The organism is Schaalia turicensis ACS-279-V-Col4 (assembly GCF_000296505.1).
GTDB lineage: Bacteria > Actinomycetota > Actinomycetes > Actinomycetales > Actinomycetaceae > Pauljensenia > Pauljensenia turicensis_A.
The window spans coordinates 731245-788915 of sequence record NZ_JH815208.1 but is presented as its reverse complement, the minus strand read 5'-3'; the positions used below and the strand labels follow the sequence as shown (position 1 = coordinate 788915).

42 protein-coding genes, 3 tRNA genes, 2 pseudogenes and 1 riboswitch (2 of these 48 only partly in view) are annotated in these 57671 nt (G+C 60.5%); of the genes and pseudogenes, 22 read left to right on the top strand and 25 right to left on the bottom strand.

All coding sequences use genetic code 11. From position 1 onward, the window contains the following. A protein-coding gene (locus HMPREF9241_RS03435; RefSeq protein WP_165544426.1) for an efflux RND transporter permease subunit crosses the window boundary here: on the bottom strand, positions 1-726 show its 5' portion. 2934 nt of this gene lie to the left of the window's left edge; only the first 726 of its 3660 coding nucleotides appear in the window; it begins with the start codon at positions 724-726; its stop codon lies beyond the left edge, outside the window. Between the two features lie 453 nt (positions 727-1179). Next, on the bottom strand, positions 1180-2511 hold the full coding sequence (locus tag HMPREF9241_RS03430) for a galactose-binding domain-containing protein (RefSeq protein WP_006680884.1): 1332 nt from the start codon (positions 2509-2511) through the stop codon (positions 1180-1182). 433 nt (positions 2512-2944) lie between these two features. Between HMPREF9241_RS03430 and HMPREF9241_RS03425 the strand changes: the two genes are divergently transcribed. The 6 genes from HMPREF9241_RS03425 to HMPREF9241_RS03400 all read left to right on the top strand — a co-directional run bounded on the left by HMPREF9241_RS03425 (position 2945) and on the right by HMPREF9241_RS03400 (position 11879). Beyond that, complete coding sequence (locus tag HMPREF9241_RS03425; protein ID WP_006680883.1) at positions 2945-4582, top strand: choice-of-anchor M domain-containing protein; 1638 nt, start codon at positions 2945-2947, stop codon at positions 4580-4582. Further along, entirely contained in the window at positions 4579-6228 is a 1650-nt protein-coding gene (locus HMPREF9241_RS03420) for an anchored repeat ABC transporter, substrate-binding protein (RefSeq protein WP_006680882.1), read from the top strand. The genes HMPREF9241_RS03425 and HMPREF9241_RS03420 overlap by 4 nt, the downstream gene beginning before the upstream one ends. After that, the gene (locus tag HMPREF9241_RS03415; protein WP_006680881.1) at positions 6225-7220 is read left to right on the top strand and encodes a choice-of-anchor M domain-containing protein; all 996 of its coding nucleotides are present in this window, start codon (positions 6225-6227) and stop codon (positions 7218-7220) included. Before HMPREF9241_RS03420 ends, HMPREF9241_RS03415 begins: the two co-directional genes overlap by 4 nt. Further along, entirely contained in the window at positions 7217-7939 is a 723-nt protein-coding gene (locus HMPREF9241_RS03410) for a metal ABC transporter ATP-binding protein (RefSeq protein WP_006680880.1), read from the top strand. The genes HMPREF9241_RS03415 and HMPREF9241_RS03410 overlap by 4 nt, the downstream gene beginning before the upstream one ends. After that, positions 7936-8814, top strand: a complete 879-nt coding sequence (locus HMPREF9241_RS08770; RefSeq protein ID WP_006680879.1) for an anchored repeat-type ABC transporter permease subunit — start codon at positions 7936-7938, stop codon at positions 8812-8814. The genes HMPREF9241_RS03410 and HMPREF9241_RS08770 overlap by 4 nt, the downstream gene beginning before the upstream one ends. A gap of 68 nt (positions 8815-8882) precedes the next feature. After that, positions 8883-11879, top strand: coding sequence for a choice-of-anchor M domain-containing protein (locus HMPREF9241_RS03400; RefSeq protein ID WP_243440761.1), 2997 nt, complete (start codon positions 8883-8885; stop codon positions 11877-11879). A gap of 263 nt (positions 11880-12142) precedes the next feature. Here the strand turns inward: HMPREF9241_RS03400 and HMPREF9241_RS03395 are convergent, their stop codons facing one another. Beyond that, positions 12143-16915 (bottom strand): InlB B-repeat-containing protein, encoded by a 4773-nt coding sequence (locus HMPREF9241_RS03395; RefSeq protein ID WP_243440760.1) that lies wholly within the window; start codon positions 16913-16915, stop codon positions 12143-12145. Positions 16916-17152: 237 nt separating this feature from the next. Here HMPREF9241_RS03395 and HMPREF9241_RS03390 point away from each other — a divergent pair, with 237 nt between their 5' ends. The 9 genes and pseudogenes from HMPREF9241_RS03390 (at position 17153) to nhaC (ending at position 27185) form a co-directional block, all read left to right on the top strand. Beyond that, positions 17153-17848: a FadR/GntR family transcriptional regulator gene (locus tag HMPREF9241_RS03390; RefSeq protein WP_006680876.1), complete on the top strand. Its 696-nt coding sequence runs from the start codon at positions 17153-17155 to the stop codon at positions 17846-17848. A 128-nt stretch (positions 17849-17976) separates the two neighbouring features. Next, the gene (locus tag HMPREF9241_RS03385) at positions 17977-19416 is read left to right on the top strand and encodes a four-carbon acid sugar kinase family protein (RefSeq protein ID WP_006680875.1); all 1440 of its coding nucleotides are present in this window, start codon (positions 17977-17979) and stop codon (positions 19414-19416) included. Between the two features lie 67 nt (positions 19417-19483). Next, a complete protein-coding gene (locus HMPREF9241_RS03380) occupies positions 19484-20368 on the top strand; it encodes an NAD(P)-dependent oxidoreductase (RefSeq protein WP_006680874.1) in 885 nt (294 codons plus the stop codon). Positions 20369-20409: 41 nt separating this feature from the next. Then, the gene (locus tag HMPREF9241_RS03375; RefSeq protein WP_006680873.1) at positions 20410-21303 is read left to right on the top strand and encodes an SMP-30/gluconolactonase/LRE family protein; all 894 of its coding nucleotides are present in this window, start codon (positions 20410-20412) and stop codon (positions 21301-21303) included. Positions 21304-21320: 17 nt separating this feature from the next. After that, the gene (locus tag HMPREF9241_RS09255; protein ID WP_006680872.1) at positions 21321-23168 is read left to right on the top strand and encodes an alpha/beta hydrolase; all 1848 of its coding nucleotides are present in this window, start codon (positions 21321-21323) and stop codon (positions 23166-23168) included. Between the two features lie 254 nt (positions 23169-23422). Then, positions 23423-23653: pseudogene (locus tag HMPREF9241_RS03365) on the top strand (DEAD/DEAH box helicase); the annotation flags it as partial. 189 nt (positions 23654-23842) lie between these two features. After that, entirely contained in the window at positions 23843-24511 is a 669-nt protein-coding gene (locus HMPREF9241_RS03360) for a helix-turn-helix transcriptional regulator (RefSeq protein ID WP_006680870.1), read from the top strand. Then, complete coding sequence (locus HMPREF9241_RS03355; RefSeq protein ID WP_006680869.1) at positions 24511-25698, top strand: MalY/PatB family protein; 1188 nt, start codon at positions 24511-24513, stop codon at positions 25696-25698. The genes HMPREF9241_RS03360 and HMPREF9241_RS03355 overlap by 1 nt, the downstream gene beginning before the upstream one ends. Positions 25699-25721: 23 nt before the next feature. Further along, a complete protein-coding gene (gene nhaC / locus HMPREF9241_RS03350; RefSeq protein WP_006680868.1) occupies positions 25722-27185 on the top strand; it encodes a Na+/H+ antiporter NhaC in 1464 nt (487 codons plus the stop codon). A 430-nt stretch (positions 27186-27615) separates the two neighbouring features. On the opposite strand, the gene HMPREF9241_RS03345 is transcribed toward nhaC, so the two are convergent. From HMPREF9241_RS03345 to HMPREF9241_RS03315, 6 genes are all read right to left on the bottom strand, one after another. After that, a tRNA-Ile gene (locus tag HMPREF9241_RS03345) sits at positions 27616-27689 on the bottom strand. A gap of 414 nt (positions 27690-28103) precedes the next feature. Continuing rightward, positions 28104-28176 (bottom strand) — tRNA-Ala (locus HMPREF9241_RS03335). 190 nt (positions 28177-28366) lie between these two features. Next, the gene (locus HMPREF9241_RS03330; RefSeq protein ID WP_006680867.1) at positions 28367-29476 is read right to left on the bottom strand and encodes a hypothetical protein; all 1110 of its coding nucleotides are present in this window, start codon (positions 29474-29476) and stop codon (positions 28367-28369) included. Between the two features lie 209 nt (positions 29477-29685). Then, positions 29686-30435, bottom strand: coding sequence for a GNAT family N-acetyltransferase (locus HMPREF9241_RS03325; RefSeq protein WP_006680866.1), 750 nt, complete (start codon positions 30433-30435; stop codon positions 29686-29688). A gap of 106 nt (positions 30436-30541) precedes the next feature. Continuing rightward, complete coding sequence (locus HMPREF9241_RS03320; protein ID WP_006680865.1) at positions 30542-31771, bottom strand: molybdopterin molybdotransferase MoeA; 1230 nt, start codon at positions 31769-31771, stop codon at positions 30542-30544. Further along, positions 31771-32175, bottom strand: coding sequence for a hypothetical protein (locus HMPREF9241_RS03315; RefSeq protein WP_006680864.1), 405 nt, complete (start codon positions 32173-32175; stop codon positions 31771-31773). Before HMPREF9241_RS03315 ends, HMPREF9241_RS03320 begins: the two co-directional genes overlap by 1 nt. A 233-nt stretch (positions 32176-32408) precedes the next feature. Between HMPREF9241_RS03315 and HMPREF9241_RS03310 the strand changes: the two genes are divergently transcribed. The 3 genes from HMPREF9241_RS03310 to mscL all read left to right on the top strand — a co-directional run bounded on the left by HMPREF9241_RS03310 (position 32409) and on the right by mscL (position 34044). Continuing rightward, positions 32409-32933 (top strand): 5-formyltetrahydrofolate cyclo-ligase, encoded by a 525-nt coding sequence (locus HMPREF9241_RS03310; RefSeq protein ID WP_040318520.1) that lies wholly within the window; start codon positions 32409-32411, stop codon positions 32931-32933. Between the two features lie 68 nt (positions 32934-33001). Then, positions 33002-33622: a CpaB family protein gene (locus HMPREF9241_RS03305; RefSeq protein ID WP_006680862.1), complete on the top strand. Its 621-nt coding sequence runs from the start codon at positions 33002-33004 to the stop codon at positions 33620-33622. A gap of 26 nt (positions 33623-33648) precedes the next feature. Next, complete coding sequence (mscL, locus tag HMPREF9241_RS03300; RefSeq protein WP_006680861.1) at positions 33649-34044, top strand: large conductance mechanosensitive channel protein MscL; 396 nt, start codon at positions 33649-33651, stop codon at positions 34042-34044. 157 nt (positions 34045-34201) lie between these two features. Here mscL and HMPREF9241_RS03295 read toward each other — a convergent pair whose 3' ends face one another. The 11 genes from HMPREF9241_RS03295 to HMPREF9241_RS03245 all read right to left on the bottom strand — a co-directional run bounded on the left by HMPREF9241_RS03295 (position 34202) and on the right by HMPREF9241_RS03245 (position 47551). After that, positions 34202-34423, bottom strand: coding sequence for a hypothetical protein (locus HMPREF9241_RS03295; RefSeq protein WP_040318519.1), 222 nt, complete (start codon positions 34421-34423; stop codon positions 34202-34204). Positions 34424-34525: 102 nt separating this feature from the next. Then, positions 34526-38770 (bottom strand): hypothetical protein, encoded by a 4245-nt coding sequence (locus HMPREF9241_RS03290; protein ID WP_006680859.1) that lies wholly within the window; start codon positions 38768-38770, stop codon positions 34526-34528. A 94-nt stretch (positions 38771-38864) separates the two neighbouring features. Next, positions 38865-40280: a L,D-transpeptidase family protein gene (locus HMPREF9241_RS03285; RefSeq protein ID WP_006680858.1), complete on the bottom strand. Its 1416-nt coding sequence runs from the start codon at positions 40278-40280 to the stop codon at positions 38865-38867. Positions 40281-40594: 314 nt separating this feature from the next. Further along, positions 40595-40978: a hypothetical protein gene (locus HMPREF9241_RS03280; RefSeq protein WP_006680856.1), complete on the bottom strand. Its 384-nt coding sequence runs from the start codon at positions 40976-40978 to the stop codon at positions 40595-40597. Continuing rightward, complete coding sequence (locus HMPREF9241_RS03275; RefSeq protein WP_006680855.1) at positions 40978-41172, bottom strand: hypothetical protein; 195 nt, start codon at positions 41170-41172, stop codon at positions 40978-40980. Before HMPREF9241_RS03275 ends, HMPREF9241_RS03280 begins: the two co-directional genes overlap by 1 nt. Positions 41173-41869: 697 nt before the next feature. Continuing rightward, positions 41870-41942: transfer RNA gene (locus tag HMPREF9241_RS03270), tRNA-Arg, on the bottom strand. A gap of 299 nt (positions 41943-42241) precedes the next feature. Further along, the gene (locus HMPREF9241_RS03265) at positions 42242-43105 is read right to left on the bottom strand and encodes a purine-nucleoside phosphorylase (RefSeq protein WP_006680854.1); all 864 of its coding nucleotides are present in this window, start codon (positions 43103-43105) and stop codon (positions 42242-42244) included. Further along, positions 43098-44579, bottom strand: a complete 1482-nt coding sequence (locus tag HMPREF9241_RS03260; RefSeq protein ID WP_006680853.1) for a purine-cytosine permease family protein — start codon at positions 44577-44579, stop codon at positions 43098-43100. Before HMPREF9241_RS03260 ends, HMPREF9241_RS03265 begins: the two co-directional genes overlap by 8 nt. Positions 44580-44790: 211 nt before the next feature. Further along, the gene (locus HMPREF9241_RS03255; RefSeq protein WP_006680851.1) at positions 44791-45723 is read right to left on the bottom strand and encodes a universal stress protein; all 933 of its coding nucleotides are present in this window, start codon (positions 45721-45723) and stop codon (positions 44791-44793) included. A 170-nt stretch (positions 45724-45893) separates the two neighbouring features. Next, positions 45894-46631 (bottom strand): C40 family peptidase, encoded by a 738-nt coding sequence (locus tag HMPREF9241_RS03250; RefSeq protein WP_006680850.1) that lies wholly within the window; start codon positions 46629-46631, stop codon positions 45894-45896. A gap of 2 nt (positions 46632-46633) precedes the next feature. After that, a riboswitch (cyclic di-AMP (ydaO/yuaA leader) is annotated at positions 46634-46796 on the bottom strand. A gap of 77 nt (positions 46797-46873) precedes the next feature. Beyond that, the gene (locus tag HMPREF9241_RS03245) at positions 46874-47551 is read right to left on the bottom strand and encodes a metal-dependent transcriptional regulator (protein ID WP_040318369.1); all 678 of its coding nucleotides are present in this window, start codon (positions 47549-47551) and stop codon (positions 46874-46876) included. 231 nt (positions 47552-47782) lie between these two features. On the opposite strand from HMPREF9241_RS03245, the gene serC reads away from it, so the two are divergent. Next, positions 47783-48916 carry a phosphoserine transaminase gene (gene serC, locus HMPREF9241_RS03240; RefSeq protein WP_006680848.1) on the top strand — a complete coding sequence of 378 codons (1134 nt, stop codon included), beginning with the start codon at positions 47783-47785 and terminating at the stop codon, positions 48914-48916. A gap of 129 nt (positions 48917-49045) precedes the next feature. Here serC and HMPREF9241_RS03235 read toward each other — a convergent pair whose 3' ends face one another. Together HMPREF9241_RS03235 and HMPREF9241_RS09780 are read right to left on the bottom strand one after the other, a co-directional pair. Continuing rightward, positions 49046-50359 (bottom strand): MFS transporter, encoded by a 1314-nt coding sequence (locus tag HMPREF9241_RS03235; RefSeq protein WP_006680847.1) that lies wholly within the window; start codon positions 50357-50359, stop codon positions 49046-49048. Between the two features lie 32 nt (positions 50360-50391). Next, positions 50392-50769: pseudogene (locus HMPREF9241_RS09780) on the bottom strand (FGGY-family carbohydrate kinase); the annotation flags it as partial. A 268-nt stretch (positions 50770-51037) separates the two neighbouring features. Here HMPREF9241_RS09780 and HMPREF9241_RS03225 point away from each other — a divergent pair. Further along, complete coding sequence (locus tag HMPREF9241_RS03225; RefSeq protein ID WP_006680846.1) at positions 51038-51826, top strand: DUF4352 domain-containing protein; 789 nt, start codon at positions 51038-51040, stop codon at positions 51824-51826. A 253-nt stretch (positions 51827-52079) separates the two neighbouring features. Here the strand turns inward: HMPREF9241_RS03225 and HMPREF9241_RS03220 are convergent, their stop codons facing one another. From HMPREF9241_RS03220 to HMPREF9241_RS03210, 3 genes are all read right to left on the bottom strand, one after another. Then, positions 52080-53528: an NCS2 family permease gene (locus HMPREF9241_RS03220; protein ID WP_040318367.1), complete on the bottom strand. Its 1449-nt coding sequence runs from the start codon at positions 53526-53528 to the stop codon at positions 52080-52082. 76 nt (positions 53529-53604) lie between these two features. Next, a complete protein-coding gene (locus HMPREF9241_RS03215; protein ID WP_006680844.1) occupies positions 53605-54465 on the bottom strand; it encodes a DUF3027 domain-containing protein in 861 nt (286 codons plus the stop codon). Beyond that, entirely contained in the window at positions 54458-54835 is a 378-nt protein-coding gene (locus HMPREF9241_RS03210) for a cold-shock protein (RefSeq protein WP_006680843.1), read from the bottom strand. The genes HMPREF9241_RS03215 and HMPREF9241_RS03210 overlap by 8 nt, the downstream gene beginning before the upstream one ends. A gap of 164 nt (positions 54836-54999) precedes the next feature. Between HMPREF9241_RS03210 and HMPREF9241_RS03205 the strand changes: the two genes are divergently transcribed. Together HMPREF9241_RS03205 and HMPREF9241_RS03200 are read left to right on the top strand one after the other, a co-directional pair. Further along, positions 55000-57057: a TPM domain-containing protein gene (locus HMPREF9241_RS03205; protein ID WP_006680842.1), complete on the top strand. Its 2058-nt coding sequence runs from the start codon at positions 55000-55002 to the stop codon at positions 57055-57057. A 172-nt stretch (positions 57058-57229) separates the two neighbouring features. After that, positions 57230-57671: the 5' portion of a PspA/IM30 family protein gene (locus HMPREF9241_RS03200; protein WP_006680841.1), read on the top strand. 275 nt of this gene lie beyond the right edge of the window; only the first 442 of its 717 coding nucleotides appear in the window; the start codon lies at positions 57230-57232; its stop codon lies off the right edge, out of view.

The window sequence follows — 57671 nt, the reverse complement described above, 5'->3', positions numbered from 1 at the left end:
CGCCTCTGGGCGCGACCCATCAGGCGTCTTCTCCTGGCGGTAGCGATTCATCAGGATGATCGAATAATCCATGGACAAGACCAGCTGAAGGATCGCTCCGATCGTGAAAGTCACATCTGCGATCGACCCCTGAATCAGGTTCGTCCCCAAATTCAGGACAACGGCCATACCTATCGTGACCAAGAACAGAATCGGCTCAAGCCAGGACGCGCACATCGCAAACAGGATCAGTGCAAGCAAAACAACAGCAACCATCACGATCCACAATGGAAGCTCTGAGGTCGGTGACGGGTTATCCGACTCAATCAACGCACCCTTGATCGCGAATTGATCGGTGAGTGCCTGCTGGATCGCCGCGTCTTCTGCCGACCCATAAGCATGCTTGGACTCAACAATGAACAGAGTGTGATCACCCTGGTGATAAATCCCGTCTGAATCCTCAGTCCGAGCCTCGTACCCCACCGAATCAACATTCGGGATCGCCTGAAGCTTCGCCAAAGTCGACTCTTCTTCGGAAGCTGTCAGGCCGGTGAACATGACGCGCGTCGACGACGTGTCCATGGAGCCGGGGAACTCAACCTCCATGATGTCGGTGCCTGCACGCATCTGGGAGGTCACGGGCAGGAACTCCACCATGTCATTGATAACGCCAACCCTGGGAGCCAAGACAGCGCACACACCGGTCGCCACCACCATGATGACAAAGATCAGATGGCGGAACCTCACCAAGAAATTGGCACTTGCGGTCAGCACTGACGACTCCGTTTGCTCCATTACATGCGGATTTTTTCACGGTACCTGGTGGCGTGTGCGACACGCTAGCGAATCCGTGCAGGTGAGGGCTCGGTTGACGGGCTGAGCCTACGCCCGATGCTACACCTCGCCTCAGGACAACCGCGGCGCGATGCTGTGGCCACCTGAATCCACTTCCACAATCACCACACACCCACTCAACCTGCGAGAACCTCCCACCCATCACACAAACCAACCTCCCCGAACAGTACAGTGAGTGGCGGCCTCCGCCTCCAACACGCGTGTGGCGGCTTTCTCGACCTTTGGCGGGTCACAATGCTCTGTTCTGCACCGCCAAACACTCACAAATCTGTCAATGCTCCGCGCATGACGAAGCGGGTCGCCCCGAGGGGCGACCCGCTCACGCCGTTTTCTGCGACTACTCGCTCAGCTCCTGCGCTTGGCGCGCGTCGAAACAACGGCTCCAGTCGCGGCAAAGAGCGCGGCGAGAGCCATAAGACCCGCCACATCGGCGCCGGTCTTGGCAAGCCCGCGGCTCTTGGCCGTTGCGGCCTCCTTGGTCGTTGCGGCCTCGATGAGGAAAGGCACCTTGACGCTGACCCCGGTCGCCGCATCGGTGAGAATGATCTCATGGGATCCGATCGGCGTCGTCGCGGGAATCGTGTACGAGAAGCGCACGACTCCGCGCTCGTCCGCGAGTGCGGTACCAATCGTGATCGGATCGGAGTGGAGAACCGCGCTGATCTCGTGACCGGCAGTGAAGCCCGTTCCTACGATCTCGATGCTCTCGCCGATCTTCGCGGTGCTCTTCTCGAGGGTAATGGTTGGCCCGGGGTTCGGGTTTGGCCCGGGGTTCGGGGCGGGCTCTGCGGCCTTCAGCTTGAGCTCGACGATCCCGGACTCGACGGTTCCGGTGGAGTTCGTCGCGAGCAGGCGGATCTGGGCACCGTCGGTGCCGGGAGTGACCTTGATCGACGTGGCCCGGCCAGTGTCGCCATCGAGGTTAACCCACTGGTCCAAGCCCTTCTCCTTGATCTGCCACTGCAGATCCGGGGCGGGATCGCCCGTCACATCGGCCGCAAGGTTGAGGGTCGTCCCCTCGGGTGCGGTGATGGTGCGGAACTGATCGTCTCCCGCTATCTCGACCTTATCCATGTCGTCCGACTCGATCGAAATTGGCGAGATGTGCGGTGCTTCTCCGTTAACGATCTTTTCACCGAAGACCTCGACCTCTGCGAGCGCAAGCTGGGTGTAGGGACCCGGCAGGATAACGCGCACATGACGCGCCTGGAAGCCGCCGAAATCGACGCTCGACGGGAAGCCACCGACGCCGTCGACCTTGAGTGCCTTCACGCCATCGGCAAGCGGGCCGTTCGGATCAAAGTTGGACGGTAGCTCCTCGCGGGAGGCGACGACCCAGAAGTCCTTCAGGCTCTCATAGCAGGCCCCCTTTTGGCAGGGGTCGCGGTCCGAGCGATTCCAGACGTTGACGTTCGAGAGCGCGAACTCTTCGCCGAGGTCAACCTGCCACCACGGGTTGGTCGCATAGTTAGTGTGCGAGACGGAACCATTGTCGAAGACTCCATCGGTTATACCGTCATTGGCGCGCGAGGCGGGGGCGTACCAACCGGTCGAAACCTGCGTCGCTGTCTTGCCGAGCGCAAGATTCTCTGGAGCCGCGAGGGTCGGGGATACTGCGCCCGCGAGCGCGAGTGCTGCAACCGTCGCCCCACCCAAAATAGTTCTCGTGAAGTTCACCTTCTTACCTTTCGAAATGCTTCTCGCCAATGAACTCTGTCGTCGGCCGATCCTTATTGAGGCGCTCCCACGATAGTGGTTATCGATCGATTATTACATTGTTTGAAAGAAGAATCACATGTTACTCACAACTTGCCCCTAGGTGCACTGTTCGAGGTGGTTGATTCATTGTGTGATGGGCGGTTTGTTGTCGCAGGCCTGAGTGGAGTCTGCGATGATTGCGGAAGCATATCCAGCCGACTCAGGCATCGCGTCGACGTTGTCCACAGATGTAGCGGTGGGCGCAGGCCCACCCCCTCGACGGCACCAATTACTCTTCTCGCATCCTTACACGCGGCGAGCGTGATCCGGGCCTCACACTCGAGGTTGCGCGGTTCGCAGACAACCCCGTACGATAATGCGAGTCATTCTCATTATCGCTAGAAGGTTCATCATGCGCGCCACCCGCCGCGGGATTCATCCCCTCCTCGCCCTGTTCACCGCGCTCCTCACCCTCGCGCTCTTTGCTACGCCGACGAGCGCCGCGCCCGACCCGCAGGGCGGAGAATCAACGACGAAAGCGCTCCTCACCCACGGGCACGCCGACGTCTTCGCCCTCGTCCCCAACGGGCCGACGATCTCCCTCGTCGCCAAGGAGGACGTCACCACTCCGGGCGCACCGACCTACCACAACCCCGCAAAGCTCATCCTCGGTGTCACCGACGCCGCGAAAACGAGCGCGACCAAAAAGATCGAGGGCGTTGGAACCGCCGGCTATGCACTCCCCCAGTCCGAGGATCCCGCTCTCCTGTGGCCCGGTTGGGACTCGAACGCCATCGCCCCTCTGCGCCCAACCGCGATCCGCCTCGTCATCGACGAGGTCTCTGGGCCTGGTCGCATCTTCCTCTGGCGCTCGGCCGCATTCGGCGCGACCTCCCCGATCTTCGAGCAGGGCTCCCTCGAGGCCACTCCCGGGCGCTCGATCCTCCAGAACGCGCCCGCCCACGAGCACGCGAACTGGCTCTTCACAGACGCGGGCACCTACTCCCTCACTCTCCACGGCGAGGTCGACACCCCCAACGGGCACCTCGTCTCTGACCGAGCCTCCTACACCTTCGCCGTGGGCGCCACCGCGATCGCGCAGGCCACCCCCCGAGCGTCGGCTCCCGTCGAGCCGTCGACGCCCGGCACCGGATCGACCCCGACCCCCGCGCCAGCGCCAGCGCCAGCGCCTCAGTCCACCGCCCCCCAAGCGCCCGTACAGCCAGCCGCCGAGCAGTGCCTCCCCACCCCCGTCACCTCGAACGGGAGCGGCACTGCAGTCGGCGGATCCCACACGATACGAGCGAACACCCACGTCCACCCGAACTGGGTTTTCACCGCCCCCGGCCTCTACAAAGTCTCGATCACCCAGACCGCGACCCTGAAGTCCGGTGCCCGCGTCTCGACCTCCGGCATCCTCTCCTTCAACGTCGGCGGTGCCGGAAACGCCGACTCCGGCCACTTCGACATCGGGACGAGTGCCAGCCCCTCGTCGATCTCCATGCTCGTCAAAGACGACCGCTCGCAGCCCGCGCGCTGGGTCGCTCCCTCCTCCCTCGTTTTCGGGCTTGGCTCCGCAGCCGAGACGACTGCACCCGCCGGTATCGAGTTCATCGCGAAGCAAGGTCAGAGGATCTGGATGATCTCCTCAAGCCAGGTCCCCTCCGTCCCGTGGCTCGGCGCAAACACGATGCACCCCAGCCTCCTCGCCCGCACGACCGGCGATGTCACCTGGACGCTCAACGGTGTCTCCGGCCCCGGTTCACTCGCCGTCTTCGAGTCCGGCAACTTCGGTTCGCTCGTCGGCGCCCGCTGGTTCGGCGGCAGCTCAGGCTCGACGACCGTCTACGTCGGCCGCACCGCCGACGGGCACCCCTGCGAACTCGACCAGGCGACGATCGATCGTCTGCGCGCCGAGGGTAAGATCGTCGACGGCTCAGCCCTTCCCGGCGGTCTCGCATCGACCGGCGCACGCTCCGCCACCCCGGTCGTCCTCGCCTCGCTCCTCGCCCTCGCTGGGCTCGCCGCACGACGGTGGGCAAGAAGGTGAGGCGCACCCGAGCGCGTCGCGCTGGGGGTGCCCTCGTGCTCTCCCTCCTCATCGGCGCTCCTTCGCTGCTCCTCGGCGCATGTGCCCCCGTCCTCGCGGACGACGGAGTCTCTGCCGAGGAGCCTCCCGGCGCACGATCAGAGTCCGCTGCACCTGGCAGTGCTGATGTGGCCGATGACGGGTCGCAGCCTCGGATCGTTGCGACGACGCCGATCATCGCCGACCTCGTGCGCGCGGTCGCCCCGCGAGCGCGCATCGCGACGCTCGTCCCCGCAAGCGTTGATCCGCACTCCTTCGAGCCCTCGATGGCGGCCCTCCGCGACATCGCGCACGCCGACATCGCTTTCTCCAACGGACTGCTCCTCGAGCAGAGCGCACTCACCTCCTCCATCGACGCGAACCTCCCAAAGGGCGCCCAGCACGTCGCCCTCGGCGAAGAGTCCGTCCCCTTCGGCGCACGTCCGATTCCCCTCGTCGAGGACCTCTCTCTCGCGACGATCTGGCTCGGGCTGCGCGTCGACGGACGCGCCTCAACCGACTCAACCGTCTCCTTCGAAGCAGTCTCGGCGACCGGCCCCGGCGACCTCGCCGCCTTCACGACCGGCACCTTCGGCGAACCGCGCCCGTGGATCGCCTCGAAGGATGGGATCGACTCGAACGACCGCGTCGAACTCCCGACCAACGCTCACACCCACATGTCGTGGGGTTTCACCGAGCCCGGCGTCTACTCGCTCTCTCTGCGGGCGACGCTCCACTCGCCGACGGGCGACACTCCGCTCGGTGAGAAGACCCTCGTCTTCGCCGTCGGCGTCGACCCGCACTCCACCGGGCGGAGCGTCCTCGACTCCGGGCACGCCGATCTCACAGCGAAGCTTGAGGGCTCGATGACCCTGCGCGCAGACGCCCCCGCAGGCGACCTCGACCCCGACCGGATCGTCATCGCCGTCCCGGACACGACGACGACCACGATCCCCGACAATCGGTGGCGCTTCCTCGCCGAACCAGGCACCTCCGCCCGCATCCTCGCCCAGGCCGTTATCGGAACCCACGTCCACGGTGAGATCGACCCGCACATGTGGCACGATGCGAAGAACGCCATCGCCTACACTGACCTCATCGCTGACCGCCTCGCCGCCCTCGATCCCTCGCGCGCGGCCGAGTATCGGGCGAACGCTGTCGCCCGCGACGCCGAACTTGAGGCCCTCAACCGGTGGATCCGCGAAGTCGTCGCCACTATCCCTGAGAAGAGCCGTACCCTCGTGACCGCGCACGACTCCTTCGGCTACTACGCGAAGGCCTACGGGCTGCGGATCGGCGGGTTTGTCGCGCCGAACCCGTCCCTCGAGCCCTCGGCCCTCCAACTCGCTAACCTCACGCGTGTCCTCGAGCAGACGCCAGCCGCCGGAGTCTTCCTCGAACCGATCTCCCGCTCCCACCTCGGCGAGCTCGTCGCACTCGCGCACACGACCGGTAAGTCCGTCTGCTCGCTCCACTCCGACACGCTCACCGACGAGGTCCCCACCTACCTCGACCTCATGGTGTTCAACACGCGCTCGATCAAGTCCTGCCTCGACCCCGCCTCGCTACCCGCCTGGCCCTTTGAGTCGGAGGCATCCATCCCGAATCCCACCCGAGGAGACCAGTGAAACTCACGCACGCACTCGCGCTCGCCACCGCGGCTCTCATCGCCCTGGCCCCCGCCTCAGTCGCCACAGACACGACGACCCAGGACCCCGCCCTCACCCAGGTTGTCGACTCGAACGAGACCGTCGCCCCCGAAGGCACGCCTGTCGAGATCTCCGCCGGGCACGTCGACCTCGGACCGAAGTTCCTCGACGGCGCATGGACCTTCCTCGCCCGCGACGACTCTGCTCAGACGCCGACCTGGCGCCACCTTGACGACGTCGTCCTACGAGTCTCCGACGCCGCGAAACTCGAACTCCCCGCCGACGACCAGTACTCCTTTATCTCGGCGAACGGCCCGGTCTGGGCCGTCCCCCAGTCTGAGATCGCCAACGTCGTGTGGCTCGGCTGGAACACCCAGGACCCCGAGGTCGTCGGCAGACTCGCCCAGGGCGCGACCCTCGTCTTCGAGGGACACGAGGGCGAGGGGGACTTCCACGCCTTCGTCCAGGCCGGAAACTTCTCCGGCCCCCAGCAGCTGTGGAACTCGACGAAGCCGAACTCGCAGCCGATCCACGTTGACGCAAACACGCACACCCACGCGAACTGGGTTTTCACGCAACCGGGGATCCACCTTATCCGCCTCAGCATCCAGGCCCAGCTCACCGACGGCACCACTGTCGAGGACACTCGCGTCCTCCGCTTTGCCGTCGGGGACGCCGCCGACGCGCAGAAGGCACTCGAAGCCCAGTGGAGCGTCTCGAACGCCCCTGAGTCGCCCGCTCCCGTTGACTCGCCGTCGGTCGTCGACCGCTCGACCGTTCTCCCGCTGTGGATCGCCGCAGGGCTCGGCGCCACGAGCCTCGTCCTTGTCGCTCTCGTCCTCGTCGCCCGTCGCCGCAGCCACGAGCGCGAGCGGGTCGCTGAGAAGATCGTCGAGGATGGGACTTCCGGCTCCGTCGAGCCGAAGCCGGAAGCGTCCGATGACGGCGACGACCGGGGGTCTCAGCGATGAGTCGCGCACTGGAGGTGTCCCGCCTGCGCGTCGACCTTGGCGGGCGGACGATCCTTGAGGATGTGTCCCTTCGAGTCGACGAGGGCGAGCTTGTCGGCCTCATCGGGCCGAACGGGGCTGGCAAGACGACGCTCATGCGCGCGATCATGGGACTCATCCCCTACCGCGGGAGCATCGAGGCGAGTGGCTCGGTCATCGGCTACGTCCCGCAGCGCCAGGATCTCGACTGGAACTATCCGATGAGCGCCGCCCAGCTCGTCGCGACCGCCTTCACCGGTCAGCGTCGCGCACCTCGAGGTGCGACGCGCCTTGAGGCCGTCTACCGTGCTCTCGACGCAGTCGGCATGTACGCGTTCCGCAACCGGACGATCAACGAGACCTCGGGCGGTCAGAAGCAGAGGATCCTCGTCGCCCGGGCGCTCGTTACCTCGCCGCGTCTGCTCCTCCTCGATGAGCCCTTCACCGGGCTTGATCACCCGAATCAGGACGCGCTATCTCGCCTCTTCGTTGACCTCGCCCGTTCAGGAGTCGGAATCCTCATGTCAACGCACGACCTCGGGCAGGCCGTCGATATCTGCCACCGACTCGTCATGCTCAACGGGACTGTGAGGGCCGAGGGCGAGCCCTCCACCCTCTGCTCGCCGGAGCCGTGGATGGAGACCTTCCACGTCTCTAAGGACTCCGCACTCCTCCGCTCCCTCGGGATGGTGCGCCGATGAGCCTCCTCGACTTCCTCTCCGACCTCGCAAACCCCTCGCTCGCTTTCCTCCCGAGGGCGCTCCTCATCGCTGTCCTCTCCTCACTCGTCTGTGGCCTCGTCGGCGCGCACGTCGTCCTGCGCGGACTCTCCTTCGTCGGCGATGCGCTCTCACACGCTGTATTCCCCGGAATCGCGATCGCCTTCGCGCTCCAGGGGTCGATCCTCCTGGGAGGAGCCGCAGCCGGGATCCTCGTCGCGATCCTCATCTCCGTCTTCTCCCAGAACCGCCGGGTCGGCGAAGACTCCGTCATCGGCGTCTTCTTCGCCGCCGCTTTCGCCCTTGGCCTCGTCGTCGTCGCACGAACGCCTGGCTACACGGGATCCCTTGAGTCGCTCCTCTTCGGGTCGCTCACCGGCGTGACGAACACCGATGTCCTCATCTCCCTCGGGGCGTGCGCCGCAATCGGCATCGCCCTCGCGCTCTTCCACGACCGGATCGTTCTCGTAAGTGTCGACCGCGATTTCGCGATCTCGGCGGGCCTGCACGTTGGGCGAATCGATTTGCTTCTCCACCTCGCCATCGCTACTGCCGTCGTTGTCTCCATCCAGACGATTGGGAACGTCCTCGTCCTCTCGCTTCTCATCGCTCCCGCGGCGACCGCACGACTCCTCACCGACCGTGTCGTCCCCATGATGCTCATCGGCCCGGTCATCGGTGCCGTCTCTGCCTTCCTCGGCATCTGGGCCTCCTGGTCGCTCAACATCCCCTCGGGCGCGGCGATCGTCCTCGTCGCGACCCTCTTCTTCGTCCTCGCTCAGCTCCTCTCGCCCGGGCGCGGACTCCTTCTTCGCGCCCGACCGGTGGCGCAGACCACAGAAAGGACACTCGCATGAGGCCCCTGCCGTTCACCGGACTCCTCACCGCGGCCGCCCTGCTCGCCGCGCCTATACTCACCGCACCCGTGGCGCACGCAGTCCCGTCAGAAACGACCTCTCCCACGGAGTACGCCTCCGGCTCGACCAACGCTGAGGCCGCACCCTCGTCCCCCGGAGCGCCCGACGATCCCGAGCACCTGCCCGGAGAGGCTGGCTACGGGGACCTCGTGCCCGCCGACCTCACGGTTCCTGCGGGCTCGCCCGGCGCCGACCCGGAGGCGACCCCTGGGCCCGACGGTCGCGTTCCCCACGTGTGCGCTGGCCGCAAGCTCCTCCACCACGCGCATGTTGACGCCGCCTACGTCACCCGTGTCGACGACACCTTCACCGTTACTGTTGTCGACGGGCGCAAAGTCGTCAAGGACCCAAACTCCGTCTGCGTCCGACTCGCCCCCGACGCGCGCACCTCCGACTCCCAGGAAGTCTCGCGCATGGTCGTCCCCTCGGGTGGCCTCTTCAACTTCATTGGCAAGCCCGGCGACATTGTCTGGCGTGCCCCCCAGGAGCAGATCGACAACTGGCGTCCCGTCTGGGCTGGCATCGGCGCCTTCGACACGGCGCACGAGGTCGCCCAGCCCGAGGGGATCCTTCTTGACGAGGTGAAGCTCTCGATCGCGAATTCCTCCGGGCCCGGAGCCGTCGAGGTGTGGCGCACCGTCGGCACGAACTCCCTGAGTCGAGGGCTCTCTTCCGACCCCTCGCTCGCGCCGCTCTCCCTCCAGGCTGGCTCCCACGGCCACTGGAACTGGACCTTCTCGAAAGCGGGCGTCTACCGGCTGGACATGGTTGCCTCCTACACGTCCACCTTGACCCAGAGAGCCGTTAATTCCTTGCCCTCGACCATCACGTGGCTCGTCGGCTCCGATGCTGAGGTCGGTCTGCCCGAAGGCACCACAACCTCCCTCACTCCGATCGGAACGACTACCGAGCAGGTGAAGGAGAAGATGATCGCTTCCGGCGAGCTCTCCACCGAGGAGACGCCCGCCGAGCCCGAGCCCCCCTTCACCCAGGCCGAAGCCCGCAAGCAGATCGAAGCGCTCTTCGGCTCTACTGCGAAGGCGCCAGCCTCACCCTCCTACCCCTCCCACTACGTCTACAAGGGGACTTTCAAAGACGATGTGCGAGCTGGCGTGCCGATCAAGCGGGTGACCCTCGAGGTGAACGCGAACGGCAAGTCGATCCCCGGGGAACCGATCCTCGAAATCCCCGACTCACTCAAGCAGACGACCGCCGACGGCGACCGCTGGGTCCTGCCTGCCTCCGGTGAGCACGGATCGCTCGGATTCGACTTCACCCAAATGCCCGCCGATCTGCGCTCCGGGCCAGCCGTTTACTCCGTCGACACCTTCGACGGCCCCAAGGGTGGCCGCTACATCGCGGGGACCGTCACCGACGGGGCGATGAACGTCACCCTCGATACGACGCGCGACCCCAACCGCGGCTTCACCGTCGATGCAGCCGCAGTTCCCCTCGCCCACGTCTTCACGAAGCCAGGCGTCTACACCGTCGGTTTCAACATCGAGACGCGCGACAAGGACGGGAACTTCTCCTACAAGTCCCGCTCCGCTCACTTCGTCGTCGGCGACGCCGCGATCTCGGCGCTGCGCGCGATCACCGCGGAGAACAACGGCGAGGCGCCCTCACCCTCTCCAAACCCTGCGAATCCGGATGCCGATGCGCCACCGAGCGGTGGCGTTCAGCCCGACAATCCCTCGATACCTGATCCTGCCAACCCGTCCACCCCTTCCCATCCCGGCGATTCGGCGATCCACATCATCACCGAAGGTCACATGGATCAGGCGATGTCCCTGAGGGACGGGAAGGCGGAGGTCTTCGTCGACGACACCGCCGACCCGCGCCATCCCGTCCACCGCGCCTCCGGAACCTTCGCCTACGCCGTCCCCGACTCGACGCACGCGAAGATCCCCGCCGGCGCGAAGGGCTACAGTGAACTCGCCGCTGCGGCGCCCGAAGGTGTGTGGAGTCTGCCCGAGACCCAGCTCGAGGGCATCCCCTGGGTCGGCTTCTCAACCCAGCGGGTCGACTACTCGCAGCTCTCAAGCAAGGGCGTCGAGGTCGCGATGAGGAACTTCACCGGCCCTGGTCGCCTCGTCACCGGCGTCTCCTCCCTCTTCGAGGGATTCACGCCCCGACTCGACTCGACGAAGCCCGACATGGTCCTCCACTACCTCTTTGGATCACACGACCACCAGGCCTTCTACTTCACGAAGCCCGGGCGCTACTCGACCGACTTTGTCTACACCGCGCACCTCGCTGACGGCTCCACCATCGAGAAGACGCTCCATGCGATCTTCCTCGTCGGCGACGACACCATCAAGAGGGGCGCTGAGCCGAACCCCTCGCCTGAGCCGAATCCCTCGCCCGCACCGAACCCGGAGCCCGGCGACACCCTTCCCATCGACGAACTCGTCGCGAAGCTCAACGCCGAGTCCCACAGGAACTGGACGAACCCGAACAACGGTGCGCAGCGGCCCGTCCAGCCCACGCCCGCTCCGGGCACCTCCCCGTCAACCGGATCACCGTCCACGGGCTCCCCCTCAGCAAGTGCGAGCGCCCCGGCCTCGCCGATCGAGAACCCGACCGCGGCCGCCGCGCGCCTCGCCGAGGGTGCCGGGCAGACCGGAACCCCGGTAACCGGTGGGTCGACCGTGTCCGGCTCACTACTGTCGTCGAACTCGGCGGCCGACGCGGAGTCAACGAGCTCCGACTCCGACGCATCGGACGCTTCCAGCGCCGACGAATCCCAGTCGAGCGGCGTCGAGGGTCTGGACTTCGCGGACTCCTCACAGTCAGGAGCGTCCACGACGCGGGCACTCGCCAAGCCCGCTGCCCCCGTGAGCGCCCTGCTCAACCCTGAGCGCGGTTCCGCCTCGTACGGGAGCGGCTCGAACTGGTGGCAGTGGATCCTCGTAGGGATCGGCGGTAGCGGACTCGTCGGGGCGTGCGCCTGGGCGCTTCTCCTGCGCAAGCGCGTAAACGGCCGCGCACGTAGAGTTCGCTGACACGTCTCCCGGATCAACTACCCAGCCCGTGACTGAGTGAAATGTGAGCGCCGAAGCGGCGACTCGGACCTTCCCGGTTCGAGCCGCCGCTTCGTCGTCTACTTCTTCGTTTGCGCCTCCGCCTACTTCTTCATCCGAACGAGCCGCTGGCGAACTTGGCGCTGGCGCTAACTTCGACTTTGAGTCTGACTTTGGCACTGGCGCTGACTTTGGCGCTGGCAAAGCCTCCACCAAAGCTTCAGCAGCCCCGCGGGTTATGCCCGCTACGCTTTCCTCCTGGTCCTGCTGATCACCAGCGCAATGCCAGCTACAGTAAACAAGGCTGCCGCATAGAGATAAACCAGCACATTAGCTCCGGTTACTGGTACGGAGGGCACCACTTTTTCTGCAAATACCGGGGTGATCTCCGTGTCCTCACTGAACTTATGCCGTTTCGTGAAGTCATAAACTCCCAGTTTAGCTTGCCCCTCATTTTGGGCAGCTTTATCAGCTGACCAATGCTTCAACCCGGTTGCGGCCTTATCTTTATCGCTGACTGCAATCTCGGGAATCTCTACCCAAGCCTTGGGGTTAACCCAATAGCTCTGAGGAGGCAGCTTGTCCAGTCGACTGGAGGGCTCCACCGTCACCTTTACATAGGTTTTTCCATCCAAGAGTTTCGCCAAATCGCCATGAGGATCGGTTGCCTGCTTCAAGAAGTCTGGCATGGGTCCCGTAGGGGGCGCATCGTACCGGTTCTTATAAACCCTTATGGGCAACTCGATCTCTTCAATCTTTTCTCGGCCCGCAAACTTAACTTTCGCTTTGAGTTTCACGGTACGAACAAGTTCGTTTGAATCCGGTTCTTCTTTTACCAGCGTGTAAAGATCATTCTGGGTGGCTACGGAGGTACCGTTTTCATCTACGAACTCTACCGTCGCGTCATCAGGCAGTTTCGTTATCTTGGTTTTGTCTTTACTCTGCAGCTGAATAGCTGCCCTCAGCTCATCCAGAGTGGGCACAAAATTATTGATCCAGGTGTCATCGGATGCCTTAAAGGACTCGGTAGTCGCCACCCCTTTAGTCATCAGATCTGACCAATCAAACTGTGCGGTAAAGGTATGGTTTTCTTTTATCTCCGTGCCCGGCGATAAAAGTGGTTCCTTATCCCACTCTTTAAAGCTCTTGCCTTCTTCCGGCGTGACATAGTGCTTGTTCTCGTCCGGCTTTTTTCCATTCTCCAATTCTTGGGGAACTGGAAGCAGATCAGACTTAAGCCCCTTCAGTACATCGTAATTAATTTCTTTGATGGGGTTCCCATCTGTGCCGGCACCGAAGGAGCCGCCCTCACTGGCCTTAAAGGTTACCCGGACGTACCCGTCTGGAGGAGTAGGACTATTTGAGGGCACCTCAATAACCCTGACATCCTGATAGTAGAAGGTAATCTCATCGGAACCGGTACCGTTGATTCCTTTGAATTCATTAGTCTTTTCATCTACATCGTAGAAGAGCTGCTGCTGGGGAGCAGACGTTAGCCTCCAGCCGTTTATCGGCTTATAGTTTCTGGCATCGTAATGTCGACAGAGGCTAGTCACTGTTTCCTGGTCTAGAATACGGTACTTCTCTATAATGTTTTTCTTTTCCGCATCGGTAGTGGCTTTCGCCAGCTCTGTCTCAGCTCTTTGGTCCACATAGTTAACCTTGTAATCACGGGTGTGGAAGGGGCGATAGAAGAAGTGGAACTCATTGTCCTTGGCTTTCGGATTATCAACTAATTTCCCGTCTTCTAGAATCTGTTTCGGTTCTACCCTAAGCGTCTGGAAATAGGTGTTATCTTTCGTTGCCCGATGCTCGCCAGCCAGCTTTTGATAACCCTCATAGAGTTTTTTAGTTTCTTCGTCTTTGGTGTTCCGCAATTCTTCATCGGAAGCCAAAATCCATTTGGCATCTTGCTTAGAACCAATGGCGGCCACGTATTTTTCGGCGCGCTGGTTTCCTTTAGTTTCTGTAGCCGGATTATCCGTCACGGTCTTATCAATTGCGAGATCGTTATCCAAGAAGTGGTGGAAAACCTTTACATCCTGCATATCATTTTTTACCCAAATGGCTTTCAGGTAAATGGAACTGACTACGTCGTTACCGTAGGAGTAAAGTTCCGGAACTTTATAGGTGTCCCGATAAGAAGTATCCACTTTGTCGGTGTATTCGCCGGTATTGGCATCCTTCTGATAGCGCAGCACCTCCCAACCCATGAAGCTATAGCCTTTTCGGGTTGGTTTATTCGGTTCTACCAGTTTTTGCCGCTGCACTACAGTAAAGACTTGCTTATCCCCTTCGTTTTCACCCTTTTTCGCGTAGGTGACTTCTTTTTGGTCAGAGACATCGCCTTCCTTAATGGTCTTAGGTGCGGTGGTAACATTCTTCTCCTCAATGGGATCTAGCTTGCCCCCATTGGGATCGAAGGTTACCTTCCACTTATAGTCTGGTTCCCCCCATTTGGCGTAGAGCACCAGGTTGTGCACAGGCATAGTTTCCTTGTTTTCCCAAACCAGTTTCTGCCCGGCCGGGTCTAGCGCCCAACCCTTAAATACCATTTGGGGTGCGAGGCCCTCAGGTCTCTTAATCCGATCATTTCCCTCGTCATCTTTTTCCACCAGATCCGTCAGCTCTAGATCAATTAAGGTCTGCGGGTTATCTAGGTCTAAATCCTTTAAGGGTTTTTGGTAGAAGACGTCTGTCTGATTGGTCTCGTCGTACTCGCTGTCGTCCTTGAGGTTTGCGGGGTCATTGTTGAACCGCAACTTGTACTTATTCCGGTGGTACTGGAAGCGAATATAGCCATTTTTATCAAACGGGTCACCTTCCTCTTCCCGCGGATCCCCGAATTCATCAGCACGGTTAAAGAACGTGCGCATAAACTGCATGTCGCCCTTGGTTTTTTCGTTGCCATAGGGGTCTATTACCGTTTCGTCAGGAAGGGGAGTTGTATCTGCCCGCTCCTCGTTCATAGCAGCAAGCTCATCCTCGGTAAGCTTCTGGGAGGGTTCGGATAGGCCGTAAGGGGTAAAGCCCTGCACCTTTGGGTACGGGTGACCATAGGCTGAACTTTCGGTATCCGCTTTGGTTCGATAGAGATTGTAGTCAACGATGGTCTCTCCGGACTCAAACCCATCCATCCAAAAGTCCATGTGGTGAGGTATTGGCTGAGTTTCTTCTCCGGAACCACCCCGTTGTTCGATACCAAAGGAAAGAGTAGTGAAAGTTCTCGGTTTAGCATTCCAGTTGACGTCCAAAGTGACGCCATTTCCGGCATCAATCTCGTTAGTGTAACCACCCAGTCTCTCGTAGGCTGCCATATCGAGAAACTCTTCAGCCGAGAGCCGGTAGGGAGGAGTATCGCGGTATTGCCAATTTGGAATAACGTAGTTTGGTCCCCAGCCAAAACTTTGCTTACCCTCGGAAAACCCCTTGGTTTCCTGGGCGTCATCTGGCCACTCTGTCATCAACTGGTTAAACCGGGCCTTAAAGTGGTATGGATTACCTGGTTCCCCTAACTTTTTACCGTGTCTCCAAATTTCCGGATAGAAGGTCGACTCAGCTTGATCACCCGTCTTAGCATTCGACTTCGTAAAGTAAAGGTCATACACCTGGCGATCATAATAGATGTTATAAATGGTTTTGCCGGTGGAAGAAACCGCCTTTACTACGTCTGGGCTATTTGGATCAGCGTTTTCTTTATCGGTTAAATCTTTATTGTATTTATAAAATTTATTAAGGTAAAGGAAGGCGCCACGGTAAAATCTTTGGTTGTTCCATATTTTATCTAACCGCGCCTGATCTAGATCCGGAAACTCCACCCCTTTTACTGTCTCATTTTCAAGGTCTGGACGAGTACCGGTGGCCTGATCCTTATACACATGGGTACCCACGAAGTCGTACTTTTCTAAAAGAGAAGCCCCCTCGGGGTAGTCGGCCTTTTCCGTCCAAAATTGGATTGCATAGTCCGCCTTCTCGTTATCTTCCCAAACTGCAGTGAACTTGACGTTTTCAGCCGGAATAATCAGCTCGGCGTTTAGATCTTGAATCGCATTACCGCCACCGTCTTTAATAACTTCGCCGGCCTTAAACGTCTTCTCGCCAGATTCATCTTTTAGGTCAATCGAAGGCTTCCAACCTTGGAAGGTAGCTCCCACTTTTTCGGGAATATCTTTTTTCTCAAGAGTGGGGATGACCTGCCCGTAGTACAGAGTGCGGGAAGGAAGTTCCGCACCCCCATCGGTGTCGAAAGTGACGTCATAGTGGTTACGGTTGTAACGGTATTCCACTGAAAAATTTTTCGTGTCTTGGGGAACCTGCACCGTAATAGAATCAGCCTCTGGAATAAAACCCGCTATTTGAGCTTCATCTAAAGGCTTAACTTCTAGATCGGAACCGACGCTACCTTCCTCAGTAGTTTCAGTTATTTCTGTTTCCCCAGGTTTTGGACCATATTTGTCAAAATCATTGATGTCTTGGAAAACATGCTTAATCTTGACGCTATTTTTTACAGCCGGGTAGTCAAAGGATCGAGTTTTCTGATAGGTCTTTCCGTATTCATCATCGCCACTCTGTTCGCCAGTTTTAGCTTCTTTAACCACCGTGTCGTAGCCGATAGGGAAATTACCTTGAGGCTTATCGTAACCCAGGAAATCCGGGAGGTTAATAGTCTTATTTACCTTGTCTTTTTCGCCTTGAGTAGCACCTGCCCCTACGGTCGCCACATAGGGCTGGTAGTTGATGGCATAGTCTCCATCTCTCTCAACCCGATAATCGCTACGGAGGGTGTAGATATCTGGCTGCTCCGGATTCTTGACGAACTTTTCCGTCGTTGTGTCAGCAGGAAGCTTCACCGGTTCCAGTTCCATGGAATTTTGGTATTTGCTGGTTTCCGCAGCGTCAGCTGTCAGCAGCCGGGAAAATATCACTGCCGCCGGAAGTATCAATGCCACCGCCAGTAGTAGAGACAGGGTTTGCTTGAACGAAACTTTCATGGGGGGACTTTCCGTCTCTGATGCCATAATTTATTTTTAAAGGCAAATATTGGTATTTCTGACTATTAATTATTTTAACACCATTAAAACACTGTCTTACAACCTTTCAAGGCGGGTAAGAGTGCCAGCTCGCCCTGACACCTCAATTCGTCGGGCGATCGGCGAGGGCGGGGCGGACGTTCGCCCCAGAAGGCTCAGAGGCCCCTCCTCATCTAGAGGCCCCTCCTCATCTATGGGAGAATCCCAATGAGCGAAGGAGGGGACATGCGCAAAGGCTTGGTCGAACAGGTCGTCGACACCGTGATCGACAGGATCGTCGAGGGCGCGTACCGCGAGGGCGACGCCCTGCCCGGCGAGGTCGACCTGGCGAAGGAGCTCGACGTCTCCCGCCTCACCGTCCGCGAGGCCGTGAAGGTCCTCAAGGATCGGGGGGTCCTCGAGGTGCAGCAGGGACGCGGCACTTTCCTCGCACCGCGGACCCGGTGGACCGATCTGTCGACGGTCATCGCGCTGACGATGCGCGAGTCCTCGCCGCGCGACGCCGGACTCCGACTCGTCGAACTGCGACGGATGATCGAGGTCGGAGCCGCAGGTCTCGCCGCGCGCAACCGCGCAGAAGAGGACCTCGAGGCCCTCGAGTCCCTGCTCGAGCGCATCGACGAGGCCGCGGTGGCCGGGGACGTCGAGGCGAACGTCGATGCGGACCTCGATTTCCACAGGCGCATCCTCCTGGCGAGCGCGAATCCCTTCATGCCGGTCGTGCTCGCCCCCCTCGCCCAGGCACTTCACGAGTCCCGCTTCGTCACAGCCTCGCAGCCCGAAGTGCGCAGGCGGGCCCAAGCCCACCACCGGGCGATCCTCGACGCGATCCGTTCGAAGGACGAGGAGGCGGCGAAGGACGCGATGCGCTCGCACATGACGCAGACGCGGCTCGATCTTCTCGCGAACACGGCCGAGTAGGAACGGAATCCGCAAGTCCTCAGAGGATTACTTGCGCGCACGCCGATGCGTGGCGTATAGTGACACCAGTCCTCAGAGGTCTGAGCAATGGTGCTCGGATGAGAGGGCCCGAATCCCGAAGGAGTGTCATGCCGCTCATCAGCCGCGACGAACTCGTCGCAGGGCTCCCCCCGCAAGCCCCCGTCTCCCCCGCCGACGTCGACGCCGCCCGCGCCTCCGCCGCCCGGCGCCCCGTCCTCATCGTCCTCGACGACGACCCGACGGGCACCCAGTCCGTCGCAGATCTGCCCGTCCTCACCGCATGGGAGGAGGCTGACTTCGACTGGGCCCTCGCGACGGGCTCCCCCGCCGTCTACGTGATGACGAACTCGCGCTCCCTCGCCCCCGCCGACGCGGAGCGCGTCAATCGCGAGGTCGTCGCCTCCGCCCTCGCCTCGGCGAAACGCCTCGGCATCGAGGTCGATTTCGTCTCCCGCTCCGACTCGACGCTCCGCGGCCACTTCCCCCTCGAGCCCGACACGATCGCCGCCGCCCTCGAGGAGAACGGCGAACGCGGAGTCGACGGGGTCGTCCTCGTCCCCGCCTTCCCCGAGGCCGGGAGGATCACCCTGCGCGGGATCCACTACGCCGGATCCGCCGAAGCGGGCTACGTCCCCGCCGCCGAGTCCGAGTTCGCGAAGGACAACACCTTCGGGTACGCCCATTCGATGATCGCGGACTGGGTGGAGGAGAAGACAGGCGGCCGCACCCCGGCCGGGCGGGTCCTCCTCATCGACATCGAGACCCTGCGCACCGACCTCGATCGGACGGTCGAGATCCTGAGGAGCGCCCGGGATTCGCAGCCCATCGCGGTCGACGTCGTCGAGGCCTCGGACCTGCGAGCCCTCGCCCTCGCCCTCATCCGCGCCGAGGAGGCCGGCTCGCGCTTCGTCTACCGCGTCGGCCCGCCCTTCGTCCGCGAGCGCATCGGGCAGATCGCCCACGAGCCGCTCACCTCCGAGGAGATCGCGCAGTCGCGCTCCGGTAGGATCCCGAGCGCCGGTGGCCTCGTCGTCGTCGGCTCGCACGTCGGCGTCACCGCCCGCCAGCTCGACCGGCTCACCGCGAGGTCCAAGGCCGAGGTGCTCGTCCTCGATTCGGCGCGGATCATCACCGGCGACCGCGCGGAGGAGCACATCCGCGAGCTCGTGGAGAAGGCCACCGACGCTCTCGAGACGAACACGATCATCCTGCGCACCTCGCGCGCGATGCTCTCCGGATTCGATGCGAACACCGCCCTCGCCCAGGCGCGCTCGATCTCCGCGGCGATCGTCGCCGTCGTCCACGGCGTCGTCGAGCGGGTCACTCCCCGATTCGTCGTCGCGAAGGGCGGGATCACCTCCTCCGACGTCGCCTCGAAGGGCCTCGAGATCCGGCGCGCCCGAGTCATCGGACCGATGCTCCCCGGCATCGTCTCCCTCTGGTCCTCCGTCGACGGGATCGCCGCGGGCGTCCCCTACATCGTCTTCGCGGGCAACGTCGGCACCGACGAATCCCTCGCGGATGTCGTCGAGAAGCTCGAGAAGTAGCACCTTCATCCCCGTCCGGCCGTGGACGACGAGGTCCGTGGCCCCCACCTTCAAGGAGAGAACACCCATGTCGAAGCGAATCGCCGTCCTCGGTCTCGGAGCGATGGGACTGCCCATGGCCTCCCATCTCGCCAAGACCTTCGAGGTCACCGGATTCGACCCCTTCGAGGAGCGCCGCACCCTCGCCACCGAGCACGGCGTCGCCGTCGCCGACTCCGCCCCCGTGGCCGCCTCCGGCGCGGACTTCGTCCTCATCGCCGTGCGCAACGCCGCCCAGCTCGAGGAGGTCCTCCACGGGCCCTCCGGCGTCGTCCCGGTCCTCGAACCCGGAGCCGCGATCATCCTCACCTCCACCGTCGGCGCCGAGGCCGTCGAGGCCGAGGCCGCGCGCCTCGCTGAAACGGACATCGGCCTCGTCGACGCACCCGTCTCCGGTGGCCCCGTCCGCGCCGGGGAGGGCGACCTCCTCGTCACCTGCGGCGCGACCCCCGAGGTCTGGGAAGTCGCGAGACCCGTCCTCGACGAGATGGCCGGAACCCTCGTCCTCGTCGGCGACGCCCCGGGCAAGGGGCAGTCGATGAAGACCGTCAACCAGCTCCTGTGCGGCGTCCACATCGCCGCCGCCGGAGAGGCGCTCGCCCTCGCGGGGAAGCTCGGGCTCGATCAGAGGATGGTCCTCGACGCGCTCATGGCCGGCGCCGCCCAGTCCTTCATGCTCGGCAACCGTGGGCCCCGCGCGATCGAAGCCTGGGAGGGCGCCGATCCCGAGGTGTGCTCGCGACTCGATATCTTCGTCAAGGACATGGGCATCGTCACCTCCGCCGCGAAGCGCGCGGGCATCGCCGTTCCCGTGGCCGCCGCCGCCGAACAGCTCTACATCCTCGGCAATGCGCAGGGGCGTGGCGCCGAGGATGATTCCACGCTCATCCGAATCATCGCCCCGCATTCATGAACCGCTCACCACGACGATGTGGCGAGCACAAGGAGAACAGCATGCAATTCCACGAACTCATCCCGGATCCTACGGGACTCGATCGCGTCTTCACAGGGGGGCGCTGGCTCGAAGGCCCCTGCTGGGTCCCCGGAGCGGATAGACTCCGCTTCTCCGACGTCATCGGCGACCGCGTGTGGGACTTCGATCCCGCGAGTGGCGAAGCGACCATCCACCTCGAGCGCCCCGACCACGTCAACGGGCGGACCATCGATCTCGACGGCTCGGTCATCCAGTGCTCCCACGGAGGACGGCGTCTCGAACGCGATCGGAACGGGGAGATCAGCACCATCGTCGACCACTGGCACGACGCGAGATTCAACGCCCCGAACGACGTCGTCGTCTCCTCCGACGGCTCCATCTGGTTCACCGACCCCGCCTACGGGATCATCTACCCCGAGGAGGGCCACCCCGGTAGTCGCGAGTACTGCGATCATTGGGTCTTCCGCATCACGCCCGAGGGACGACTCACAGTCGCCATCACCGACCTCGTCGAGCCCAACGGGCTCGCGTTCTCCCCCGACGAGACGATCCTCTACGTCGCCGACTCCGCCGCGCTCAATCGCGAAGGGGCGATGGGCCGCCATCACATCCGCCGATACCTCATCGACGACTGGCGGGTGAAGGCGGGCGAGGATTTCGTCGAGGTCAACCCCGGAGTCCCCGACGGGATCAAGGTCGACGAACACGGCAACGTCTGGTCCTCCTGTCTCGACGGGGTCGTCGTCTTCGCCCCGGACGGTCGCGAGATCGGCAGAATCCCGGTTCCCGAGAAGGTCGGGAATCTCTGCTTCGGCGGCGAGAGTGGCACCGACCTCTACATCGCGGCCTCCACTTCCATCTACCGGATCCCCACATCGACCCGCGACTGCCGACGCTCTTCGAGCAGAGCATGAGACGGAAGGAGACGACCATGCCCACCACGACCTCACCCGATACCGCGACCATTCGAGGCGCCTCGCCGAGAAGCCTCTGGACCGCCCTGGCCCTCCTCCTCGTCCTCTCGATCTCAGGAGCATTCCTCTGCGTCGAAGCCGACCGGGGATTCGGGCGCGTCGACGTTCGGACCGTCGAATTCATGACCGAATCGAACGTTCCCATGACCGCGAAGATCTACCGACCGACCTGGGTGACCAAGGAGAACCCGGCACCCGGACTCCTCGCCCTTCACGGCTACCAATCGGACAAGGAGGCGACGACCACCTTCGGGACCATCGAATTGGCGCGGCGTGGTTTCGTCGTCCTCAGCATCGACCAGTTCGGCCATGGGTACTCCACCCAGCACGGCGTCGACCCGGAGATCATGTCCGGAGCGGCCTACGGCCTCACCCACCTCAAATCCCTCCCCTTCGTCGATCCGACCATGATCGGAACCTACGGTCACTCCACCGGATCGATCTACGCGGTCAAACTCGCCAAGTCCGACGAGGACGTGCGCGCAGTCGTCGCACTGTCCGGCAACGGTGGCGACCCCGATATTCACGAGGTCCGCAACTACCTGCTCGTTCAGGGGGACAACGAGGAGATCGGCCCCTACCGGGAGAAGACCTTCCCCGTTTCCTCCCTCACCACCCACCCCGCACGACTCGAAGCCTTCGGGCTGGGCGACTCCGACGTCCTCGAGTGGAACCACACGTACGGGGACTTCTCCGACGGCAGCGCGCGACGCGCCGAACTCGTCTCGGGAACCCACTTGGGCGTCATGACCTCGGGGGCGTCGAACACCGCGGTCGTCGATTGGTTCAACACGGCTCTGCGCGACGGCGCGCAGGACGAGCATTGGATCCCCTCGGATTCTCATGTCTACCAATGGAAGGAGATCGGCGGGGCAATCGCCCTCTTCTCCCTCGTCGCCTCACTCATCCCCCTCCTCGGCCTGCTCCTGCGCCTTCCGGCCTTCGCCGGGCTCCGCGCCTCCGAGGGTTCCTACGCCGGAAGCGGCCGCCGGGGTCTCGTCGTCTCCGCCGTACTCGGAATCGTCACCACGATCATCCTCTATCCCCTGTGCACGCAGAAGGGCGGAGGGAAGGACCCCGTTTCCGCAGCGATCCCCTTCCTCCCGCTTCAGATGGGCAACGGCATCGCGACGTGGCTCGTCGTCACCACCGTCCTCACGCTCGTCGTCGTGCTCGTCTGGAAGCGCCTAGGCGTGGGCAGGACGACGACATGGTCCGAGCTCGGAGTCGTCCCCAAGACCGATCGCGCGCGCGGAATCGGCACGGCCCTTCTCCTCTCCCTCGTCCTCGTCGCATGGCCGGCCGTCGTCGTCGCGATGAGCGCCTTCTTCAGGGGACCGGAGTTCCGAGTGCTGTGGCCGATGCTCAAGCCGCTCACCCCTGAACGCGCTCTGGTCCTCCTCCCCTACTTCTTCATCATCTGGTCGTTCTTCTTCGTGGTCAACGGCCTCTCCCTCAACACCGTGTCCCGAATTCCGGCGCGCGAGGGCGAACGGCTCAGCCTCCTCTGGGCGAAGCGATTCGGTTTCGCGTGGGTGAGCGCGATTCTCGGCCTGTGCCTGCTCTGGCTGTTCCACTTCGTGCCCGGCTACCTCGGGATCGGTCCGGGAATGGACGTCATCGGCCTGCCGACGTTCGGCGGACGATGGATGATGATGCTCGACGTCATCATCCCCCAGTTCACGGCGCTCGTCGCCCTCAACGTCTGGTTGCAGGTGCGAACGCGCTCGATCTGGGTCGCCAGCACCGTCGGCGCCGCCCTGTTCACATGGATGATGGTCGGCGGCCAGGTCGGCGTCTTCTGACCCCGCGTCAGGGGTCGTCGCTCACCTGATGAGTGATTGACCATACCTTCACGGTCAGCCGTGGTCGCCCCCCGTACAATCGGAGGCGACCACGGCTGATCGGTCGCTCGAACACTATCCGCGCGCGCTCCGCGCCTCGACATGCGCGATCGGCTGCCACCCATCCCGGCAGAGACCGGGAGTCCCGGGAAACAAGGCGGATCGTGACCGACACGACTCACGAGAACGCGGCCGCGCCCGAGAAGGACCAGGCCATCGAGACGACCCCCACAGCGGTGCCCGTCGAGTACTCCGCCAGAGTCGTCCGACTCGGCGACATCATCCCCGTCGCCGTCGAGCCGGAGGCCGCTCCGGACATCACCGATTCGGGCGACGAGGACCTCGAGCACAAGACCTTCACCGACTTCGGCGTCACCGAGCCGATCGTCGACGCCCTCGAGGACAAGGGGATCATCCATCCTTTCCCGATCCAGGCGTTCACCCTGCCCCGCTGTCAAGTTTTTGCGCAGAATTACACCCCTTCCTGTCTGCACACCGCATAAAACCGGGGAGGTGACAAGGCAATAAGAGGGCTGGGCGACGAAGCGCAGACACAATTTTTTCAACAGTTTGTTGACGCGAACCTATTGAGTCACTAAGATAAACGATTAAAGCGTCAAAGCCGGAGGTTCTGCATGACTGCTTCACCGTCGAAGCTAAACGAGCACGATCAGATTATCTCCACCCTTCAACAGCTGGTTGAACCAATGAAAGCAACACTTGTCGGACCCGCCGAGATCATCGTTCACGATCTCACTCGGCTCCCGAATTCAATCGTCGCGATTGGCGGCGATGTCACCGGTCGATCGATCGGCGATCCGGCGACCGACAAGCTCCTTGACGCCGTCGCCTCCGGAAATCTGCGCACCAGCATCGGATACCGGACAACGTCTCCGAGCGGTAAGGAGCTTCTCTCAACAACCGCCATCATCCGCGACTCGACCAACCAGCCCGTCGCCGCCCTGTGCATCAACCGCGACATCTCCGGCTGGGAGATCCTTCATTCCCTCACGGGCGCGCTCGCGGGCCTCTCGCTCCCAACTTCCGCCGAAGAGGAGCAGGCGACGACCGAAGTCTTCGTTAGAGACGTCGACGAACTCGCGACGCTCCTCCTCTCACGAGCCGTTGCAGAGTCGGGGGTTCCCGTCGACGAGATGAGAAAGGAACACAAGGTCGAGGTCGTCCGACTCCTCAAAGCGAGGGGCTTCTTCCTCCTGCGGGATGCAGCGGAAATGGCCGCCGAAGCCCTCCACTGCACGCGATTCTCCATTTACAACTACCTTAACGAGACCGAGGGGGAATGATGACCGCTACTGACGAGGACTTCAGCCGGCACCTGTCGCGCTGGGGCACGCATTCGGCGAAATGGGATCTGCTCGCCAAGGACCTCGGCGAGAACGCGATCGCCCTGTCCGTCGCGGACATGGAGTTCGTCTCCTGCCCCGAGGTCCGAGAGGCGATCGCCGACGCCGCCGCCCTCGGCGCCTACGGCTACACCGAGGTCTTCGACGACTTCGCCGAAGCCGCGACCGCGTGGATGACCCGCCGCCACGGATGGTCCTGCGAGGTCGAGGACGTCCACTTCTTCCCCCGAGTCGTCCAGTGCGTCGCCGCCCTCGTCGATCACGTCCTGCCGCGAGACGATCGACCGGTCCGCGTCGTCACGCTCGATCCGGCCTACTCGCCCCTCCTCGAGGTGTGCGAACGCGCGGGCACCGATCTCGTCCGCGTGCCCATGCGCGACACCGCGGCCTCCGCCTCGATCGACTGGGAGGCCCTCGAGGAGGCGCTCGCCGACGCGGACCTGTTGCTGTGGACGAACCCCCACAATCCGACGGGCAGGATCTGGAGCGTCGACGAGCAGCGCCGACTCGCCGAGCTGCTGCGCGAATGCCGCGCCCTCGTCCTCTCCGACGACATTCACTGCGACTTCGAGCGCCCCGGCGGGCAGCGCTATTCGGCCCTCGCCAGCGTCGCGAAGGACCTGTGGATGAGCGGACGGATCGTCCACTGCGCCTCTCCCGGCAAGACCTTCAACATCGCGGGCCTCGAAGCGACGGCGATCTGCGTCCACGGGCCCCTCGGCGCCGAGCTCGAGGCGGCGAAGAGGCGCATGGGTCTGCACAACCCGAATTACTTCGCCATCCCGGCGGCCATCGCCGCGTGGACGAAGGGCGACGCGTGGGTCGACGCCCTCGCGAAGGAGATCGACGCCAACCTCGAAGCCGCGAGGTCCCTCCTCGCGCGCCTCCTGCCGGAGGCGAGGGTTTCGGACCCGGACGGCACCTATCTCCTGTGGATCGACGCCTCCGCGTACATCGGCTCCGAAGCCGACCTCGTGCGCGCCGAGCGCGCCGCCTCCGTCACGGTCAGCCCGGGACCCGATTTCGGTCCCGCATACGATCGATTCTTCCGTATCAACACAGCACTCCCCCGTCAAGAACTCCTCGAGGGGATCACCCGGCTCGCCGGGGCGCTCACGAGGAACTGACGACCCATATCGAAAGGACAACGATGTCTCCTACAACCCCCACCACCCCGGCGAAGGCCGAGCGCAGGACTCCGAGCCTGCTCCTCGCCGCAGTCCCGGTCATCACGCTGATCGTCCTGTTGGGAGGTGGCTACATCTTCGCTGAACTCCCGGTCGAACCCCTCCTCATTGCCTCGGCTGTCGTCGCTGGCCTGGTCGCCTGGCGTCTCGGGTACTCATGGAACGAGATCATGGACTCGGTCGCGGAGAAGATCGCGAAGACGATGCCCGCGATCCTCATCCTTATCTCGGTCGGCCTCCTCATCGGCACGTGGATGGCGGGCGGCACGATCCCGATGCTCATCTACTACGGCCTGAAGATCATCGATCCGCAGTACCTCGCGGTCATCGCCCTCGTCGTCACCGCGATCGTCTCCCTGTGCACGGGCACCTCCTGGGGCTCCGCTGGCACGGTCGGCGTCGCCTTCATGGGCGTCGCGGTCGGCATGGACGCGAACCTCGCGATGGTCGCCGGCGCAGTCGTGTCGGGCGCCTACTTCGGAGACAAGCTCTCCCCCCTGTCGGACACGACGAACATCGCCTCGATGGCGACCGGCGTCAACCTATTCACGCACATCCGCCACCTCCTGTGGACGACCCTCCCCTCCTTCCTCACGGCGGCCGTCGTCTACCTCCTCTTCGGCCTCGGCATGTCCGGCGGCCAGGTCCCCGAGAAGGTCGGCGCTATCCTCGGCACCCTCGATTCCGCGTTCAACTGGAACCTCCTGCTCCTGCTGCCGGTGATCATCGTCCTGGGCGGTTCGATGTGGAAGAAGCCGACGATCCCCGTGATCCTCGTGTCCAGCGCTGTCGCGATGTTCAACGCCGTGGTCTTCCAGGGCATCTCCTTCAAGGACACGGTCGTCGCGGGCGTCAACGGCTTCAACGTCGAAATGGTCGGCAAGACCGGCTTCGACGCCGAGAACGTCATCGAGGACGTCACGCGCCTCCTCAACCGCGGCGGCATGAACTCGATGATGTCGGTCCTGCTCATCTGCTTCTGCGCGATCACCTTCGCCGGCGTCGTCTCGGTCTCCGGTTCGCTCGACGTCCTCATCTCGAAGCTCCTCAAGCCGGTGCGCTCGACCTTCGGCCTCATCGCGGCGACGATCGCGACGGGCCTCGCGACGATCGGCATCACCTCGAACGGCCAGGTCTCCCTCCTCATCCCGGGCGAGATGCTCCGCGGCGAGTACGTGAAGCGCGGCCTCGACCCGAAGAACCTCTCGCGCACGATCGAGGACTCGGCGACCCTGTGGGAGCCGATCCTCCCCTGGACGTCTGCTGGCGCCTACATGGCGGGCACGCTCGGCGTCGCGACGCTCTCGTACCTGCCGTGGGCGGTGTGCAACTGGATCGCCATCGGCTTCGCCCTCCTGTGGGGCGCGACCGGCATCGGCATCGCGCGCCTGAGCGAGGAAGAGAAGGCAGCTCTCCAGGAGGCCTGAGTCTCCATCACACGCCGCTCCTCGTGGACGGGAGTTGCGCAATCGAGCGGGGTCCGAAGCGTCAGTTTCGGGCCCCGCTCGTCGGCGTTTGGGCTTCTCTCGTCGAAACGACGCTGATCGCAGGGCGGTCGATCTGTTCCGCACGAACTACCTCGAGGTCATTCACAACGGCGCCACGACCGTCACCTATCCTTACACCTGGTCAGGCCCTGCGAACACAGGGGTCGCTAGCGGGCCTGGGCTGGCCGGGCCGCTAAGGGGCAGGGTCCACTCCACTTTGGGTATTAACCCCCACTTTGGCGCACAGCTGGCTTCTTAGACGTTCCTGTCGAAGTGTGTGTTCCAGCTGAAGCCATTGAAAAAGCAAAGCGCCCGCCCCTTTCGGGTCAGGCGCGTGAGTTTGTTGGAGCAGTGCCCCTTATTCGAGGAGTGCCCCAAGTCGGGCTTGAACCGACGACCGACGGATTATGAGTCCGTTGCTCTGACCGACTGAGCTATTGGGGCTCTCAAAGACTACCATCTCAAGACGCCACCTTCAGTTCACGCCCGCTCGCGTGGCTCGGCGCTTTCACTTGCATCCCTCGCCCGGGAACGAGTTTCGCGATGAAGTCCGCGTTTCTCTCATTGACGAGGCCACGCACTTCCGCTCGCACCAGTTCACTGCCGGATTCCGGCTGACCTCCTGGACGCTCCCCTACGTCAGTGTTGCCTACATTGTGTGCGCGTGAGGTTCCGCGATTTTCATGTTCAGGCACTCACACATTGTGCCTCAAGGTGCGCAGGCAACCGGGGCTTTTCGAGCTTCGGCATCAATCCTGCTCCGCCCCTGGCACCGCCTCTCGCACCACGACCAGCTGCCGAAGCAGGCTTAGGCAAAACAAAAGCGAGGCTGAACCAACGTTCAACCTCGCGATTTTGTGGAGCTAAGGGGATTCGAACCCCTGACCTTCTCATTGCGAACGAGACGCGCTACCAACTGCGCCATAGCCCCAGGTGCCCGTTTAGCATAGCACCCAACGGGCAGCGATGAAAAACGGGAAACGAAGACTCAGGAACGAGGCGCCGATCTCAAACGCTTCGACCTTCGAATGCGCGTAGAGAAGCGCACATAGTGAACAGAGGCTCACCCGGTGTTCGGGTGAGCCTGTCCAAAAAAGTCAGAGCGTCAGCACGGGTGTCAGTTACTGCGCGCGACGAGCATCCAGCACGGCGTCCAAGTCAAGCGCAACAGCCTGGTCTGCGACAACCTGTTCGGTGGTCATGGCGTTCTCGGCGACAGTTGCTGCGATCGGGCGAGCCGGCACGGCCACGCCAACCTTCGGGATTCCGCGGATGTCGGTGTCAATGTGGACCGAACGACCGCTGACGCGACCGCGCGTTGCGTATCGTGGCGCGGGGATCGGGTTGACGGTCCATGTGCGACGCTCAACGGCGGTGCCGGTCAGTGCGAGTTCTTCGGCTTCGTCTTCAGCATTGACGAGGTCCGTCTGAGTTTCACCGCTGACCGCATCGGCGGACGCATTGGGCATCTCGATCACGTTGGTGTCACCGGATTCGGCGAGCGAGGTAGAAGCGGATGCGTCCAGCTCGACTTTTTCAAGTGCTTGCGATGCAGGGGAGACCGTCGCGCGAGACGTGGAACGATCTGCGGTGATACCGGCGAAGAGGTCGTCCTTTTGCGCCTTCGGGGCGGGTGCGGATTCTTCCTTGCGGACTCCTCGAGCCGAGGCTGCGTTGCGCAGGTTTTCAAGCAATTCGAGCTCAGCTTCGTTTGCTTTGTCGGAACGAATTGCCGCCATGCGCGAGGCAACTAGGGACATGACAAGCAGAGCTGCGGGGATCAGAGTCCAGAGGAAAGACGCCGAAAGCGCGGCACAGACGATGGCGACCAGTCCGCTCAGACCAGCGCAGGTGGCGCTGACTCCAAGGCGACGGCGACCTGCAGCCGCTTCAGCGGCGAGGCGCGCAGCACGACGCGCACGAAGCTTAGCAATCTCACGCACGGCTTTATTTGCGCGGTGCTCGATACGAATCTTCGCATTCATTGCAGCTTGATCTGCCATGGCGATCGTTGCCCTTTGCGTAATTGTGCGACGAACACCGAGCAACTGCCCGGTAGATCGACCGCAGGTTTGGCGGTTGCTTTCATTATTGTTGAGGAGCTTCATGCCCGTTGAGAAACGGTCACTTTCACGGCTGAAAGTTTTCGCTTTTTGTCGGGCAGCGAGCAGGGGAATCAGCCCCAGTAGTGTCACTACCGTTGCAATGATGATGATTCCGCCAAACTCCACGGGACAACGCTATGGGTTTTCAAGTGCGTTTGAATGGTGGGGTGGGCGCGTGTTGTGTTTCCTGCTCAAAGCCACTTTCACACGTGCAACAATCGCAACATCAGCCCCACCAGCCACGCTACGCCTGCCCCTCAGCCCGCCTGAAGACTGCGCGTTCAGCCCACACGAAAACCAGGCAACACCACCGGTCGAGACCTCGTACGCGACTCCTACTGGCTGATCGCGTGACCGTAAATTTTCTTCACTAATCCACCGGCCGGCAGAGACTCCGTGTCGATCGAAAACGCTTCATGGTCCGCCCACGCGCCGTCGATGTACATGTAGCGCGGTCGCAGGCCTTCACGGTGTAGACCGAGCTTGCGAGCAACTCCCAGCGATGCGCGGTTCTCGGGTCGGATCACAACCTCGATCCTGTGGAGTCCCAGTTCGCCGATAACCAGGTCGATGATCGCCGCGCAGGTGAATGTTGCCAGCCCTCGTCCAGCCCATTTTTCCGCCAGCCAGTAGCCGAGCATCCCCGATGACATCGCCCCGTGCGTCACGTTGGTCAGCGAGAACTGTCCGGCAATCTCGCCGCCGATTTCAAGCTTCATCACCAGCGCCCGCCCCGCGCGTTGAGCCCTGTCGATGGTGCGCGTATATTCGCCAAGCGTCTGGCCTGCGTTGCCGTACGTGTTCGGTGGCAGGGTTGCGTCCCAGGGCTGTAGCCAATCGGCGTTCTCGCGTCGTACTCGGTCGATCGCCGTGTGAGCGCCGGCGTAAGCAGGGCGAATTCGTAGCAATTTCGGGTGCAGTTCCGCCTGCTCTTTCTTGGGTTTCGCACTACCTTCGTGCTCCACCGATTTCGTCATCGACGAGGCCGCTCGCCCGTGCATGAACCCTTCACCGACTGGGTCGCGGACCTCAAGGCTCAGTTCACCAAGAGTTCTGCCCCAGATCCGGATGAAGTGTCCAAACATGATCTGGTCCTCTACGTAGTCGACGACTGGTCGGGCTGAAGCTAGCGACCGGAAGACAGTAGGTAACGGCTGATCACTAGCAGGTAGCAGCGAGCGGGTCTAAGAATCACTCAAGAACCAAGCACTGCAACATGTCACCCGTACGCACGTTAGTTGTGCTTTCAGGGACAATGGCAAGCGCGTTGGATTCCGCGAGCGCACTGAGCAGGAGCGATGCGGGAGCACCCATGACCTTCGCTTGGTAACCGGTCTTGGGGTCGCCGACTAGGCGGACACGAACGAATTCGCGACGGCCTCGCGGTGAGTACCAAGAGCGGTCGACGGTAGCCTTCACGGAGGGTCGAGTCAGCTGGGTCCAGCCCTGCATATGACGAAGTGCTGGGCGAACAAAGACTTCGAAACAGACCTGGGCAGAGACCGGGTCGCCGGGAAGACAGAAGATCGGGGTTCCACCCTCACCGTTGTCGTCGCCCCCGACAGTTCCGACGCCGAGGATGTGTCCCGGCCACGCGGCAATGTTGTCGAAACGAACGGTGCCCAGCGTGGACAGGACCTCGCGGACCGTATCGCCTGAACCGTGCGAGATACCGCCGGTGGTCAGGATCAGGTCTGCGCGAACAAGCTGGTCTTCGATGGTTTCGCTCAGGACGTGGCGTTCGTCTGGGACCGCGGCAACGCGGAAGGTCTGAGCCCCCGCATCGGCGATAGCCGTTGAGAGGGCGTGACCGTTTGCGTCAAAGACAGTGCCAGGACGCGCTTTTTCGCCGGGTTCAACAATTTCGTCGCCGATGGACAGGATGACGACGCGAGGACGCGGGTGAACGTACACGCGCGAGCGACCCACACCTGCAAGCAACGCGACCTGGCGGGCACCAACGCGGGTTCCCTTTCGCAGGACAATTTCGCCTTCTTCAACGTCTTCTGCCTTTCGGCGAATATTTTCGCCGACTGCTGGCTGGGTTCGAACGTTGACTTGCGCCATGCCGTGGTCAGTGAATTCAAGGGCGATCACCGAATCGGCACCGGCCGGCATCGGGGCACCAGAGGCGATACGAATCGCGGTTCCGGGCACCAGTGCTGCGGGGTTCACGTCGCCCGCGCGGATTTCTTCGGTGACGCGCAGGGAGAGTTCGTTGTCGGGGCGAGCGCCGGCAAGGTCTTCGGAACGCACCGCGTAGCCGTCGCGGGCCGCAAGGTCAGCGACCGGAAGATCGAAGGGAGCTTCAACGTCCTCGGCAAGAACGCAGGACACTGCGTCCGCGAGTTGCACGTCCAGTGGTGGCTGCTGGGCTACGGCTGAAAGACAGTCTTGGTAGAACTCTGCAACGCTTCGCATCAGGCCTCATTCGGTTGGGTGTTCAGATATTCACGCAGTGCCGGCCCCATGTCTGGGTCGGTGAGCGCAAAGGCGATGGTGGCTCTAAGGTAGCCGAGTTTGTCGCCGGTGTCGTATCGGGGTTCGTCGATGATGACACCGTACAGTCCGCCACCGTTTTCGCGCGGCTTGGCGATGAGCCGGGCACATGCGTCGGTCAGCTGGTATTCGCCACCGGCTCCTGGAGTGATGTTTGTGAGCGCGTCGACAACGATGGGGTCACAAATGTAGCGTCCGTCGATCGCTGGGCGCCCGACGTTCGGTAGCATTTCTTTTGGAACAGACTGTGTGATCGGCAAGAAACGGGTACCGCGTCCCGCGACGGGAACAACCGCGTGGGTGACAGTCTCATGCTGCTCGATCATGCTCTCCACCCTAGTTCGAGCAGGAGCAAAACCGAGTGATACACGAGGACAAAGCCCTCATTCGCGCGAGAATCCGCACACAACGGAGTCAGCGTCGGGTCTGCACTTCCGCCGATCAGCGCGCGCGCGAACGCGCTCAGCTGGCTGCGTTGTGGCCCGAGGTGCTGGCAGATTTCGGGTTTTCTTCCGCCTCTGTATCCTCTGCGCCAGTTGACGAGACCGCGCTTACCTCTGTGTCCTCTCCCCCTGCTCAGGGCGCGAGTTTTCTTCCCGCTCTCTTCATTTCAAGCCCCAGCGAACCTGACACTGCCGGGCTACTTCAAGCGTGTGAGTGGTGTTTGATTCCCGGCCTCGTCGACCCAGATGGGAAGGCAGCCATTGGCGTGGCCTGGACGTACGTGGATTCGCGCCCGCAGACGGCAGAGCCAATGGAGGCGAAGCTGGAATCTATTGTGTCTACTGGCCCGCGGTTTACTCCTACGTGTATAGAGAGCGCCGACGAATTGGCGAAAGCCGACCTGATCGTTGTACCCGCACTGGCTGTGGATGCGCGAGGAGTCCGTCTTGGGCAGGGTGGCGGATGGTACGATCGGGCGCTCGAGCACGCTCGGCCTGGTGTTCCGATTATCGCCGTAGTCTTCGACAATGAGTTTTTCTCCGATCCTCGCGATTATCTGCCCGTTGAGCCTCACGATCAGCGGGTGAACGGGGTGCTGACTCCCAGCGGTTACACGCGACTTATCCACAATTCGCGCTAAGTGCCACTTATCCACAGTTTCCGTTTCGCTCAGGTGCGAGGCTGCGACTGCGTGCTTTTACTTGAGGCATGACCAGACGCATTTCGTTCACGGCGATCCGCAGGCTTGGACTCGCCATCATCTTCGTGTTCACCATCGGAGCAATCGCTTTGACCTTGCTCCCTCATCCTGGCGGACATCAAGTGCTGATCCTCGCCGCCGACATTGAACGCGGGGACGCCATCGACTCTTCGACGGTCACGTCAATCGAGGTCCCAGAACTGCTCGTCCCCGCCGACGCCATTACCTCGACCGACGTATTACCCGCTACTTGGACAGGAGAGCCAGCCACGAAAGGCACGATCCTCTCGGAAAGCGTCATGGCAGGATCAGCGTTAGGACGAAGTTTAAAACCCGGACAAAACCTGATTTCTGTCATATTAGATAGAACACAAGTCCCCCCACTTGAGGCCGGAGATTCCGTGGTTTTATGGGGTTTTCCTGACAACTGTGACGTAAACACCTGTTCAGCATCTTTATTGACTAATCAAGCACTTATATCCTCAGTGTCAGTAACCGACGCATCCCAATGGGGATCGTCTGCTACTGCTCGTCTCGACATCATCGTTGACGAAGCAGTAACCGACACCGTTCTCGGCCACGCCGGGACGCATACGCTTGGCCTCGCTTTGGCTACACCACATGGCTAGCGGGACACTTCAATCAGGAGATCACAATGATCCAGGGATTCAAGGAATTCATCTCCAAGGGCAACGCTCTTGACCTCGCAGTCGCCGTCATCATCGGCGCAGCCTTCACCCCCATCGTCACCGCTATCACCGACGTCATCATGGACATCATCGGCGCCGTCATCGGTCAGCCGAACTTCGACTCCGTCCTCCAGTTCACGATCAACGGCTCTGACCCGATTCGGCCGGGCACCATCATCACCGCTGTTGTGAACTTCCTCCTCGTCGCAATTGCTGTTTACTTCGCGATCGTTGCTCCGATGAACAAGATCAAGGCCGCAACCGCTAAGAAGGAAGAAGCTGTAGAAGAAGCACCGGCAGCTCCCTCCACCGAAGAACAGCTCCTCACCGAGATCCGCGACCTGTTGGCGAACAAGAACTGAGACTCAGTTCCTTACACGCGTTCAAGTGGCTCCATCCCTACAGGGACGGAGCCACTTTTGCTATGCACGGATATAAGCTCCCTACTCCGCCCTTGTTTAAAGGACAGGCGATGAAGTGACGGGAGAGGCCTTTTCAATAGGAGAAAACGAAGAGCACCTAAGCGCGCGCTTGGGCGTGAGGCGGAACGTTGTCCAGCAGACGACGATCATTCGCCCCATCCCCACGATCCGGTGAATCCGCGAACGAACCTGCCCTGCGATCGTCGGGGTGAACGCGATCCTCCCACGATGGCGCGACCCCGTGAGCAATCAACTTACGATCCACGTCAGACACGAAAGTCGCCACGCGACGACGCTTCTTCGTACGCTCAACAGGCACACTCTGATCGACAGTCGCTCTCTGATCAGCAGAAACTCGCCGATCAGAGGGAGTGAACGCGGGCGAATCAGTCGAGACGCTCAGGTTTTCAGACACCATGAATCACTGTTCGTCAGGGGCAGCCGGACGAGTCCTGCGCACGACATTGCCCAGCACCGCATCAGACTGGAAACCACGACGAGTAATCCCCAAAGCGTCACGCAACTCGTCAATCAACTCATTGAACGAGCGATCGACGCCGTCAGAACGGATCCACATCGCCATCTCATCAAGCTGATCATCAGAGTAGGCCGCCAGTGGCAGGCCAGGGGCGATCGCCGGACGCGGACCACGCGCCGTCTCAGGCTGATTCGCAACGATGATCTCAAGCATGCCCGTAATCACCTCGTCAGCGCGCTCGCGGGCATCCATCTGATGATCCGACTTCGCAGGCTCCGTGACTACGTCATCCGTCTGTGCCCCAACGTCACCGGATTCAGCCGGTTCTTCCAGGACGATCTGTGCCTCAGGGCCAAGAACCACCTGCTCGCTGGGAGCCAAAACCGGAGCGGGGGCCACAGCAGGACCCGCATCGCTAGATGCAACTTCAGGAGCGTTCAAGCCAACCAACGTATCCGGGCCGGAGGTATCCACGTCTACAACCATCGGGACCTCGACAACCTGTTGGTCAGGCACACCGTTGATTTCATCCACCGCATCCAAAACAAGCTGAACAATCGTGTTTGCTTCCTTTGCCGGGTCAATGAAAACGGCCATCGACAACGCCGTATGGACCTTCCAGCCCTGGGCTTCAAGCATCGCCGGCCACATACGGTCACGGACACGCAAGGACGGCTCCGCCACATACGCTTCATCATCAGTCAAAACCGCGACAAGCAGTCGACCGGGAACCTCCGGGTGGCCAATCGCAAGCGGAATACGCATTCCACCCGGGATACCCACGTTCGGGACTACCTCAAGCCCCATCGAATACAGGCGTTCTGCCAAGTCAATCAGCAGACGATCCGGTTCAGCTTCCAGAACCGGCCACCCTCCATTCCCCACACCGGACTGACCTTCGCCAATCTCAATCAGGTTGTAGAGCATCTGGGCGCCTTCAGCGGAAAGACGCGACGGATCGATATCGCCGGAGTGAATCGAAGAAATCAACGTCAGATCACCACGCACCGCACGCAAAACATCCGACATTGCCGACAGCCCGTTCTGGCTGGAGAAGACACCGAAATCATGGATCACACGCCCGTGCGGGGTCTTTGCAAAACCAACGGAAATGATGATCCGATCGCGACTAAAACCACGAGCGCCGCCAGGATCCACGACAGCGAACGGCTGAGCGGTTGCTTCGTCGAAGAAGGATGCCAGTCCGGGTTCCGAGGCTCGGACTTTCTCGATCGCGCGCTGAATGCGATTCGCGTGCGTAGTTGACAGGGCGATCACACCCAGCGAACGTTCCGGCTGAGACACGGCGTGCTCGATGACCTGTTCAACGACAGCATCGACTTCCGCGGTGGTTGATTCCACTGCGTGAGAACCCGGAGCGGGCATACCGGAGCTTTCGCACCAGAACGCCGTAATCGGAGCGGCTGCAGCCGTCCACGGGACCGGGACACCCGTATGGTCGATGCCATGGCGAGCAAGAAGCAATGCAACCTGGTCATTCAAACGCGTCGGTGCAACGTCCATTCGCGTCGTTGGTAGAACACTGGCCAGCACACGCGCCGCCCCACCTTCGTGAGCGCCAGACAAGTCTGCCAGTACAACAACTTGGCGAGCACGAGCAATAATCGGGATCAGTTCAACCAGTGGCAGATCATCAATATCGTCCAGGATCAGCAGGTCAACATGATGTCCGGCCTTGACGATCGCGGGAACCAACGTAGGAACCGTGAACACCACTGGCACCAGGTAACGGACCAGGGGAAGAGCGTTGTAGAAATCAAGCGCGCCAACGGGCGTGCCCGAAGCCAATAGAGCTTCCAGTTGTTCTTGCTGGTCCGGGCGTGTCGCCATCGCCTGTAAACGCAACCTGCGAAGCTGACCCAAAACCTGCGGAGCCAACGTATTCACCTGGGCAAGATCCAGGGCACGACCAGACTCAAGCGTGGCCTCAAGATGAGCGGGGTCGAAACCACCCAGTTGCGGATCGCTTGCCAGCATCAGGCCAAGAATTGATGCCCACCACGCCAGATCCAGTTCTGAATCCACCATCTCGTCATCAACGTGACGATCACGCAAGTCTTCAGCCAGCGACGCCAAACCTGCACCCTTGAGCTTCTTCAGCACTGTGACGCGACGTGGCAGTTCACGTGCACCTTCGGGATCAGTATCCAAGGACTCGAACAACGCCGCCAGATCAACGATCGTCATCTCTTCGAAGTTCTTATGACCCGTCGAGAACATCGGGCGCAGAGCCTTCAGATCATCCTGAATGCTTGTCGTCAATTCGATCGCTTCATTCATACGGTTCGGCAAAGTCGGCCAACCGTCGCCACCGGTATGGTCGCGCCACACATCGCGACGTTCCTGCACCTTGAGGAGTTCAGCGTGCAGGTCCGAAACATGCGTTCCAGGACGAACAAAGTCCTGGGCTCGTTTCAACAGACGCGTCCGTTCTGAACGCTTCATCGTGATGCCGTGGGCGGCACGCCACTGCTTCGACGCAGTCGCAATCACCATGTCAGCAGCCGAGTTCTCAAAGATCTGCGGAGTGAAAATATCAAGAACGTCGCGAACACCCTCAAACATATGCAGTTGAGCGAGCCACTGAGACAGAGTTGTCGCAGTTCGAATATCCGCTTCACCCGCAATCGTGCTGATACGAACACGAAGTTCAGGCAAGCTTTCCGTTGCCAAACGATGAACGCGCAACAAAACGTCAGGAACCTGCTCGTCCGACGAAATAACAACGCCCTTCCATGCGGTATGCGCCGTTGCGCGTGCAAAAAGACCCAAGTTCGAGGCCTCGTGCAGAAGCTCCCTAGCCTTCGCACCCTGATCCTGAGCAATATCTAACAGAACATCCTCGCGGAAACGAACGCGGGTAGAAGGGCTCGGATGCGCGCTTGTCAGGTCTGTCAGCACCTGAAGAGCCTCGTACGCACTTGCCCCAAATGCGCGGAACGGACGATGCAAGTACGTCGTGTACGACGACAAACGCGAACGCACATCGCGCAGCTTGGTACGTATCTCGTCCACTTCACCCATATCCGCAACCGGGGACGTATCGGTCATCACCTGATGGATGCGCGCACGGATTTCAGACCCGTCCGCGGTAGTGCCATCCAGACGGACCCCCGCTTCACTCAACCCCAAGGAACGCAGACGCTCTTCAGCCATCGTCGTACGCGACGGCGAACCCCCCAAGTGGATCACGCGCCTACCATAGGCCGCACTATCAGCAAGAATCGCGCCCACCAGCGCAGTGTCATCCGAACCGTGAGGCACATCCACAACGAAAGAACGACCCGAAGCAACAGCTTCAACAACATCCTGCTGCTGAGGCGTCAAATCGCCTGCGCCACGTTCTTTCCACGGATCGCGATCGGTTGGAACAGAATCCGGCAGTACGCGATGAGTGTTCTGGCGAGCTTCCTGATCGCCAGCCAGAGCACGCACAATATCCGAGCTCAAAATATGCTCAGCATTGTCATACTCGCGGTGCAGCTGAGAAGCCGGATGCTCGAACAGGCCGATAATGAGTTCGTCACGAAGCTCAAACTGGTCAAGATGACGACCCAACTCGCGGACCTTCGCCAGCGCCTTGGATGAAGAGAACCCGTGGATAGATGTCGCTTCATCAATCAACGCCTCAGCATCGACTGCGACTCCGCTCTTCAACAGAGCTGACGTGATCGTGTTGTCCAGCTTGTAGCCAGAAGCCAGACGAATCGTCACGTCATCAGGTTGGTCTTCAAGAAGAACAGGGCGAAGCAGGACAGCAGAGCTGGCCCATTCGCCAGCATTCATCCATCGGGCGTAGCCGATAGACATGTGAACAGTTCCCACACCGTGGCGTGCAGTGAGCTCACTTGAACGCGCCATGATTGCGCGCGCATGATCCAAGCCTCGTTTCAAGGCGGAAGGCTCACGGATGAGAAGGGACAGACGCGTCGGCTGGTCAGCGTAGAGCTTTGCAAGCCCACCTGGGTGCGGAGCGCCGATAGTCAGACGAGGAGCATCCGCACCATCAATGCGAGTCCGGCGAAGCAGGTCATCTTGCCACACAGTCAGTTGATCGCGAAGACGCTGGTGCGTGTTCGGCTGGGCTGACTCCTCTGTCGGCGCAACAGGAGTCTGTTGCTGCGACGAGGGCGTTCGTGAATGACGTGAGAAAAAACTAGAGGCCACGATTCCACGGTAGTGGAGTGGCCTCGGTTTTCAACGGAGGCGTTGCCGTGTAGGGGCAGATTCCCCTACGCGGCAACGCGTCTCACAATTGATGTCAGTAGTGAGTGACGACGGCAGTACCGGAATCAGCCCAGCTGAAGACGTAGTGTGCTTCAGCGACGGGCAGGTTCACACAACCGTGCGAACCACCAACGGAGCCTAGTCCAAACTGGCGAACCCACGGAGCACCGTGGATCGCGTAGGAACCGGTGAAGTAGGAAACCCACGGCACATCCTTCGCGCAGTAGGGCCACTCGGGGGTACAACCCATGTCCTGCTTCTCGTACTTCAGGTAGATGTGGTAGGTACCGGTGACGGTCTCATGACCGGGGGCGCCGTGGTTGACCGCAATGGGGTCGTGGACAACGGTCTGGCCTTCGTAGGCGGTCAGGCGGTTCGTGGTCAGGTTAATATCGATCCACTTTTCACCCTCATGCATGGCATATGGGTAGGCTTCGTAGCCCGCCATAACGGGGCGCGTTTCAGTGGGTGGCGGAACCTTGTCATAGTCGAAGCTACCCGAGTAGTCGGTCCCAGCATTCAGGGCAGCAACCACATCGGCGCCCACCTGAGCGGAGTTGTTGACGGCTTCGCCTTCCTTGCCGGGCATCGATTCGGCCAGGACATTACCGGCGCCATCAACGTTGTTGATTGCCGGGGTTGGGGCAACGTTCGTTGCTTCAGCAGTCTTATCAACCCATGCCTGGACAGCTTCAGGATCGATGGAAGGGGTTCCTTCTACGTCATCAACGCCGGGCAGAGCAACCCACGCTGCGCGGTCGACGGTTTCGGCAGTGTAGTCCTTAATACCGTCACTGATCGTCACCGAGTGAGCAACAAGAGCGGTGGCTGCGTCGGCAACCTTTTGAGCTTGCTTGTCAGACACAATCGGGTCCTGCGTGGACGGCGAAACGGAGATTGCCTGTGAGGACAGAGTCTGCAACGCCGTGGCCACAGCATCATTCAGCGGCTGGGCATCAATCGCGATACCAGGTACCCCGGGGGTCACAACGAACGCACCCTGCTCATCGACTGAAACGGTCGCCGACTTGGGGGCCTCGCCGACGGACTTCACCAGGGAAGCCATGTAGGCGTTGAAGGTTTTCTTATCAGTAGAGGAAACAAGGGGGTAGTCGCTACGCTTGAACAGGCCAACGAAGCGTTCCCAGACGGAATCCGAAGAAGCCAGAACTTGATCCGCTGACGCTTGCGCATCAACGGTGACGCCCAGATCTGCAAGCGATGCCTTTGACGGGGTACCGTCAACATCTATGTCAATTGAAACCTGGGAGGCCTGATCGTTGATCCATGCGACAAGCTCGTCACGATTCATCGCGTTGACATTGTGTCCGCCAACGGATGCGGTCGGAAGAGCTTTATCAGAGTAGTAGCTGGCGTACGCCGTGCCGGCACCACCGACAACAACTAATACTCCAATGATCGCTGCAATCAGCCATTTCATTCGGGTCATGCGTCACTGCCTTTCATTCCGCTCACAATCGTAATGGGCTGATGCTTGCTGAGGAAAGTCGTTGAGTTGTCAAACACTGTTAATGTCGCCTCAGTCGACATTTCTTTTTTCACAATCATTCCACTCGGGTTAACCTGCCTGTCACCGCTAAGGTTGCGCCAATCGCTTCTGGCACACACTTTAAGTTCGTCACCCTCGAGGATCCGCTACAGTCCGACTACACCGAAGGCACGGTTGACTCGGTGACGCTGAATGACTCCACAGTTGATTCCAAGTAGTACACGCGACTGGAGGTCAGAAAGTCTCCGTCGACTTCAACCAAGCGCAGATCGCCACCGGCGAATAAGAGCACCGATGCACTCACCAACAATGGCGGGCACGAAGTACATCAGCGTGAACACCGCAAGGTCGCCCCAATCTCTGGGCGAGGTCAGGCCAAACGCCTCGGGAACTGAGACAACGAACGCAATAGTCGTCACAACGGCAAGGAGCACCGGGCGCCAGAATCGAAAACCCCAGCGATACGCGGACACCATCGCGCACACGTAGGCAACAAGCGGCAGGACAATAAACATTCCCGACAGCCCTTTTTCATCGTCAATCATCGTGCGCATGGCATCAACGTGGCACAGCAGGAATTGATATCCCACCTGCACGACGAATACGACGAGCAACAAAATCCATTCGGCGCGACGCATCACTGCACCTGCCAGATCAGGAAGCCCCGCAACGCGATACCCGCATAGAAGAGCACGGGAACTCCCACGCCACTGACAATCAGCGCCACGACTGCTTTCGGAGTGAAAGGTGCGGGCGCGTGCCGGTCAAAGCGAGTCGGTATCTGCTGTTCGGGCGACGGGGCGGTCGACCCGAGGGGCTCGAGCTCTTCCATAGTCCAAGCGTACAGTCAGCACCTCGTTCACGGAAGAGGTGCCTCTGTATCGCTTGAAACGTCCGAAGTGAACACGTCAGACCTCACCCCACCCCTAACCCGCACCTCGTCGCGCGTCACCACCTACACCCGACGCGACACAACCACACATTTCAGGGCAAAAGTGTCGCGTCAGGTGCAGTCCGTGCCAGAAAACTCACCCAACCACAGCACCACCTACACCCGACGCGACACAACCACGCGTTCCAAGCCCAAACCGTCGCACCAGGTGCAGTCCGTGCCAGAAAACCCACCCAACCACAACACCCCAACCACACCAATCAGAAACGCCACGGAATCCCAGAAGGAACCCCCACCCCAGAAGAAGGACTCTGGCCACGCAAAGGCTGGCCGGACGCGCCCACTAGACCCACGACACGCCGTCTAAAGCACCACGTTTGCGCCTATAGCCCGCATTAGTCATACGGGAAATCCTCCAAGATTTCGTCCGCATACCCTTTTGTCCTATAGCCCCGGACTTGTTCGGCAACGAGCACGGCTCCGCGAGACCATCGAGACCGCAACCCGCACCTACGCGCGCACGCCTACGAGTTCTAATCGAGGGCAAAGAGAGTAGATAGGAACGTAGATCGGGGTTCTGAGCGGCTTTTTGGCTCAGAACCCCGATCACTTTTCGTTGATATTCCAACGTTTCTTGTGCCCCCGAGACGATTCGAACGTCCGACACCCGCTTTAGGAGAGCGGTGCTCTATCCCCTGAGCTACGAGGGCTTAGCCAGCCATATCCTGCGCGCGAACGCGCCGGCAGTCTGAGCGCCTCCAACTCTACCAGCCTCGCCGACTTTCGCTCCACGCGCGAGCGCACAGCACCGGGCGCCAGTTGTACGTATGGCCTCGTCAATCATCCGCTAGCGCGCAGTGCACACGCCCGCCCCTCATCCACGAGGCCGCGTACACCGCCACACCACTCCCCCATCGCCGGCGCAGAACACCACCGCACAAAACCCCGCCGAAACACACTGGTGGGGTAAGGCCGAAGCCTCACCCCACCAGAAAACGAGTACTACGAATCAGAGGGCAGCCAAGCACTCGATAATCGCGCTAGCAACCTTCGGAGACGCGACGCTCATGGCGCGCAGAACATCCTCGTGTTCAGTTGGTGTGTCGTCAAAACTGAGGTCGGAGACGACGGACAGACCGCCAACCTCGACGCCCAGCTGGTGGAGCGAGATCGCTTCAAGGATCGTGCTCATACCAACGGTGTCCACACCATTGTTCGCGAGCATCCGCGATTCAGCTGCCGTCTGGAACTCCGGGCCGCGCAGCAGGCCGTACGTGCCCACGCGGTCGCTAATCGGAGCCAGGATACGCGTAATGCGTGGCGACCAGACCTGCCAGATGTCGGTAAACACCGGGCCCTCGAACGGGGAAACACCAGAGAAATTGAAGTGATCTTCAATCGTCATCACGTCGCCCACTGTCCAGTTACGCAGGCATCCGCCAGCATTCGTCAGAATCGCGACCGTGATGCCGGTCATCGCGCAGACGCGGACCAGCTGGCAGACCTGTGTCGGCGTATAGCCCTCGTACAGGTGGACGCGACCGGTAGCAACCAAAAGGTGCTTCTCACGACCACCGTGCACATTCACGCGCACGCTCAGCAATTCAGCGCCGTGACCTTCAACCGCCGGAACCGGAACGCCGGGAAGGTCTGCCAAGGGCAGGCGAGCCTCGATTTTCCCGATTTCGTCCAGCGCATCACGCAGACCAGAGCCAAGAACGACAAGCGCGTCGTGGCGTTCAACGCCGGTGCGCGTTGCGATCAGCTGAGCACCCTCGCGCACCTCGTCCACTGCCAGCGGGTCACGCTGGAAGCAGTAGTCCAACGCTTCACTACGCACAGCATCCACAACGGCAACCGATAAATCAGGCACTGCGGTTTTCCTGAGCAGCGATCTTCTTCATGGAAGCCAGCAGGTAAACAACGTAGCCGATGATCAGAGCAAGGATGACACCGATGTTGCCGTATGCCCACGGGCCTTCCTTACCACCGAGCATCCACAGCAGGTAGCCCTGCCAGTTGTTCCATGCGGCAGCCTCAGCGAACGAGTTGATCACGAAGCCCCAGCCGATCACGCAAGAGACGGCCATGATAACGATGGACACCCAGTTGATCGAACCGTAGATGCCGGAAGCATCGAACAGGGCCTTCTCGTCGTAGTCAGCCTTACGCAGAGTAATGTCAGCCATCATGATGCCTGCCCATGCGGCGAGCGGAACACCCAGGGTGATCAGGAAGGACTGGAACGGGCCGATAAAGTCCGGGGAGAAGAACACGACGAAGATCGTGCCGGCGGTCAGGATGATACCGTCGATCAGCGAAGCCAGCGGACGAGGCACCGCGATACCCAGCGTCAGCAGGGTCAGACCGGAGGAGTAAATACCGTTGATCGCACCTGACAGCAGGGACAGGATTGCGGTCAGCAGGAACGGAATGAGGAACCAGGTCGGCAACAGGGTGGCCAGTGCACCAACCGGATCGCCACCGATGGCGTCGGACAGGTCAGCGTCAGAACCGGCAAGCATGAGGCCGAAGGTGATCAGGACGACCGGGCCGAGCGAGCCACCGAAGGTGTTCCAAAAAACGATGGACTTACCATCGGCGTCGCGACTCTGGTAGCGCGCCCAGTCAGCAGCAATGTTGACCCAGCCAAGACCCATGCCGGTCATGACCATGGTGGCGGCACCGATCGTTGCAGCCAGTGAACCGGATTCGATTGCGCCGAGTGCGGACCAGTCGATGTGCGGGACGACCAGGATGATGTAGATGATCGTAGTGATACCGGTCAGCCAGGTGAGGACTGCCTGCATCTTCATGATGATGTGGTAGCCGGCAACTGCGCCGAGAACGATGAGCGCTGCGACGACAACGGCGGCAACGATCTTGACGGCGTTGCCGTCTTCGCTCGACCAGCCGAGGCGGACGAACACGGTGGAGGTCGCTAGGACGGCGGTGATGGCGAGGGAGGTTTCCCAGCCGATAGAGGTCAGCCACGAGAAGATACCGGGGATCTTCGCGCCGTTCACGCCGAAGGCGGAGCGGGACATGACCATGGTCGGTACGGAGCCACGCTTACCGCCAAGGGCGATGACGCCACAGATGATGAAGGAGACAACGACACCAATGATGGTGACGATGACTGCCTGCGCAAAGGAAATTCCGAAGCCGAGAACCCAGGCGCCGTAGCTCATGCCGAACACGGAGATGTTCGACGCGAACCAGGGCAGGAACAGGTTATGGGGCTTAGCGGTACGTTCTTCGTCGCTGATGATTTCAATGCCGGCAGTTTCGATGCCGGACTGGGAAACGGAGCGGGTTGCGTCCGCTGCCATTTCTGGCGTGCTCATAGACGTTCCTTGTCTGTGTAGATCAGGGCGAACCGCAGGATCGGTAGTTCGCACCGAATTAGACTAGACCATTCTTGACTATGAGTGACGTTCCCTCGGCCACACGCCAGAAAACCTTGTGGCAACACAATGGTGTCTGGGCGGGGACCCGCCCAGACACCATCCATCAAGACAACGCGCTCTTCGCGCGAGCCATCGGCTGAGTCAAGCGTCAGCGACGCTCCCACGTCGGAGCCTTCGCTGATTCAGCCTTGCCCAGGTGATCAGACGGAACAATCATCACGGGGCATGTTGAGTGACTGAGTACCGTCTGCGCGGTCGAGCCGAGCAAGACGCCTGCCAAACCACCGCGGCCTCGTGTACCGACAACGACCAGATCAACTGCTGTCGAGAACTCAATCAACAGCGAAGCGGGCGACCCGTCCAGCGCATGGCGCGCAACCTCCATGTCGCGACCGTCAAGTGCCTGGTCAATGGCGGCACCCATTGCGGTGCGGACATCTTTCAACAGGTTGGAGTGATCCAAACCGGTCGGCGCCCACGTCATCATGGACGTGCCCGAAGCAATCGGAACAGCCGAAACAGCGGTCAGTCGAGCACCCCATGTGGATGCTTCATCAATCGCGCGACGCAAAGCCGACGAGGGAACCTCGGTACCATCCACACCGACAACGACACGTTCGATCGGCATGAAGCACTTGCCGGACGTATGGCGAGGAACGATGACAACCGGACACTTCGCGTGTGCCGGCAACGCGGACGAGACCGTGCCGAGAAGACGATCAGCAAAGGAACCGCCTCCACGCGAACCGACAACAACTAAATCAACTTCGCGTGACATTTCAACCAGAACGCCCGCCGGGTCACCCGGCTCAATAGATGAAGTGACCTTTCCTAGGCCACGCTCTTTCGCCGCTGCGACCGCTTCTTCAACGACCTGCTGGGCGCCACGCTTCAGAGCTTCATCGTCAAGAACCGCGTAGCCACCATCCAACGCCGCCGCTGAATAGGATGCCAATGCGTAGGTACAGAGAACGTGGACACGCCCGCCCGTGCGTAGTGCGCGGTCAGTGGCCCATTTGACGGCCGCGATGGACTCCGTTGAACCATCAACGCCGACCAAGATGACTTCGGTGGATGCCATAATGCCCCCTCGTGACTTACATCACCTACCATTGTGCACCACATCGCGATTTTCCGAAACCGAAAATAGAACTTTTACCTGTTCAAGAGGGTTTTAGACAAAAAACTAGAGCAAAAGAACCGAAGTTCTTTCGCTCTAGTTGAAGTATGCGCTCTTAACGAACGTTGAGCTCAGTAACGAACGAACATGCCACCTGCACGAACGGGCGAAACCTTAGAGAGAGAACCCGGGACGGTGGCTTCCACCATCTGGCCGTTACCAATGTAGATGGCAACGTGACCCGAATAAGCAACCAGGTCGCCAGGCTGAGCTTCGCCGGCCGAAACCTGGATACCACCGGCAGCCTGCGCGCCGGAGGAGTGCGGAAGGCTGATTCCCGCAGCGGCATATGCCAGCATGGTCAGACCCGAGCAGTCAACACCACCGTAGGAAGCGCCACCGTAGACGTAGGGAATACCGGTCAGAGCAAGAGCAGCGGCTACAATAGAAGATCCGGCAGCGTTGTACGCAGCAGCGGTTGCAGCGGTTGAAAGGCTGAGGTCTTCACGAGCCTCGGAACGATCCGCGGCGACAGTTTCTTCAGCGACCGGAGTAGCGGCAGCAGGGGCTTCTGCGGTCGCGGTCGGAGCTTCTGCTTTCCATTCAATATCCGCAACAGAAACGGTGACACCAGTTGTTTGAGGAGCAGTGGTCGTGGTGGGAGTAGCTTCTTGATCACCACTAGGAGCAGAAACGGTGACAGCGTTTGCGGCGCCACCAACAACTGCAGTCAGAGCAAGACCGGTCACGGATGCAATTGCCACCGGACGGATCGGGCTGAGCGACGTGATCGTGTCGGTCAGTTCCACGATCGGCACCATTGGGCGACGCGCCTTGCGGTGACGTGGCGCAGGTTTGAGGTTCGTCAAGAGTGTTCTCCTTTTGCACCTTCGAGGTCAGCTGTCGGATTCGAGCAGGAGAGCCCGGCTTGGTTTCCCAAGCTTCACCCCAAGGCCACAAGGGCCGAATTGGTTCCCCCGAGTTGGATCAAATGAACCGGACCCTTCACGATCCAACTTCGGTAAATGAAGGACGGCTGGCCTATCGACCGTTATGAACTCTATACCTTTGACCCCCAAATGTCACGCAAAGGTAACGAAGTGGAGTCAAATCACATTTCGACTACTAGATGTGGCGCCAGCGCCAGAGGAATTCGGAAGCTGGAATCACTGTCAGAGGCATCCTGATCGGCGCGCGCAATCCGCACATAATCGCCTTCTCCGCGCAGGATAATGCTGACTCCAGGACCAATCTTTGCCGCAGCAAAATCAGCGATGATGTCATGTTCAGCCTGGATAGGTTCACCGATACGAACGAGTCTCACAATTTGGTCGTCGTGGGCACGCGCCACAAGTTCCGCAGACTGCCCACTGACCTCGACGCCCATTCCAGGAATCGGGTTACCGTAAGGATCCGTTGTCGGATCCTTCAAGAGCTCAAGCAGACGACCTTCAACCTTGTCGGACATGACGTGTTCCCAACGGCATGCTTCATCGTGGGCACACGCCCAATCCAAACCGATGACATCGACCAGGAGTCGTTCAGCCAAGCGATGCTTACGAACGACCTCTACAGCCCGCTTACGGCCTTCTTCAGTCAGCTCCAATCGACGATCACCCAGAACGTGCAGAAGCCCGTCGCGTTCCATGCGAGCAACGGTCTGCGAAACAGTCGGACCTGAGTGATCAAGTCGTTCAACGATGCGTGCACGCAGGGGCGTCACCCCATCCTCTTCCATTTCAAAAATGGTCTTGAGGTACATCTCGGTGGTGTCGATGAGGTCTCCCACGGCGGTTCCTTTCCTACGATGAACCCCTGCACGAATCGTGCATCGTTCAAAGGTTTTCAGGTACTTAAGAGAATATGAGTTATCGAGTATTTTTACCTGACGATTGTCATTTCCGTTGATATTGCGCCAAACGGTGGACAGGCATACGCGGTGAGCACCCACGGTATTTAGCACCATGTGTGTCATGGAATATGTTCCGCGAGCGCATCTAATGCGACTAAGTTTGAGCCTATGGAGACATTCCCCCCGATTCCTGTTTCTATCCTTCCTGCTGACGGCCGCTTTGGTTCCGGCCCGTCGCGTGTGCGCCCGGAGCAGATTGATGCGTTGAAGACGCCTAGGTTGATGGGGACCTCGCACCGCAAGTCCCCGGTGAAGAATGTTGTCCATTCAATCCGCGAGGGATTGACGACCTTGTTCAATCTTCCCGATGACTATGAAGTCGCCCTTGGCAACGGTGGCGCCTCAGCGTTTTGGGACGTGGCGGCGGCCTCGCTCATTCGCAAGCAGGCCGCGTTCGCGACCTTCGGGGAGTTCGGCGCAAAATTCGCCAAAGAGGTGGACAAGGCCCCGCATCTCGCCGACGCGCTTCGCGTTGAAGGTCAGCTGGGCACCGTTGTCACGCTCACGGGGAACGAGGCCGGGACCGCTGGGGAAGAACCCGATGCTTTTGCTTATCCGCACCATGAGACCTCGACGGGCACGATCAGCCGGGTGAACCGTATCGGTGGTGAAGACGCATTGACGCTGGTGGATGCGACCTCGATCGCCGGCGCTGCGCACGTTGATATTGCCAACACCGACGCCTATTACTTCTCTCCCCAAAAGGCTTTCGCCTCTGACGGTGGCCTGTGGGCGGCGATCCTCTCCCCTGCAGCCGTCGAACGCGCACAAGAATTGCATGGGGCGACCGACCGTTGGATGCCGACCTTCTTCGACCTTTCGGTGGCGATTTCTCACTCGCGTAAGGATCAGACGCTGAATACGCCGGCTGTGGCGACGCTGATCATGATGGATCAACAAATCCAGTGGATGAATGCCGGTGGTGGCTTAAAAACGATGGAAGCGCGCTCTCGCGCCGCTTCCGACCTGATTTACGCCTGGGCCGACGCCTCGTCAGTTGCTCACCCCTTCGTTGAGAATAAGGACTGGCGCTCCCCCGTTGTCGTCACCGTTGAATTCGACGACGTGGTCGATGTGAAGGTCCTGTCTGACGGCCTGAGAGCATCGGGCATCGTCGACATCGATGCCTACCGCGGGGTTGGTCGCAACCAGCTCCGCATCGCGACATGGCCCTCGACTCCAACTTCGGACGTCGAAGCACTTCTGGAGTCGATCGATTGGGCGCTCGAACGAGCACTGTGACCCCAAAGGTCAGCCCAGGCCTCGTCGATCGCGATAATCCACCGCAGAGAACGTGGACGCAAGCTGGAACATAACGAGGTCCTACTAGGCGCAACCTGCACGACGCTCAGCGCGCAGGCACTTGACACGCTACTTTCCGGTCGCGTTCCGTTCAGCTTCAGCGAGCAGAGTAGCTAGGTATGCGCGCTCCGCGGGGCCCTCGACCTCGATCGGGTGCGCCGAAACACGGAACTTGACCCGGTAATTCCAATGAATCAGACCCCACACGCCCGCGATAACTCCGATCGCTAGGGAAGCTCCACCGCCGACAAGAATCGACCAACGGGCACCAAACTGCTCGCCCACCCAACCGATGAAGGGCGAGCCGATCGGCGTCGCGCCCATGAAAATCATCGAATAGAGAGCCATCACGCGACCGCGAACACTCTCTTCCGTGGTGATCTGAATAGTCGCATTCGCTGCCGTCACCATGGTCAACATTGCAAGGCCCGTCGGGATTGCAAGAACCGCGAACGACTCATACGTCGGAGCCAAAGCCAACACAATTTCAAGCAGACCGTAAATCGCCGCGCCCGACACGATCAGACGCAGTCGAGGCTGAGCGCGACGCGCAGCAAGAAGTGAACCGGTCAAAGCTCCCACTGCCATAAACGAACCCAGAATGCCGTACTCGCCCGCAGCCTTGCCGTAGACCTCAGTCGCCATCAGGGCACTGGTCAGCTGGAAGTTCATGCCCAAACCTGACACGACCGCTACAATCACCAGGATCAGCACAATGTCGGGACGATTCTTCACATAGGAAACGCCCTCGCGAATCTGGCCGGGCGAACGCTTCACAACCTTGCGGGGAACCAAATCTGCAGAACGCATCAACGCAAGCGTCAAAACTGGAGCAAAGAACGCAACAGCGGTCACGATCATCACCCAGCCAGTACCGATCGCATCAATCAACAAACCGGAAACAGCCGGGCCAAGCAGACGCGCAGCATTAAAGGCCGTCGAGTTCAAACCGACAGCGTTCGACAAAGACTGAGCCGGAACCAGTTCAGACACAAATGCCTGGCGCGCAGGTGAATCAATCGCGCCAGCAACGCCACCCAACAACGCCAACACATACACATGCCAAAGCTGGGCTGTATTCGTCAGAATCAGCACGCCCAAGATCAAGCCCAGGAGCGCGTTCGCCAACTGCATCGCCTGTAGCAGAGCGCGACGATTCAGACGATCAGCAAGCAAACCAGCCCACGGTGACAACAACAGAATCGGCAGGAACTGCAAAGCGGTGACAACACCCACTTGCGTGCCAGAGTTCTTCGTCAGAACGGTCAGAACCAGCCAGTCTTGCGCAACCCTCTGCATCCACATGCCCGTCGAGGCAATAATGTTTCCGAAGAACCACAATCGGAAGTTGAAGTAACGCAACGAATGGAAAGTACGTGACACGCGCGGATGCGCCTCCCTAGTTTTTCGGAGACCTAAGAAATAGCTGTTTCAAGCATACGAAAAGCCCCACGGCAATGTGAACTGCTCCCGAAGACTCGAAGCGCTGAAGCCCCAAGACCCATCAGCTCCCACCATGACGCGACCTCGAACGCGATGGCCTCATACACGCATCGGGCGAGGTCCGCATCAGTGGTCCCGAGCTGCAGGCCCCAGAAGACCCCGCTCGGCGCCTTCGACCACCTACCGCGATTTTGATCGGAAAGACGGGCGAAGAAGAAGGGCACCCCCGCGTCGAGTTCCAGCGCCGCCAGTTCATCACTTCGGTCGTATGTTCCACGCGGTAGAGCATTCTTCACGTACCACCGATGCGCGGCTCCTGCAGTCGCGACCGCCGCCTCTCTGACGAAATCCCCGCGCTTGAGAAAGGCGAAGACGGGACACCACTATGCGGGACTCCACTAATCGCGCCAACGTCAGCCTCAGATGAAGCCGGTACTTGTTAAGATGAGAAACGTCACGCCGACCTCCTGCGCAGTCACTTCACTCGCTCGTCTTCAGCGTCGACATTCCATCACCACCTATGCGAAAGGCCCGAAGTGAGCACCCCGTTCGAAGGGGGAGCTGCAACTCCTCAGGAAGTTCCCTCCCCCCCCTCCCCCCGTTAATCCCCAGATCCCTGTGAAGAAGCCGCGCAATACGCTCGGACTCGTCGCGCTCATCCTCGCCATCGCCGGAACAATTCTCTCGTGTGTACCCGGCATCATAATCCTCGGGTGGATCCTCCTGCCCGCCTCCTTCGTCCTCGGACTCGTCGCCGTGCTTCAGAAGGACAAGGCCCATGGTCAAGGCCTCGCAGCGATCATCATTTCCATCGTTGGAACCATCGTCGCAGCCATTGCTTTCATCGCCGTCATCGACCACGCCGTAGATCAGGCGCTGACCACTGAGACCACGACCTCGACCCCCGCAGCCTCGTCGCCTCAAAGCACTCCCGCCGAATCGAACGCCCCCGCTACGAATGAGGGCGATGCCGGCTCCTCCAGGGAGAATCCTCTCCCCATCGGCTCGGAGATCACGACGAAGGACTGGAAGGTCACCGTCAACTCCGTCGACCTCAATGCGGATGAGAAGGTTGCCGCCGCAAGCGATTTCAACGAGCCGGCCACGGATGGCTTCTCCTATGTTCTTATCAACATAACGGCCACCTACCTCGGCAATGACTCCCAGGGTCAGATGCCCTGGGCGACGGTCGACTTCGTCAGCAAGGACGGCAAGACGTACAACCTGGCGTCTTCTCAGAAGCTGACTGTCGCGCCGGAGGAGTTCGACCAATTGTCTCCCCTTTTCAATGGCGCATCGACGACCGGAAACATCGTCATCGAGGTCCCGACCGATGGGATCGAGCAAGGCACTCTCGCTGTCCAGGCGGAACTGCTTGCGGATAAGAAGTTCTTCGCCGTCAAGTAGTCGAGTCGATTCCACTGTACATCGGGGCCGTTGGAGCATCACTGCATCGACGGCCCCGCTGGCTTATCACGCACCGACGAACGCCCTCGCGACCTCGAGGAATGAACTGCTCCCCTTTAGTTGGACTGAGAAATCAGACACCGACTAATGGGGAGCAGTTCAATGCACCGTGGGGTCTTTCCATTCGGACGATTGGTGATCAGTCAAGCAGAGCATCACACCTCTGCGCATCACACGATCTGTTGCGAGGAGATCAGACTCCCAGCAGAGCCTGGATCGGCCCAAGCAGGAAGTAGACGACGAAGAGGATCGAAGCCAGCCACATGAGCGGGTGGACCTTCTTCGCACGGCCAAGAACAACCTGGATGACGGTGTGAGTAATGAAGCCAACGCCGATACCGACAGAGACGGAGTAGCCGAAGGGCATGAAGGCGATGGTCATGAACGACGGAAGAGCGATTTCCGGGGCCTGCCAATCGATCTCGGTAACCTGGGTCATCATCAGGAAACCAACGAAGACCAGAGCGGTCGAAGCGGCTTCGGTGGGGACGAGCTCCATGAGCGGTGCAAGGAAGGTCGAGAGGAGGAAGAGGATACCGGTGACGACAGACGCAAGACCTGTGCGTGCGCCTTCAGCGACACCCGCTGCGGACTCAACGTAGGAGGTGTTCGAGGAAACGCCACCGAAACCACCGACGGCGGCGGCGAGGGAGTCGATCACCAGGATTTCGCGAGTCTTCGGTGGGTTGCCCTGTTCGTCGAGCAGATTGCCTTGGGCGCCGACGGCGACCATGGTACCCATCGTGTCGAAGAAGTCAGCCAGCATGAGCGAGAAGATCAGCAAGGCGACGGAAACAATGCCTACCTTACCGAATGCGCCGAACATGTCGACCTTGCCGAGCGTGTTGAACACGGGGACGGCAACAGGTGAACCGTCGAGAGCCGGAATGGTCTGGCCCCAACCGGTAGCGTTCTCATCCGATTTCATACCAAGGTGAAGAACGGCTTCGACGATGACGGCCAGAATCGTCGAAGAGACGATCGAGATGAAGACGGCACCCTTGACCTTACGGATGTAGAGGACGAAGGTCAGAAACAGGCCGAAGACGAAGACCAGGGTCGGCCAGCCCTGCAGGGAGCCGTTGATGCCCAGCTGAACCGGGGTGGCGCCTGCGCGGACGATACCGGCGTCAACCAGACCGATAAGAGTGATGAAGAGGCCTAGACCAACGGTCAGAGCGGTCTTCAGCTGATGAGGAACAGCCTTGAACACTGCCTCACGGAAGCCGGTGAGAACCAGGATCAGGATGATGATGCCTTCCCATGCGACAAGACCCATGGCCTCTGCATAGCTCAGGCCCATGCCTATAACCATGGTGAAAGCAACGACAGCATTGAGGCCCAGACCGGCAGCAAGTGCCAGCGGATAGTTGGCGACAACACCCATGAGGATGGTCATAACGCCTGCAACAAGCGCGGTACCTGCCGCAATACCCTGAGCAGTAATAGAGCCATCCTCCGGCAGTGCTGCCCCGAGGATGGCTGGATTCACGACAAGAATGTAGGCCATGGCGAAGAACGTGACGACACCGCCACGAATTTCCTGGCCGATCGAAGATCCGCGTTCGCTGATCTTGAAGAACGAATCAATTGAACCTTTGGCCGCTGATTGGGATGAAGCGGCAGTCTGTTGTGTGCTCACGAACTCATCGTGCCAACGTGCGAAACTCACAGGCAAGAATCGTGTCGGGCGCCACAACACAATGTGGACACCGTGCCTACGGGGTCACATTCACAGGCATTTTCTCGGTGTCCAGTGCACCGTCGTCAATACGCGACGGGCGAACCGACCACTGGGTTCCCTGCTTGGCAACATCAGTTTCCGAGTGTGCGCCGCAGGTGTGATCGAGGCTGACCACGCGACCATCATCGGGAGCCCATTCGTTGGCGCATACACCGAACACCGTGCGCATCGAACCCGACAGTTTCACCAAGAAACCACAGGTTGAGCACGAGTTACGTGGCGGGCGAGACGACTTCGGTCCCTGCTCAGACTTGTACCAGCGATCAACGGCAGCACTACGGCCTTCTTCGGACAGGACGCGCTTGCGACCCAAGCCGATTTCCTTCAGCTCCGGGTAGTCAATGTCCTCGCCGACATCTTGGAATGACTGCTCAAGGCGGGCATCTTCTGCCTGGTAGGGGAGGATATCGTCGCGCGACAAATCGCCTGGACGCAGGCGGTCTTCCCACGGGATCCACTGCGGAGCAAGCAACGCACCATCGCGAGGAAGCATGTCGACCTCACACACGGTCGCGTGACGCGAACGCGGAACGCGCGCAACCGTCACTGCCCACGCCCAACCGACATAGCCGTCGTCGGCGGAAGCGAAATAGTGGGTTCCGATGCGCTCTGAGTCCATGACGAACCCAAGGTGTTCACCGATGGGACGCGGGTGGGCAACAGCCTTCGCGGATTCACGAGCAACGTCGACTGCTTGGGCAAGAACCGCGTCCTTCTTCGGGGTGCGCACCGCTCCCTTATGCGTTGAAGGCGAGCGCGACGAAGTTTTCACCGTTGTGTCATTGGCGGGCGTCTGGGGTGCAGGCGCAGTATCGCCAGCGTGTGTGTCAGGCATCGAAATCCTCGGCTACTGCTTTAAGAACCTTCGCGATCTGAGGCGCGTTCTCGGGGTACTTTCCGCGACGCAAGCTGGTCGAGGAAGCATCGAGCAGTTTGATGAGGTCCTCAATCACGGGGACCATGGCTTCAGGCTTGCGGTGACGCGCCGCCGCAAGCGACTTCTTTGGGGTCAGGATGCGAACAGTCAGTGCCTGTGGACCCTTGCGTCCGTCAGCGACACCGTACTCGACGCGCGTCCCCGGCTTCACCGTTTCAATTCCTTCGGGGAGCGCCGAAACGTGCAGGAATACTTCCATACCGTCGTCACCGCCGATGAAGCCGAAGCCACGATCAGCATCGAAGAACTTCACCTTGCCAGTAGGCATGTTGCTCCCCTTTCCTTTAGGAATCATTCGTTTTCGTTCGTCCTGTCATTCTAATGCGCCCGCCACCTTAATGCGCTACATGCTTTCAACGCCAAATGAATACGGGGCGGGTAACATCGAGTTATTGAACGCTTGCAGGTCGGCTCAAAGGTCAGGAGATCCCCATGTCGTTCCGTTCCGCTGTTTCGCGTGCGTGCGCCAGTGCCGTTGTCGGTATCGCCCTGATTGCAGACCTTGGCGCGCCAGCACTTGCCACATCCCCTGTCACTATTTCAACGTCGGTGACCGACCCCTCGGGTTGGCTCAGTGACTCTCACGTTTCGGAAATATCCTCTTCCGCGGACGAGGCCGGGTCTGCCGGTTTGCAGGTTTATTTCGTGACGGTTCCCGATTTTTCGGGTGCTGAGCCAATTGAATGGTGCAAGACTTCGGGTTTGAACTCCGGATTGTCACATCAGTCGATCATCTACGTGATTGCCTATGAAGAGCGCATGTTCGCAACGTGTGGCAACGCTGATCAGCAACTTGTCACCGATTCGGATATCACGCGCGCAACGTCGGCAGCAAAGAAAGTTCTTGCCGCATCGAATCCTCTGGACGCTGATACGACGACGGATGCAGCAACAACCTTTATTTCAACGTTGACATCAACCGTGACAGGTCAAACCTCGTCCTCTTCTTCACACTCTTCGTCGACCGACGCTCCTTCCTCCGAGAAGTCGGGATTCAGGTGGATCCGCACCGTTGTCATCCTTGTCGTTATCGGTGGACTGATTGTGTTCTTCGTGAAGCGCAACAAGGCGAAGGGCACTTCAACCCCCGCTCCGAAGGCAACCGCTGACCGCCCTTGGGCACCCGGCGATCAGCTTCCGTCATTGACCGAGGATCAGGTACTGGCCCTGACCAACCAATCTTCGACTCTGCTCCTTCAGGCAGACGAACTGGTACGTTCGGCCGCCGATGAGCTTGATTTCGCGCGCGCTCAGTTCGGTGAAACGAAGACCGACGCATATGCGAAGGCACTTTCTGCCGCTCAAGCGGGCATCGCGAAGGCATTTACTGCCCAGCAAACGATGAACGAGGCCCCCGACTCTCGTTCGCGTACCGAGGCTGCGCTTACGCTGCAACATGAGTTGAACCAGGTCATGCCAGCTTTGGTTGAGCAACAGAAGGCATTCAGCCAGCTTCGCGATGAAGAGGCAAGCGTTCCCACGCAGGCCACGGACGTGAAGACGCGCATTTCTGAGGCAATCGCAGCGTTGCCCAGCGTGGAAGCTGAACTCACCGCCCTTCAGACGCTGTACTCGTCCACGACCGTTGCCTCGTTGACGGACAATCCTCAGCAGGCACGCGCTCTCCTTGATTCAGCGTCGGTCGCTGCGAACCAAGCAACCTCCCTCGCAACCTCTGATCCGTCAGCAGCACTGGTGCAACTCGATATTGCTCGCCGAGCACTCGCGATGGCGGGACACCAGACCGAGGCAATCATGAGCGCCAAGCACGATCTCGCTGCCGCGAACGAGGTTCTGACGAAGGCAATTGCTTCGATCACCTCGGATCTTTCCGACGTGACGACCCTGAAGGCAGACTCAGCAGCGTTCGCACCGCTTGTTGCCGAAGCACAGAAGGCTGTAGCCGAGGCTCAAAGCGCACGCACAGGAAGTGGTGACCCGCTGGCTGCGCTGGAAAACCTACGTTTGGCCGAATCTCAGCTGGACGCCGCGCTTGAACCACTTCGTTCTCAGGCTGACGCAAGAGAACGCAAGGTCCAGGCAGCACGGAACGCCGTGTCCGACGCTCAAGCCCAGTACGCGCGAGCTGACTCTTACATTCAGGGACGCCGGGGCGTCATCCCGTTGGACGTCCGTTCCAAACTCGCTGAGGCTAAGGCTGAACTCGATCAGGCTGTTGCACTTGTCCAAACTGACCCCGATCAGGCAACGACCCTGGCGAAGAGCGCGCGTAGCGCGGCCCTTACCGTGCTGTCAACCCCGATAAACGATCCCTCATACAGGCAGGCTGATCAGTTCAAACACCACACGAATAGAAGCGGTGGAATCTTCACCGATAACACCGGCCTTGGCAATGCCCTGCTGTGGTCTGTCCTGATGGATGTCGGTCGTAGCCTCGGGCAAGGAGGAAGCTCCGGTGGCGGATTCTCTGGCGGAGGCTTCGGCGGAAGCGGTGGCGGATTCGGTGGCGGTAGCTCCGGCTCCTTCTGATCTGAACATATGGCTGGTGCCTTGCAGGAATGCCCTGCAGGGCACCAGCCATCTCGGCTCCACCTTCACACCGAACGGATATGCAGTCCGTTCACAGGAAGTATTCGGTGTCACACTCTAAAATGGAGGTGACGCGATAATCGCGCAATCCATCCAGCGAAGGACAGGAACAATGGCAGAAAAGCAGTCCATCATCGGTCGCATTTCCCAGCTCGCAAAAGCAAACATCAATGCCCTCTTGGATCGCGCTGAAGATCCGGCAAAGATGCTTGACCAGCTGATCCGTGACTACACGAACTCCATCGCAGAAGCCGAAACCGCAGTCGCCCAGACTGTCGGCAACCTGCGTCTGGCAGAAAAAGACCACGAAGAAGACGTTGCCGCAGCAGCTGACTGGGGTCGCAAGGCTCTGGCCGCTTCGCAGAAGGCAGACGAAATGCGTGCAGGCGGCGATGCTGCAGGCGCTGACAAGTGGGACAAGCTCGCCAAGGCAGCGATCGGCAAGCAGATCACCTTTGAAGGCGAAGCCAAGGACGCAGAACCAATCATCGCCTCACAGACCGAGGTTGTTGAGAAGCTCAAGACCGGCCTTGCTCAGATGAAGGACAAGCTCG

Bases quoted from the DNA above. Each gene is read 5' to 3' on its own strand.
- HMPREF9241_RS03425 (WP_006680883.1), top strand. From the start codon at position 2,945: ATGCGCGCCACCCGCCGCGGGATTCATCCCCTCCTCGCCCTGTTCACC.
- HMPREF9241_RS03410 (WP_006680880.1), top strand. From the start codon at position 7,217: ATGAGTCGCGCACTGGAGGTGTCCCGCCTGCGCGTCGACCTTGGCGGG.
- HMPREF9241_RS08770 (WP_006680879.1), top strand. From the start codon at position 7,936: ATGAGCCTCCTCGACTTCCTCTCCGACCTCGCAAACCCCTCGCTCGCT.
- HMPREF9241_RS03395 (WP_243440760.1), bottom strand. From the start codon at position 16,915: ATGGCATCAGAGACGGAAAGTCCCCCCATGAAAGTTTCGTTCAAGCAA.
- HMPREF9241_RS03390 (WP_006680876.1), top strand. From the start codon at position 17,153: ATGCGCAAAGGCTTGGTCGAACAGGTCGTCGACACCGTGATCGACAGG.
- HMPREF9241_RS03385 (WP_006680875.1), top strand. From the start codon at position 17,977: ATGCCGCTCATCAGCCGCGACGAACTCGTCGCAGGGCTCCCCCCGCAA.
- HMPREF9241_RS03380 (WP_006680874.1), top strand. From the start codon at position 19,484: ATGTCGAAGCGAATCGCCGTCCTCGGTCTCGGAGCGATGGGACTGCCC.
- HMPREF9241_RS03375 (WP_006680873.1), top strand. From the start codon at position 20,410: ATGCAATTCCACGAACTCATCCCGGATCCTACGGGACTCGATCGCGTC.
- HMPREF9241_RS09255 (WP_006680872.1), top strand. From the start codon at position 21,321: ATGCCCACCACGACCTCACCCGATACCGCGACCATTCGAGGCGCCTCG.
- HMPREF9241_RS03360 (WP_006680870.1), top strand. From the start codon at position 23,843: ATGACTGCTTCACCGTCGAAGCTAAACGAGCACGATCAGATTATCTCC.
- HMPREF9241_RS03355 (WP_006680869.1), top strand. From the start codon at position 24,511: ATGACCGCTACTGACGAGGACTTCAGCCGGCACCTGTCGCGCTGGGGC.
- nhaC (WP_006680868.1), top strand. From the start codon at position 25,722: ATGTCTCCTACAACCCCCACCACCCCGGCGAAGGCCGAGCGCAGGACT.
- HMPREF9241_RS03325 (WP_006680866.1), bottom strand. From the start codon at position 30,435: ATGTTTGGACACTTCATCCGGATCTGGGGCAGAACTCTTGGTGAACTG.
- HMPREF9241_RS03320 (WP_006680865.1), bottom strand. From the start codon at position 31,771: ATGCGAAGCGTTGCAGAGTTCTACCAAGACTGTCTTTCAGCCGTAGCC.
- HMPREF9241_RS03315 (WP_006680864.1), bottom strand. From the start codon at position 32,175: ATGATCGAGCAGCATGAGACTGTCACCCACGCGGTTGTTCCCGTCGCG.
- HMPREF9241_RS03305 (WP_006680862.1), top strand. From the start codon at position 33,002: ATGACCAGACGCATTTCGTTCACGGCGATCCGCAGGCTTGGACTCGCC.
- mscL (WP_006680861.1), top strand. From the start codon at position 33,649: ATGATCCAGGGATTCAAGGAATTCATCTCCAAGGGCAACGCTCTTGAC.
- HMPREF9241_RS03285 (WP_006680858.1), bottom strand. From the start codon at position 40,280: ATGACCCGAATGAAATGGCTGATTGCAGCGATCATTGGAGTATTAGTT.
- HMPREF9241_RS03280 (WP_006680856.1), bottom strand. From the start codon at position 40,978: ATGCGTCGCGCCGAATGGATTTTGTTGCTCGTCGTATTCGTCGTGCAG.
- HMPREF9241_RS03275 (WP_006680855.1), bottom strand. From the start codon at position 41,172: ATGGAAGAGCTCGAGCCCCTCGGGTCGACCGCCCCGTCGCCCGAACAG.
- HMPREF9241_RS03260 (WP_006680853.1), bottom strand. From the start codon at position 44,579: ATGAGCACGCCAGAAATGGCAGCGGACGCAACCCGCTCCGTTTCCCAG.
- HMPREF9241_RS03255 (WP_006680851.1), bottom strand. From the start codon at position 45,723: ATGGCATCCACCGAAGTCATCTTGGTCGGCGTTGATGGTTCAACGGAG.
- serC (WP_006680848.1), top strand. From the start codon at position 47,783: ATGGAGACATTCCCCCCGATTCCTGTTTCTATCCTTCCTGCTGACGGC.
- HMPREF9241_RS03215 (WP_006680844.1), bottom strand. From the start codon at position 54,465: ATGCCTGACACACACGCTGGCGATACTGCGCCTGCACCCCAGACGCCC.
- HMPREF9241_RS03210 (WP_006680843.1), bottom strand. From the start codon at position 54,835: ATGCCTACTGGCAAGGTGAAGTTCTTCGATGCTGATCGTGGCTTCGGC.
- HMPREF9241_RS03205 (WP_006680842.1), top strand. From the start codon at position 55,000: ATGTCGTTCCGTTCCGCTGTTTCGCGTGCGTGCGCCAGTGCCGTTGTC.